53 protein-coding genes, 1 tRNA gene and 1 other RNA gene (1 of these 55 cut by a window edge) are annotated in these 56,518 nt (G+C 62.1%); 20 read left to right on the top strand and 35 right to left on the bottom strand.

Going from position 1 to position 56,518, the window contains the following annotated elements; all coding sequences use genetic code 11:
- Together JSS27_16055 and JSS27_16050 are read right to left on the bottom strand one after the other, a co-directional pair.
- Positions 1–519, bottom strand: partial view of an FHA domain-containing protein gene (locus JSS27_16055; protein MBS0210457.1) — the beginning only. It extends 1,215 nt beyond the left edge of the window; only the first 519 of its 1,734 coding nucleotides appear in the window; the start codon lies at positions 517–519; its stop codon lies beyond the left edge, outside the window.
- 63 nt (positions 520–582) lie between these two features.
- Positions 583–957 (bottom strand): hypothetical protein, encoded by a 375-nt coding sequence (locus tag JSS27_16050; GenBank protein MBS0210456.1) that lies wholly within the window; start codon positions 955–957, stop codon positions 583–585.
- A gap of 364 nt (positions 958–1,321) precedes the next feature.
- On the opposite strand from JSS27_16050, the gene JSS27_16045 reads away from it, so the two are divergent.
- The 3 genes from JSS27_16045 (at position 1,322) to JSS27_16035 (ending at position 6,189) form a co-directional block, all read left to right on the top strand.
- Positions 1,322–3,367, top strand: coding sequence for a M20/M25/M40 family metallo-hydrolase (locus JSS27_16045; protein MBS0210455.1), 2,046 nt, complete (start codon positions 1,322–1,324; stop codon positions 3,365–3,367).
- A gap of 216 nt (positions 3,368–3,583) precedes the next feature.
- Positions 3,584–4,381 (top strand): tetratricopeptide repeat protein, encoded by a 798-nt coding sequence (locus JSS27_16040; GenBank protein ID MBS0210454.1) that lies wholly within the window; start codon positions 3,584–3,586, stop codon positions 4,379–4,381.
- 170 nt (positions 4,382–4,551) lie between these two features.
- Positions 4,552–6,189, top strand: a complete 1,638-nt coding sequence (locus JSS27_16035) for a phosphoglycerate dehydrogenase (GenBank protein MBS0210453.1) — start codon at positions 4,552–4,554, stop codon at positions 6,187–6,189.
- Positions 6,190–6,309: 120 nt separating this feature from the next.
- Here the strand turns inward: JSS27_16035 and JSS27_16030 are convergent, their stop codons facing one another.
- Entirely contained in the window at positions 6,310–7,884 is a 1,575-nt protein-coding gene (locus JSS27_16030; protein ID MBS0210452.1) for a HEAT repeat domain-containing protein, read from the bottom strand.
- 396 nt (positions 7,885–8,280) lie between these two features.
- On the opposite strand from JSS27_16030, the gene JSS27_16025 reads away from it, so the two are divergent.
- Both JSS27_16025 and JSS27_16020 read left to right on the top strand, forming a co-directional pair.
- Positions 8,281–8,937 carry a hypothetical protein gene (locus JSS27_16025; protein MBS0210451.1) on the top strand — a complete coding sequence of 219 codons (657 nt, stop codon included), beginning with the start codon at positions 8,281–8,283 and terminating at the stop codon, positions 8,935–8,937.
- Between the two features lie 326 nt (positions 8,938–9,263).
- Entirely contained in the window at positions 9,264–10,211 is a 948-nt protein-coding gene (locus JSS27_16020) for a hypothetical protein (GenBank protein MBS0210450.1), read from the top strand.
- A 34-nt stretch (positions 10,212–10,245) separates the two neighbouring features.
- Here JSS27_16020 and JSS27_16015 read toward each other — a convergent pair whose 3' ends face one another.
- On the bottom strand, positions 10,246–10,677 hold the full coding sequence (locus tag JSS27_16015) for a hypothetical protein (protein ID MBS0210449.1): 432 nt from the start codon (positions 10,675–10,677) through the stop codon (positions 10,246–10,248).
- A gap of 68 nt (positions 10,678–10,745) precedes the next feature.
- Positions 10,746–12,023, bottom strand: coding sequence for a dipeptidase (locus JSS27_16010; GenBank protein MBS0210448.1), 1,278 nt, complete (start codon positions 12,021–12,023; stop codon positions 10,746–10,748).
- A gap of 135 nt (positions 12,024–12,158) precedes the next feature.
- Here JSS27_16010 and JSS27_16005 point away from each other — a divergent pair, with 135 nt between their 5' ends.
- A complete protein-coding gene (locus JSS27_16005; protein MBS0210447.1) occupies positions 12,159–12,848 on the top strand; it encodes an SDR family oxidoreductase in 690 nt (229 codons plus the stop codon).
- Positions 12,849–12,916: 68 nt separating this feature from the next.
- Here the strand turns inward: JSS27_16005 and JSS27_16000 are convergent, their stop codons facing one another.
- From JSS27_16000 to JSS27_15985, 4 genes are all read right to left on the bottom strand, one after another.
- Entirely contained in the window at positions 12,917–13,354 is a 438-nt protein-coding gene (locus JSS27_16000) for a SufE family protein (GenBank protein ID MBS0210446.1), read from the bottom strand.
- 20 nt (positions 13,355–13,374) lie between these two features.
- Positions 13,375–14,259 (bottom strand): sulfurtransferase, encoded by an 885-nt coding sequence (locus JSS27_15995; GenBank protein MBS0210445.1) that lies wholly within the window; start codon positions 14,257–14,259, stop codon positions 13,375–13,377.
- A 174-nt stretch (positions 14,260–14,433) separates the two neighbouring features.
- On the bottom strand, positions 14,434–15,240 hold the full coding sequence (locus tag JSS27_15990) for a 3-ketoacyl-ACP reductase (GenBank protein ID MBS0210444.1): 807 nt from the start codon (positions 15,238–15,240) through the stop codon (positions 14,434–14,436).
- A 13-nt stretch (positions 15,241–15,253) separates the two neighbouring features.
- Positions 15,254–16,162, bottom strand: coding sequence for an SMP-30/gluconolactonase/LRE family protein (locus tag JSS27_15985; GenBank protein MBS0210443.1), 909 nt, complete (start codon positions 16,160–16,162; stop codon positions 15,254–15,256).
- Positions 16,163–16,318: 156 nt separating this feature from the next.
- On the opposite strand from JSS27_15985, the gene JSS27_15980 reads away from it, so the two are divergent.
- From JSS27_15980 to JSS27_15970, 3 genes are all read left to right on the top strand, one after another.
- The gene (locus JSS27_15980) at positions 16,319–16,891 is read left to right on the top strand and encodes a hypothetical protein (GenBank protein ID MBS0210442.1); all 573 of its coding nucleotides are present in this window, start codon (positions 16,319–16,321) and stop codon (positions 16,889–16,891) included.
- Positions 16,892–17,212: 321 nt separating this feature from the next.
- On the top strand, positions 17,213–19,369 hold the full coding sequence (locus JSS27_15975) for a DUF11 domain-containing protein (GenBank protein ID MBS0210441.1): 2,157 nt from the start codon (positions 17,213–17,215) through the stop codon (positions 19,367–19,369).
- 257 nt (positions 19,370–19,626) lie between these two features.
- Positions 19,627–19,872 carry a hypothetical protein gene (locus tag JSS27_15970; protein ID MBS0210440.1) on the top strand — a complete coding sequence of 82 codons (246 nt, stop codon included), beginning with the start codon at positions 19,627–19,629 and terminating at the stop codon, positions 19,870–19,872.
- Positions 19,873–20,016: 144 nt separating this feature from the next.
- Here the strand turns inward: JSS27_15970 and ftsH are convergent, their stop codons facing one another.
- Positions 20,017–22,101 carry an ATP-dependent zinc metalloprotease FtsH gene (gene ftsH, locus JSS27_15965; GenBank protein ID MBS0210439.1) on the bottom strand — a complete coding sequence of 695 codons (2,085 nt, stop codon included), beginning with the start codon at positions 22,099–22,101 and terminating at the stop codon, positions 20,017–20,019.
- A gap of 489 nt (positions 22,102–22,590) precedes the next feature.
- Here ftsH and JSS27_15960 point away from each other — a divergent pair, with 489 nt between their 5' ends.
- From JSS27_15960 to JSS27_15950, 3 genes are read left to right on the top strand one after another with little or no spacing between them, the layout of a single operon-like run.
- On the top strand, positions 22,591–23,754 hold the full coding sequence (locus JSS27_15960; protein MBS0210438.1) for a 1-deoxy-D-xylulose-5-phosphate reductoisomerase: 1,164 nt from the start codon (positions 22,591–22,593) through the stop codon (positions 23,752–23,754).
- On the top strand, positions 23,745–25,823 hold the full coding sequence (locus JSS27_15955; protein MBS0210437.1) for a site-2 protease family protein: 2,079 nt from the start codon (positions 23,745–23,747) through the stop codon (positions 25,821–25,823). The genes JSS27_15960 and JSS27_15955 overlap by 10 nt, the downstream gene beginning before the upstream one ends.
- Before the next feature lie 7 nt (positions 25,824–25,830).
- Complete coding sequence (locus tag JSS27_15950; GenBank protein ID MBS0210436.1) at positions 25,831–26,595, top strand: HAD-IA family hydrolase; 765 nt, start codon at positions 25,831–25,833, stop codon at positions 26,593–26,595.
- A 248-nt stretch (positions 26,596–26,843) separates the two neighbouring features.
- Here JSS27_15950 and JSS27_15945 read toward each other — a convergent pair whose 3' ends face one another.
- Together JSS27_15945 and JSS27_15940 are read right to left on the bottom strand one after the other, a co-directional pair.
- Positions 26,844–27,947, bottom strand: a complete 1,104-nt coding sequence (locus tag JSS27_15945) for a 3-dehydroquinate synthase (GenBank protein ID MBS0210435.1) — start codon at positions 27,945–27,947, stop codon at positions 26,844–26,846.
- A complete protein-coding gene (locus JSS27_15940; GenBank protein MBS0210434.1) occupies positions 27,944–28,168 on the bottom strand; it encodes a hypothetical protein in 225 nt (74 codons plus the stop codon). The genes JSS27_15945 and JSS27_15940 overlap by 4 nt, the downstream gene beginning before the upstream one ends.
- A 108-nt stretch (positions 28,169–28,276) precedes the next feature.
- On the opposite strand from JSS27_15940, the gene JSS27_15935 reads away from it, so the two are divergent.
- Positions 28,277–29,503: a CoA transferase gene (locus JSS27_15935; protein ID MBS0210433.1), complete on the top strand. Its 1,227-nt coding sequence runs from the start codon at positions 28,277–28,279 to the stop codon at positions 29,501–29,503.
- A 31-nt stretch (positions 29,504–29,534) separates the two neighbouring features.
- On the top strand, positions 29,535–30,128 hold the full coding sequence (locus tag JSS27_15930; GenBank protein ID MBS0210432.1) for a hypothetical protein: 594 nt from the start codon (positions 29,535–29,537) through the stop codon (positions 30,126–30,128).
- 18 nt (positions 30,129–30,146) lie between these two features.
- On the opposite strand, the gene nagB is transcribed toward JSS27_15930, so the two are convergent.
- Entirely contained in the window at positions 30,147–30,947 is an 801-nt protein-coding gene (gene nagB / locus JSS27_15925) for a glucosamine-6-phosphate deaminase (GenBank protein ID MBS0210431.1), read from the bottom strand.
- Between the two features lie 196 nt (positions 30,948–31,143).
- On the opposite strand from nagB, the gene JSS27_15920 reads away from it, so the two are divergent.
- The gene (locus JSS27_15920; protein MBS0210430.1) at positions 31,144–31,998 is read left to right on the top strand and encodes a ParA family protein; all 855 of its coding nucleotides are present in this window, start codon (positions 31,144–31,146) and stop codon (positions 31,996–31,998) included.
- A gap of 187 nt (positions 31,999–32,185) precedes the next feature.
- Here the strand turns inward: JSS27_15920 and JSS27_15915 are convergent, their stop codons facing one another.
- On the bottom strand, positions 32,186–33,244 hold the full coding sequence (locus JSS27_15915; GenBank protein MBS0210429.1) for a M42 family metallopeptidase: 1,059 nt from the start codon (positions 33,242–33,244) through the stop codon (positions 32,186–32,188).
- Between the two features lie 315 nt (positions 33,245–33,559).
- Between JSS27_15915 and JSS27_15910 the strand changes: the two genes are divergently transcribed.
- A tRNA-Asn gene (locus JSS27_15910) sits at positions 33,560–33,632 on the top strand.
- A gap of 275 nt (positions 33,633–33,907) precedes the next feature.
- On the opposite strand, the gene JSS27_15905 is transcribed toward JSS27_15910, so the two are convergent.
- The 17 genes from JSS27_15905 to lexA form a co-directional block, all read right to left on the bottom strand.
- Positions 33,908–34,927 carry an MBL fold metallo-hydrolase gene (locus tag JSS27_15905; protein MBS0210428.1) on the bottom strand — a complete coding sequence of 340 codons (1,020 nt, stop codon included), beginning with the start codon at positions 34,925–34,927 and terminating at the stop codon, positions 33,908–33,910.
- A gap of 24 nt (positions 34,928–34,951) precedes the next feature.
- On the bottom strand, positions 34,952–35,662 hold the full coding sequence (locus tag JSS27_15900) for a hypothetical protein (GenBank protein MBS0210427.1): 711 nt from the start codon (positions 35,660–35,662) through the stop codon (positions 34,952–34,954).
- Positions 35,663–36,466, bottom strand: coding sequence for a TIGR04255 family protein (locus JSS27_15895; GenBank protein ID MBS0210426.1), 804 nt, complete (start codon positions 36,464–36,466; stop codon positions 35,663–35,665).
- 261 nt (positions 36,467–36,727) lie between these two features.
- Positions 36,728–37,132, bottom strand: a complete 405-nt coding sequence (locus tag JSS27_15890) for a hypothetical protein (protein ID MBS0210425.1) — start codon at positions 37,130–37,132, stop codon at positions 36,728–36,730.
- A complete protein-coding gene (locus JSS27_15885; protein MBS0210424.1) occupies positions 37,129–38,682 on the bottom strand; it encodes a recombinase family protein in 1,554 nt (517 codons plus the stop codon). The genes JSS27_15890 and JSS27_15885 overlap by 4 nt, the downstream gene beginning before the upstream one ends.
- Positions 38,679–39,173 (bottom strand): DUF2924 domain-containing protein, encoded by a 495-nt coding sequence (locus tag JSS27_15880; protein MBS0210423.1) that lies wholly within the window; start codon positions 39,171–39,173, stop codon positions 38,679–38,681. The genes JSS27_15885 and JSS27_15880 overlap by 4 nt, the downstream gene beginning before the upstream one ends.
- A gap of 281 nt (positions 39,174–39,454) precedes the next feature.
- Positions 39,455–39,838 carry a DUF1937 family protein gene (locus JSS27_15875; GenBank protein ID MBS0210422.1) on the bottom strand — a complete coding sequence of 128 codons (384 nt, stop codon included), beginning with the start codon at positions 39,836–39,838 and terminating at the stop codon, positions 39,455–39,457.
- A complete protein-coding gene (locus JSS27_15870) occupies positions 39,835–40,239 on the bottom strand; it encodes a hypothetical protein (protein MBS0210421.1) in 405 nt (134 codons plus the stop codon). The genes JSS27_15875 and JSS27_15870 overlap by 4 nt, the downstream gene beginning before the upstream one ends.
- 219 nt (positions 40,240–40,458) lie before the next feature.
- Positions 40,459–41,139: a metallophosphoesterase gene (locus JSS27_15865; GenBank protein ID MBS0210420.1), complete on the bottom strand. Its 681-nt coding sequence runs from the start codon at positions 41,137–41,139 to the stop codon at positions 40,459–40,461.
- 12 nt (positions 41,140–41,151) lie between these two features.
- Entirely contained in the window at positions 41,152–42,843 is a 1,692-nt protein-coding gene (locus JSS27_15860) for a DEAD/DEAH box helicase family protein (protein ID MBS0210419.1), read from the bottom strand.
- 24 nt (positions 42,844–42,867) lie between these two features.
- The gene (locus tag JSS27_15855; GenBank protein ID MBS0210418.1) at positions 42,868–43,209 is read right to left on the bottom strand and encodes a hypothetical protein; all 342 of its coding nucleotides are present in this window, start codon (positions 43,207–43,209) and stop codon (positions 42,868–42,870) included.
- Between the two features lie 96 nt (positions 43,210–43,305).
- Positions 43,306–43,767: a DUF669 domain-containing protein gene (locus tag JSS27_15850; protein ID MBS0210417.1), complete on the bottom strand. Its 462-nt coding sequence runs from the start codon at positions 43,765–43,767 to the stop codon at positions 43,306–43,308.
- Between the two features lie 35 nt (positions 43,768–43,802).
- Positions 43,803–44,576 carry an ATP-binding protein gene (locus tag JSS27_15845; protein ID MBS0210416.1) on the bottom strand — a complete coding sequence of 258 codons (774 nt, stop codon included), beginning with the start codon at positions 44,574–44,576 and terminating at the stop codon, positions 43,803–43,805.
- 153 nt (positions 44,577–44,729) lie between these two features.
- Positions 44,730–45,548, bottom strand: coding sequence for a PD-(D/E)XK nuclease-like domain-containing protein (locus JSS27_15840; GenBank protein MBS0210415.1), 819 nt, complete (start codon positions 45,546–45,548; stop codon positions 44,730–44,732).
- Positions 45,549–45,602: 54 nt separating this feature from the next.
- Entirely contained in the window at positions 45,603–46,190 is a 588-nt protein-coding gene (locus JSS27_15835) for a sigma-70 family RNA polymerase sigma factor (GenBank protein MBS0210414.1), read from the bottom strand.
- Between the two features lie 173 nt (positions 46,191–46,363).
- Positions 46,364–46,693: a hypothetical protein gene (locus tag JSS27_15830; GenBank protein ID MBS0210413.1), complete on the bottom strand. Its 330-nt coding sequence runs from the start codon at positions 46,691–46,693 to the stop codon at positions 46,364–46,366.
- A gap of 234 nt (positions 46,694–46,927) precedes the next feature.
- A complete protein-coding gene (lexA, locus tag JSS27_15825; GenBank protein MBS0210412.1) occupies positions 46,928–47,590 on the bottom strand; it encodes a repressor LexA in 663 nt (220 codons plus the stop codon).
- Between the two features lie 230 nt (positions 47,591–47,820).
- Between lexA and JSS27_15820 the strand changes: the two genes are divergently transcribed.
- Positions 47,821–49,734: a bifunctional DNA primase/polymerase gene (locus tag JSS27_15820; protein MBS0210411.1), complete on the top strand. Its 1,914-nt coding sequence runs from the start codon at positions 47,821–47,823 to the stop codon at positions 49,732–49,734.
- Positions 49,735–50,402: 668 nt separating this feature from the next.
- A complete protein-coding gene (locus tag JSS27_15815; protein MBS0210410.1) occupies positions 50,403–51,743 on the top strand; it encodes a ParB N-terminal domain-containing protein in 1,341 nt (446 codons plus the stop codon).
- 432 nt (positions 51,744–52,175) lie between these two features.
- Here the strand turns inward: JSS27_15815 and JSS27_15810 are convergent, their stop codons facing one another.
- From JSS27_15810 to JSS27_15795, 4 genes are all read right to left on the bottom strand, one after another.
- On the bottom strand, positions 52,176–53,333 hold the full coding sequence (locus JSS27_15810; GenBank protein MBS0210409.1) for a Fic family protein: 1,158 nt from the start codon (positions 53,331–53,333) through the stop codon (positions 52,176–52,178).
- A gap of 163 nt (positions 53,334–53,496) precedes the next feature.
- On the bottom strand, positions 53,497–53,814 hold the full coding sequence (locus JSS27_15805; GenBank protein ID MBS0210408.1) for a winged helix-turn-helix domain-containing protein: 318 nt from the start codon (positions 53,812–53,814) through the stop codon (positions 53,497–53,499).
- Between the two features lie 29 nt (positions 53,815–53,843).
- An RNA gene (locus JSS27_15800) (hammerhead ribozyme type II) lies at positions 53,844–53,911 on the bottom strand.
- Positions 53,911–54,150: a hypothetical protein gene (locus JSS27_15795; protein ID MBS0210407.1), complete on the bottom strand. Its 240-nt coding sequence runs from the start codon at positions 54,148–54,150 to the stop codon at positions 53,911–53,913. Before JSS27_15795 ends, JSS27_15800 begins: the two co-directional genes overlap by 1 nt.
- Positions 54,151–54,297: 147 nt before the next feature.
- On the opposite strand from JSS27_15795, the gene JSS27_15790 reads away from it, so the two are divergent.
- Positions 54,298–54,528: a hypothetical protein gene (locus tag JSS27_15790; protein MBS0210406.1), complete on the top strand. Its 231-nt coding sequence runs from the start codon at positions 54,298–54,300 to the stop codon at positions 54,526–54,528.
- A partial coding sequence (locus tag JSS27_15785; protein ID MBS0210405.1) for a phage terminase large subunit family protein occupies positions 54,518–56,518 on the top strand: 2,001 nt, incomplete at its 3' end. The genes JSS27_15790 and JSS27_15785, both read left to right, overlap by 11 nt.

The raw sequence follows: 56,518 nt of genomic DNA, 5'->3' as shown, positions 1-56,518 counted from the left end.
GAGCAGTTGATCGATGTCGAGCGTGTGACTGACGGCCAGAGCCGTCCGGTACATGATCTGCAAATTGCTGCGCGCTCGCGCCAGCCAGGGACTTCCGGCGGCGTCGGCACCGAGATTGAACAGCGGGCTCTGTTCCTCGGGCGCAATCGAGCGGACGATGCGCGAGCGGTCGTCTTGGGCCGCCGAGGGGACGATGTCGACGTTGGTGTTGGCGGCGCCAGGGGGCTCGACCGTGGCCCCGGTGAACAGCATCAGCGTGCCACCCATCTGCACTTCGTCGCCGGTGCGCAGCTCTTGCGCCGTGATTTGGCGGCCGTTGATGAACGTGCCGTTCGAGCTGCGCTGATCGGTCACGGTACAGACGCCGTCGGCGTTGCTGATGATCGCATGCCGGCGCGAGACTTCGTGGTCGTGCAACTGCAGCGAGTTGTCGCTGTCGCGGCCGATGGTGGTGCTCGGAGCGTCGAGCTCGAAGCGCAAGCCCTGGTCATGGCCTCGAAATACAAACAGCGATGGCACGCTTGCGACTCCGCGCACGATTCGATAGTGAGCGAAACGGCTGGCCGCGCGACGATCAAAACGCTATGCCGCGTTCGACGTCCGCGCCGCCAGCAACGCTTCGATTTTACGAATCAGCGGGGCATAGTGATAGGGTTTGGCCACGAACTCGGCGCCGCGTGTCGCGGCTAGACGCGCAGCTTGCCGCAGATTGCCCAATAAGACCAACGGTCGCTCGCTCGACCGGGCCAACTGCTCGCAATTGACCCGATCGTGGTGCAGGTCGGCGCTTTCCAGATCGACGACAATGCACCCGGGCGCGTGACGCTCGGCCAGGGCCAACGCCTCGGCGCTCGATGTGGCGCACAAGGTGCGCCAGCCGCGCTTGGCCAACGCCGTGCAAAGAACCGCGCCGGTATCAGCGGCGTCGACAACCAGGACCGAGTGGCGAGCGTCCATCGGGTTGGCTCCAGTGGCACGCACAGGCGGGGGGCGCGTAATCGCGAGGTGCGTGCAGCGTAGGGGAGGAAGTCTCGGGCGGGAGGCGAAGAATACCGACGCCGGCCCCGGCGGTCAAAGCCAGATTCAAGCTTGACCGGGTAGGGAACGCCGCTGACAATTCAGGGAGTCTCGCCGCCGGGCGATGACCGCCTGCCCCCGCGCCCGCCCTGGTTTCCCTTCAGCTTTACCGCTCGACAGTGTTTTTGCCATTTGACTTGGCCAATCGTCGATCCGGTCGTTGATTGCGCCGCGAGCGAAGACAGCGGCCCCGGGCGCTAGCATGCCGGCAGGAGAATCCTCTTTGACGAATCGAGAACTCACGATGTCACGGTCTCGCCCTCGCTGGTTTGCCGCGCTGGCGGCTTTGGTTCTGGCGCCCTGCGTCGCATGGTTGAGCGCGGCCGAAGAGAATCGGTTCTCGAACTCGGCGGTCGAAACGCGCGTGCTCGACGGGGTGCGCCATCTGGCCAGCGACGAGTTGGGCGGCCGCGGCGTCGGCACGCCGGGCATCGATCAGGCGGCCGAGTACGTCGCCGAGCAATTCGCCGCGGCCGGCCTCAAGACCAATGTCGTCGAGGGCAAGCCGTTCCAAGAGTTCTCGATGACGGTTGGCACCGAGTTGGGCCAGACGAACACCTTGAGCTTTGCCCGCGTCGGTGTTGATGAAAAGACCGAGACGGCGACGCTGACCTTGGGCGAGAACTTCACACCACTTAGCATCGGCGGCTCGGGCAAGATCGACGCGCCGCTGGTATTTGTCGGCTATGGCATCACGGCCAAGGATCTGAAATACGACGACTATGCCGGCCTGAACGTCGAAGGCAAGGTCGTGATCGTCCTGCGGCACGAGCCGCAACAGAACAACCCGCACAGCGAATTCAACGGCACGTCCCACTCGCAATACGCCCCATTCTCGCGGAAGCTATCCAACGCCTACGAGCATGGCGCGGCGGCGGTGATCTTTGTAACCGACGAGTACGAGATCGAAGAACGTGTGGCCCAGCGGCTCAAGCTGTGGCGCAAGCCGTTGGACGAGTTGGTCGAAGCACAGCAGGAGTTCGCGCAGCTCAAGAACCCAACGCTCGAACAGATTGAAGCGCACCGCGAGTGGGTGCAAAAGCAAGTCAACGCCGAATGGCTCAAGAACCTGGACGATCAGGCCGCCAAGCTGAAGCATGAGTACGATCCGCTGCTCGGGTTCCGCGGCGCCGGCGGCGGCGACACGGGCCGCATTCCCGTGGTCTTTTGCCGGCGCGCGGCGATCGATCCGATTGTCCGCGCGGCTTTGAAGACCGACTTGGCCACGCTCGAACGCGAGATCGACAAAGGGCCGAAGCCCGCGAGCCGCGAACTCCCCGGCTGGCGCGCCAAGGGTGAGATTTCGGTCACACGCACCCAGGCCACGGTCAAGAACGTGATCGGCGTGTTGCCCGGCTCGGGGCCGAAGGCTGACGAGACGATCGTCATTGGCGCCCACTATGACCACTTGGGCATGGGTGGCGAAGGGAGCTTGGCGCCGGGCGAAAAGGAAGTCCACAACGGCGCCGACGACAATGCCTCGGGCACGTCGACGCTGATCGAAGTGGCTCGGCAACTGGCCGCGCGCGGCAAGCCCTTGCCCCGGCGGGTCGTGTTCATCGCCTTCACCGGCGAAGAGCGGGGCCTGATCGGCAGCGCGAAGTACTGTGCCAACCCGATCTTCCCGTTGGACCAGACGGTCGCCATGCTGAATATGGACATGGTCGGCCGAATGGTCGACGACAAGCTGATCGTGCAAGGGGCCGACACGGGAACCGAATTCGGGCCCATCGTGGACCGACTGAATGAAACGGCCGGGTTCAAGATCACGCGCCAGTCGGGCGGCTTTGGCCCCAGCGATCACTCCTCGTTCTACGGCAAGAAGATTCCGGTGATGCACTTCTTTACCGGCACGCACAAGGACTATCACCGCCCCAGCGACGACATCGACAAGATCAACGCCCAGGGCATGCGCCGTGTCGCCGACTTTGTCACCGAGGTAGCGGTCGCCCTGGCCGAAGCCGACGCGCGCCCCACGTACGTCGAGGTCAAAGCGTCGAAGAGCGGCATGGGGGGCGGCGGCGATCGCCCCTACTTTGGCAGCCGGCCGAGCTTCGCGTCGGAGGAGCCGGGCTACACGCTTGAGGGGGTCACGCCGGGCGGGCCAGCCGAGAAGGGTGGTCTGAAAGGGGGCGATTCGATCATCAAGCTCGGTGACAGCAAGATCGGCAACCTGGAAGACTTCGACAGCGCCCTGCGCAAGTACAAAGCCGGTGACAAGGTTCCCGTAGTCGTCCGCCGCGAAGGGAAAGAAGTAACGCTGTACGTCACGCTGGAACCGCCACGCTAGCCTTTGGTCAGTTGTCAGTGGTCCGTGGTCAGTTGTAAGAAATACCACGCAAAGGGATCGCCACATGCGCGCAGCGACTCAGTTTCGTGCTGCTAGCCCCTCGTCCCTAACCCCTAGCCCCTCTTCTTCCAACTGGCCTTCTCGCCGGCGCTTCGCGTCGGTATCCTCTCGCCCCCAGTCTGGCGATATTCCCGGGATACCACAGGACCTCTGACCATGCCTTGCGCGCGGTTCAGGCATTTGATTCTGACGCCGGTTGCGGTGCGGCGCCCCTCGACGGCGCGCCACGGCGCCGTGCTGTTATTCGTAGCGCTGCTTTGTGCCTCGGGCTGCGGCGTTGTCGCGCATCGGCAAAACGCCGACGGCGTGCGGCAGTTTCAAACTGGCCAATACCAGGCGGCCATTGCCAACTTTGAACAAGCCATCGCCACCAACCCCGGCGACGCCGACGGCTACTACAATCTGGCGTCGACCTATCACCGGTTGGCCAAGCTGACCAATCAGCCGGCCAATTGGAAGATGGCCGAAGACACGTACAACTTGTGCCTCGATCGCAATCCGAACCATCGCGATTGCCACCGGGCGTTGGCGGTGCTGCTGTCCGAAGAGCAGCGAAATGAAGAAGCCTTCCGCTTGCTCGAAGGCTGGGCGCAAAAGAATCCCAGCTCGGCCGACCCCAAAATCGAACTCGCGCGCTTGTCGCAAGAGTTCGGCAACACGACCCAGGCGCGCGAGCAACTGCTCGAAGCCCTGGCGGCCAGCCCCTATGACAGCCGCGCGCTGGTCGCGCTGGGCCAATTGAACGAACAGACCGGCAACGCGACCCAGGCCTTGGCCAACTACCAGCGCGCCGTGGTCAGCGGTGAAAACTCGCCCCAGGTTCAGTCCCGCATCGCCGCGCTGCAATCGCTAGTCCAACCGACCGGCCTGCCGACGGCCGCTCCGGGCACGCGCTATGTGACCATGCCGGCGTCGAGCGCCCCCGGCCCGACCACGTCGCCGATCATCCGCTAACCCTCCCTCACCGCTGCCAAACTGGGCGATTCAGGCAGGGGGCGAAGTCTCCGGTGGCTTGACCCTCTGGCGGGTAATTCTTATCTTGCCATTTTCCCTTATTTGGCAAGGTCGTTGGCCATTAGACGCCACGACCGTTCGGCCGCTTCCACCCTTATTCAGGCACAGCTATGCCCCGCGTGATTGTTCTCGACACGTTAGCTCAAGAAGGACTCGATATTCTGGCGGCGGCCCCTGGCATGTCGTACGAGGTGCGAACTGGTCTGGCGGGGGACGCCCTGCGAACCGCTCTGGCCGAGTTCGACGGCGCCATCTGCCGCAGCGGCGTGAAGATTACGGCCGACGCCCTGGCCGGCAACAAGCGGCTCAAGGCCATCGTCCGCGCCGGCGTCGGCACCGACAACATCGACAAGGACGCCGCCACGCGACTGGGCATCGTGGTGATGAACACCCCGGCCGGCAACACCCTGAGCACGGCCGAGCACACCGTGGCCATGATGCTGGCCCTGTCGCGGAACATCGCCCCGGCCTACCAGAGCCTGATCGAAGGACGCTGGGACCGGAACAAGTACATGGGAACCCAGCTTGCCGACAAGACGATCGGCATCGTCGGCCTGGGACGCATCGGCATGGCGGTCGCCTTGCGGGCCAAGGCGCTCGAGATGCGCGTGCTGGCCTATGACCCGTTCGTCAGCAGCGAGCGCGGCAAGGAACTGGGCATTGAAATGTTCAGCAAGGTCGTCGAAATGCTGCCGCACGTCGATTATCTGACGGTTCACACGCCGCTGACGCCCGAGACCAAGAACCTGATCAGCCACAAGGAACTCGACATCGTCAAGCAGGGGGTGCGGCTGATCAACTGCGCCCGCGGCGGCATCTACGACGAAGAAGCCCTCGTGGCGGGCCTGAAGAGCGGACGCCTGGCGGGTGTGGCGCTCGACGTGTTTACGACCGAGCCGTGCAAGACGAGCCCGTTGTTCGGCATGCCCGGCGTGCTATGTACGCCTCACCTGGGCGCGAGCACCGAAGAGGCACAGACACAGGTTGCCATCGAAGGGGCGCACCTGTTGGTCGACTTCCTCGGCACGGGCGCGATTCGCCACGCCGTGAACATGGCGGCCGTTGACGCCAAGAAGCTGGCCGCCCTGCGCGATTACCTGGACCTGGGCTATCGCCTGGGTCTGCTGTTGGCCCAGGTGGACAAGTCGCCGGCCAAGGCGTGTCGCTTGACCTATCGCGGCGAAGTGGCCAGCAAGGAAACCAAGCTGATCACCGCCTGTGTCGCGGTCGGGTTGCTGGAAAACGCGCTGGAAGAAGGGGTGAACATCGTCAACGCCGAAGTCCTGCTCCGCGAGCGGGGCATCGAGTTGGTCGAGGAATCACGCGCCGACATGGGAGCCTTCAGCTCGGTGATTCAAGCCGAGTTGGTGACCGAGGCCAAGACTTACAAGGCCGCGGCCACGTTGTTTGGCCAGAACATGCCGCGGCTGGTCCAGTTCGACGAGCACCGGCTGGACGCCTTCCTGGACGGTGTGATGCTGATCTTCACCCATCGCGACGTGCCGGGCATCATCGGCCGCGTGGGCACGATCTTTGGCCAGCACAAGGTGAACATCGGCCAGATGGTCGTCGGCCGCGACAGCGGCGCTCCCGGCGGCCAGGCGATCGGCGTGCTGAACCTCGACGCGCGGCCACCCGCCGCGGCGTTGAACGAGATGCTGGCTCACGCCGACGTGAAGACCGCGACGGTCATCGAGATGCCGCCAGCGGGCAAGTTGCCGAACTGGCTAGCCGCCGCGCCTAAGTAACCGCGGTGCAGACGACGTGCTAATGACCAAGCACCAATGTCCAATGACCAGAAGGAAGACTTTTTGGTCATTGAGGCTTACATGACCTTCGTCATTCGGATTTCGACATTCGTCATTTCTCTATTGAGCCAGCTTATCCAGCGCCTTTTGCGCCGCGTTGCGAACCGCGTCGTCGGCGTCGCTCTTGGCGGCCTTTTGCAGCGCCGGCTTGCCAGCCAGCGGGTTGATCGACCCCAACGCCACGGCGGCGTTGTGGCGGACCATTGGCGACGGATCATTCGTCAGCACCGTCGAGAGGGCCGAGACCATCGCACCGGCTTCGGGGCCGATGGCGCCGATCGCGGCCAGCACTTCGGCCCGAATGTCGGCGGCCGGATCGCCCAATGCCGCATTCAACGCTGGCAAGGCGGACTTGGCCTCGGGCCCCAGTTGAGACAACACTTCGGCGGCGCCGCCACGAGCCGGGCCAGGCTGCAGCGCCATGGTCAGCGCCGGAATCGCCTGCGGGCCGATGGAAATCAACGCTTCGATCGCCGCCATTCGCACCTGGGCGTCGGCGTCACCCAGCAGGCCCGCCAACGGCGTGGCCCGCGCCATCGGCGCAATGAGACCATCAAGCTCGCCCAGCGCGTGAGCCGCGGCGGCGCGGACACGCGGGTTCTGGTGCTTGATCGATTCGATCAACAGCGGCAAGGCTTCGGTGTCGTGGGCGTCGATGTCCGGCTCAACGCGCGTCAGCGCCCAGGCGGCGACGGTCTTCATCAGCGGATCGTTGGCGTTGCGACGAATCTTCAAGGTCGAAGCGGCCGACTTGGCCGTGGGACCGAGCAGGCCCAGCGTGACGCCAGCGCTGTAGCGCACGCTTTCTTCCGAATCGTCGAGCGCCTTGACGATGGCCGGGACCACTTCAGGGCCGGCGGCCATGTGCCCCAGGCACAGCAGCGCCTCGCGGCGGACCAGCGGGTCGGCGTCGGCCGTACATTCTAGAACCTTGGCCGTGGCTGCTCGGGCGGCGGGGCCGATCTCGGCCAATACCAGGCAAACCCAATAGCGGGCTTCCTTGTAATCGAGCGCTTTGGTCAACGCGTCGACGGCTGGCGCGCCCAGCGAAGCCAACGAGTGGAGCACCGGGGGAATGTCCTCCGGCGGCGCATTGCGCAGCAGGTCGACGAACAACGGCACCGACACGGCCGGGCCGGGACGAATGGTGGCGATGGCCTTAATGGCTTGCGTGCGCACCAGCCGATCGCTGTCGGTGGCGCACTTCACGAGCGCGGGCACCGCTTGCTTGCCGGCTTCACCTGTGCGGCCAATCGCATAGGCGCAATAAGCGCGAACTAGCGCGCTGTTGTCGGCCAACTTGGCCGCCAGCGCCGGTACGGCCGCGCTGGCGTCGGCCCCCATGGCCCCCAAGGCCCTAGCCGCGTGCCAACGAACCGCTTCATTGTCGTCGTTCAAGCAGCCCGCCAGGCCGGCGACGACTTGCGGGGCATTGACCCCAGCGCCGGCCAGACTGTCGATCGCGCCCACGCGCGTTGGGACGCTCGGCGCGACCAGCAACTGGACCCAACCCGCCACGTCATTGGGCAGCTTGCCGGGGACGCCCGGCGCCGGTGGCGCGGGGGGCTGGGCCGAGATCACCGTCCCCAGGAAAAAACCGAAACCAAACGCAAGCGCGAAGGGGCTGGGTCGCATGAAAAAAGTCTCAAAGGTGCCGAGTGTCCACAGGGGGTGCGGTGACGCACTGTCCAAAGTCGCCAGCGGGATACACCAGGTGCATCCAGCGTCTGCCGCGGCGGCTGGTTCGAAATCGATCAGGCGAAAAGAGCGTACGACCGCCGGAAGGGCGGCCCGCTTCGCAAGAACCTGCCGGGCAACATTTGAATTTGGAAGCCGTGGAATTTAGTATGATAAGACTAGGCGCTGGGAGCAAGATTCGGTGGCCATAGAAAGTCGGAATTGCCCCCGGCCAGTCTCACTAAAATGCAACGATCAGCGGCGATCGGCGAACCGGCGTTGTCATCCATGCCCGGCGGCGCCGGGTCGAATTCGGGTTTGTGCCCGCGCCACCAGGTCAGGAGATACCGAGCCATGAAACAAATCATTTTCACACTCGTCGTGCTATGCGCCACCGCCCAGGTGGCGAGCGCCCAATACTATCGGCCTTACCGCCATGGTTACCGTGGCTACGGCGGCTATGGCTACGCCACGAGCCCGATGCAAGGCATGGCGTACGGCGCAGCCGCGATGACGGCCGCGCAGGGCCAGGCGAATTTGGCGAACGCGCAAGCCGCGCAAGCCCAGCAGCAGGCTTATCAGATGGCGCTCGACAACAAGTTGAAGGCCACCGAAACCTATTTCGAGATGCGCCGCGTCAATCGCGAAGCGCAAAAGGCCGAGCACGACGCCCGTTACCCGGCCCAGATGTACGGCTCGCCCAGCCTGGCGCCGAAGCCAGTGCAATTGAGCGCGACGCAACTCGACCCCGTGACGGGATCGATCGCCTGGACCCCGCTATTGATGTCGCCGGAGTACGCCTCGTACCGCGAACCGATTGACGGCTTCTTTCGCAAGCGCGCCGAGCACTTGAGCACGGGCGGGCCGTCGGCGATCAGCGATCTGCGTCGCGCGTCGAGCGCGATGATGGACCAATTGAACAAGAACATCAACAATATCAAGCCCCAGGATTGGGTCGACGCCAAGCGACTGCTCGACGCCTTGATGCAGACGGCCAACATGCCGGCTTGAGGTCTGGGCACATGAACGCGAAGCCGTCCTCTTGCGGATAGCGCCGATTGCTTGCAATCGGTGTTGCGCGGCAACAAAAGGCCCGTGCGCCGCGTTCCAGGTGTGGCGGCTTTTATCCAGGCCATGCGTGCCCTGAACCCTCTTGCGGGCGATGCCAGCCCAGGTAGGCGAGCTACCTGGGCTACCCAATTCCGCCGTCGATCGAGCTTCTTGGGTCGGCGATTCCCTTCCGCCCGACTATTCGTCATTTCTGCCCGCAGGTAAGGGTCGAAAAATCCCTCCGCCTCCTGAGTTGCAACCTATTGTTCCCAAGGGAATTGGGAACCATGAGGTCTTCGTCAGCTCAGGTGGCTCGCGTGGTGACGGTTGTTACGTTTCGACCGCTGGTAGTGCTCGCGGTTTGCCTGGTCGCGGTCGGCGCGACGTCGGCCCGGGCGCAGACCATCCCCGACTCGGCCATGCAGTCGGCCCGTGGACCGCTAGAACGCGAGTTGTTGGCGGACGTGGCTGACGGGCGGTTGGATCGTTTCTCGCTGCTGGCGGCCGCTCTGACGGTCAGTGGCGCCGACGACTGGGCCCAGGTGCGAACGCTCGAACAACAGTTCCAGCAGGCCATTGCGCCGGGGCTGGTCGACCTGCAAACCGAGCGCAACGACGCCCGGCGCGCCATTGCCGCCCTCAAATTGTTGCATCGCCAGGTGCTACGCGGCTCGTACGACGCCGACGGCGACAATGTGATCACGGCCCTTCAAGGGGGCCGCTACAACTGTGTGGCGGCCACGACGCTGTACGAAGTGCTGGCCGAAGCGGCCGCCTTGCCGGTGGTGGCCACGGTCATGCCGGGGCACGTCGTGGCGCGCGTTCAATTGAGCGATCACGAGTTGCTGATCGACGCCACCAGCGCCGAGGGTTTCGAGCACATCTGGCCCGCCAATGCCGCCATCACGCGGCACCGCGAAGTGCGCCGGCTCGATCAGGTGCAACTCGTTTCGTTGCTCTACTACAACCGCGCGGTTGATGAGCTGGCCCAGCGCGACTTTGCCGCGGCCTATGCGGCCGGCATGAAAGCCAACTTCCTCGACAGCCAACATCGCGCCGCTCGAACGAACCTGATCGCCACACTGAACAACTGGGCCATCGACCGGCTGCAAGCCGAGCGCTGGGACGATGCAGAGCGGCTGTTGCAGCGGGGCTTGCAGCTTGCCGACAACGAGCCGACGTTGCGTCACAACTTAACGCTGCTCGAAGCCCGGCGTCGCGACGTGAAGCCGTGAAACGCTTGATGCGTAGCCTCGGCCGCGCTAACAATTAACCGTCGAGATACGCCGCGCGGATCACCGCCACGACGTACATGGTCAGGATGGCCCACCAGGTCCACTCGACGTACGCCGATTGCAGTCGGAACAGCCAGGCGCCAATCACCCACGCCATTGCCGTCATTCCGCACGCCGCCGCCAGGTATTCTGGGCGCAGATTCCAACTCAGCATCAGCCCGCCAATCACGCCCAGGCTGAGAAAGAACGCGAACTCGCGCGAGACCCGCGGCCAGGGGCGCGGCCTGAGTTGCTCGTCGACGCGCTGGGCGGCCGCTTCGAGTCGCGCCACGGCCAAGGCCCGCTTCGCGGCATCGAGTTCCTCAATGTCATCGGGCGAGAGCGGGTACTCTTCGGCGGTGGGACTGGCCGGATCGACGTCGCGGGGATGCCGAAGCGTCCGATTGCTGCGTGCCGGGGCGACCATGGGACTCACCGTTCTCAGTCAGCAAGCCGCTGTCTTGACTTCGGAAACTGTCATTGCATCGGGAATCTTCATTTGCCGCGCGGCGACTCGGCGGCCAGTTCCTTGGCGACCGCTTCGGCGCGGCGCATCACGCGCAAGAAGTTCTCGCCGGCGATCTTGCGAATGTCGCCGGCCGAGTAGCCGCGGCTCAGCAATTCCTGGGTAATGGCCGGATAGCACGACACGTCGTCCAGTCCGGCCGGCGTCATCGACACGCCGTCAAAGTCGGAGCCGATCCCCACGTGATCGATGCCGACCGTGCGAACCACATGGTCGATATGGTCCACGACGTTCTTCAGGGTACCGCGAATCACCGGATGTTCCCGTTCCCACTGGTTCATCGCCGCTTCGAGTTTCGCTTCGTCTTGCAACTCGGCGCGCAGCTTGCGCTTGACGGCGAACATCTCGCGCCGCGATTCGATCGACTCGGGCACGACAAAGCCCGAGTAGAAGTTGATCATCACCACGCCCCCTTGCTTGGCCAACTGCTTCAGCACGTCGTCAGGGACGTTGCGGGGATGATCGGCCACAGCCCGGGCCGACGAATGCGAGGCGATGATCGGGGCCCGAGACGTTTCGAGGGCGTCGAACATGGTGTCCGGCGCGACGTGGGAAATGTCGACCAACATGCCCAGCCGGTTCATCCGCCGCACCACATCGCGGCCAAACTCGTTGAGCCCGCCCGATCGTGGATCGTCGGTCGCGGCGTCGGCCCAGGCCAAGGTGTCACTGTGCGTCAGCGTCATGTAGCGCACGCCCAGGCCATACAACTGGTCGAGCACGGCCAACGAGTTCTGAATGGCGTGTCCCCCCTCGACGCCGATCAGCGAGGCGATCTTTCCTTCCTTGTGCAGCCGCTCGATATCATCGGCCGAGAGGGCCAAGGCGAACGTGTCGGGCCAGCGCTCGATCATTTGCTTGATTAGGGCGATTTGATCGAGCGTATCGCGTAGCGCCGTCCCGGTTCGGTCGGTCTCGGCCGGCACATAGGCCGCCCAGAACTGTGCGCCCACGTTGCCGGCGCGAAGCCGGGGAATGTCCGTTTGAAGCTTCGCTTGCAGTTGGGCGATGTCGACTTTGCGCCAGTCCCCCTGGTATTTCGATCGCACCTTCCAGGGCAGGTCATTGTGCCCGTCGATCAACAGCAGCGAGCGATGCAAGGCCGCGGCCTCGGGACTGATCGGCGGACAGGCCGTCGCGCGGGGCGCTTCGTCGGCGCTAGCGGTAGGGGCCAACGCCGCGAGCAGTATCGCGACTAGGATCGCCACGGCAGATCGATGGATGTGAGTCGTCAATGTTGATGGCATTCGATGGGTCCGCTGGCAGAATCAGGCCACGCTTGAGCACTGCCCAAGCTTCTAGCATACCCGGCTGCGCACGCTACGATAATGGCTGCGTCGCGACCGGGGTGTCGGACGATGCACCTTCGGGGGAGAACTCGCATGGCCAAGTCAAAATCGTTGCAAATCGTGATCACCGGCGTCAGCCGCGGGCTGGGCCGCGCGTGGGTCGAGGAACTGATCGCGCGCGGGCAAACGCTGCATGGCTGCGCGCGCGACGCCGGCGCGATTGCCGCCTTGGCCAAGCGGTTTCCGGCGCCACACAGCTTTGCCCAGGTCGACGTGACCAACGATGCCCAAGTGAAAGCCTGGGCGGCTGATGTGCTGCGTACGGCCGGGCCGCCTGACTTTCTGGTGAACAACGCGGCGATCATCACGCACAACGGCCCCTTGTGGGAGCAATCGGCCGCTGAGATCGACGCTATCTTGCAAGTGAACCTGGCTGGTCCGGTGAACGTGATTCGCCATTTCGTGCCGGCCATGGTGGCTCGTCGCCAAGGGGTGATCGTGAACCTGAGTTCCGGGTGGGGCCGCTCGGTGTCACCCGAGGTCGCGCCGTATTGCGCGACCAAGTGGGGGATCGAGGGCCTGACCAAGGCGCTGGCCGAAGAGTTGCCCGAGGGGATGGCGGCCGTTCCGCTGAGCCCGGGTGTGATCGACACCGACATGCTGCGCAGTTGCTTCGGCGGCCAGGCGGGAGAGTACCTGAAGCCCGAGCAGTGGGTCAGCCGAGCGGCGGACGTGTTGCTGGGGCTGGGGCCAGGCGACAATGGCGAGTCGTTGTCGGTTTGAGCCAAGTGGGGGAGTGGGGGTGTTGGGGCGTGGGGGAGTGAAAGACTGCTGTCTGTGGACGGATACTCCTAGCCGACAGCCCCTTTCTTCCTCACTTCGTTGAGCACGCGGCGGAGGATGCCGTGCAGGCCGTTGGCTCGCTGCATGCCCAGCACTTCGTGCAGGCCAAGCTGTTGGACCAGGTTGGCCGGCATCGCCAGCACTTCGTCCACCGGCGCGCCGTGGAACGCGTCGACCAGCAGGGCCACCACGCCCCGCACGGTCGGCGCCTCGGGCGCGACATCGGCCACCATGTGCACGCGGCCATCGACGACGTCGATGTACAGAAAGACCGGCGTCATGCACTCGGGCACGCGGCCGACGCCGGCGTCGCGCTCGGCGCGCCACCGCTCGGGGAGCGGTGGCGCCGCGTCCGAGTAATCGCGCAGCATTTCCAGCCGCTCGTGCGGATCGGCGTCGGAAAAGTCGGCGATAATCTCGGCCAGCCGGCCCGTGGTTTCGGACATGCGTTTGATTCGCTGGGCGATTACGAGACCTTCACTGGTTGGCCGGGTTCGGGCCCCTTAGCCACCGGCACGCCGACCAGATTGCCCCACTCGGTCCATGAACCGTCGTAGTTCTTGACGCGCGGAAACCCGAGCAGGTACTTCAGCACAAACCAGGTCAGGCTCGACCGCTCGCCAATCCGGCAGTAAGCGATGGTCAGGTCGGCCTTGGGGTCGAGCTTGGTCTCATTCAGGTAAAGCTGATCAAGCGCCTCGCGACTTTTGAACGTGCCGTCATCGTTGACCGACTTGCTCCAAGGAACGCTCTTGGCCGTGGGGATGTGGCCGCCGCGCAAGGCCCCTTCCTGCGGATAGTCGGGCATGTGCAACATCTCGCCGGTATACTCGCCCGGCGAGCGGACATCGACCAACGGCTTGCCGGCCGCCTGGTGATGCAACACTTCTTCGCGAAACGCGCGGATCGCCTTGTCTTGCGGCGTGGCCTTGTACGCGCCGCGCGGGTACTGCGTTTCGGCGCCGCGCACCCAGGGGCGGCCGTCGAGTTCCCAGCGCTTGCGACCGCCGTTCATCAACAGACACTTCTCGTGGCCGTAGAGCTTAAAGACCCAAAAGGCGTAGCAGGCCCACCAGTTGTTCTTGTCGCCGTAGAAGACCACGGTGGTGTCGTTGCTGATGCCCTTGGAGGCGCAGAGGTTCTCGAACGCCTCGCGGCCGATGTAATCGCGGACCAGTTGATCTTGCAGATCGTTGTGCCAGTCGATCTTGACGGCCCCTTCGATGTGCCCGCCGCCGAATAGCAGCACGTCTTCGTCCGATTCGACGATTCGCACCTGGGGATCTTTGAGGTGGTCGGCCACCCATTGGGTCGAGACGAGCAACTCGGGATGAACATACTGTGCGGTCATCGGGACGGTCCCTGTGGGTTCGATGCTGGCCAAGATTGGCTCGGGCGGCGTTGCGCCGGGAATAACTTCCGGGTAGCAAAACGCCGTCGAGTCGGGCGGGGCAGAACATGCCGCGCGAGTGAGTTTCTGCCCGAATTATAGGCCCGTGCCCCGCGCGACCGCTAGGGGGCCGATTTACAGGCGGCGGAGGTGAAAACCCCCGTCCACGTCGATGCGTTGCCCGGTCGAAAACGGAAAATAATCGCTGACCACGGCCGAGACGGCGCGGGCCACGTCCTCGGGCTGGCCCCAACGGCGAATGGGCGTAAGACCTTCGCTGATCAAGCGATCGTATTTCTCCTCGACCGGGCCCGTCATATCGGTGGCGATGACGCCGGGACAAATTTCAAACACGCCGATATTGAACTCGGCCAATCGATCGGCGAACAACCAGGTGAGCATCCCCTGCGCCGCTTTGGTCAAGCAATAGTCGGCGCGATTCGTGCTGACGGCATAGGCCGAGATCGAAGACACGTTGATGATCTTGCCGCTGGTGGCGCGGCCCGCGCGAATCTGGTCGATCATGGCCCGCGCGGCCAGTTGCGACAAAAAGAACGGTCCCTTCAGGTTGATGGCGAATACTTCGTCCCACGAAGCTTCGGTCGCGTCGAGCAAATCGCGGCGTCCCGGCGAGGTGATGCCGGCGTTATTCACCAGCACGTCAAGCCGGCCGAAGTGTTTGACCATCTCGGCCACCAACCGCTCGCGGGCGGCGGCCTCGGCCACGTTGCCGGCCAGCGCCACGGCGCGACCGCCGGCTTGGGTGATCTGGGTGACAACTTCTTCGGCGGTGGCGGCTTGTCGCGCGTAGTTTACTCCAACGCCAAAGCCCAACCGCGCCAGTTCCAGGGCAATGGCTCGGCCAATGCCGCGCGACGCGCCAGTGATCAAGGCAGCGCGAGGTTCGTTGTTAGTAGGCTCGCTTTTCGGCGCATCGGCCATGACGTGTGGTTCCTTACTGCAAGCCGACGCGCGAGAGAAACTCGGGGCAGCCGCGCACACCGACGCGCGTCCGATAGAGCGCCCCGGCGGTCAGGCCGTTTTCTTCGCGTTTGTCGCCACCCGCCGTCGTGACGTACAGTTCGGCCAGGCTGTCACCGGCGAAGGCTGGGCAGCTTGTCTTGCGCGTCGGGAACGTGATCTTTTGCACTTCCTGGCCGTCGGGTGAATAGCGGACCACGGCCGCGCCGTCCCAGCGCGCCGACCAAATGTATCCTTCGGCGTCGACGGTCAGCCCATCGGGACGTCCTTCGCCCGGCACGTTGGGCACCTGGACGAACAATTGCCGGTCGCTGATCGCTCCGCTCGACCGTTCGTAGCGATACTTCCAGATCGTGCGCACGGTGACATCGGAATCGGTGTGGTACAGCGACTGCGTGTCGAGCGTGAAGCCCATGCCGTTGCTGGTGCCGACACCTTCGACCAGACAAGTGAGCGTGCCATCGGTGTCCAGGCGATAGAGCCGGCCGTGGCGCAGAATCTTACCGGCGGAGTCCTTGACCGACATGGTGCCGCAGAAAACTCGTCCTGCGGGATCGGCGATCACGTCGTTGAATCGGCTGTCGAGTTCGGTGGCGACTTCCGCGACGATCGTGCGCTCGATCTCGCCGTCGCGCCAGACGGCCACCGTGCCCCGGTCCATGAACAACAGCAGCGAGCCGTCGGCCTGGATCGTGAAGCCGCCGACCTGGCGTCCCTGGTACACTTGTTCGTGCTCGCCAGTGACGGGGTCATAGCGGAACAGCCGGCCCGCGGGGATGTCGGTCCAGTACAATCGCCGCTCGGCGGCATGCCAAAGGGGGTTCTCGCCGGTTCGGCATTGATAGTCGGCGACAATTTCAAGCGGGGGGGACGCGCTTGCCATGCCAGCTTCGCCTTGAGGGGTGATGTGAGTTGGTCAAAATCGAACCAGGTTAATTCGCCGAGCGATTACTTTATCGTTTGGCCTTGGGGGATGTAAAATGCCCAGATCAAAGCCGGCCCTGGGCGGAGGGTCGGCTGATGGAAAGGCCGACGAACGATGAGCCTGGCAAGTTCCCCTAGTTCGACCGAGGTGAGCGATCGCACGCCACGCCCGCGGCGCTGGCCATCGCTCGCGTCGTTGCGCAACTGGCTGACCCTGCTGGAAGTTCTGAGCGTTGGCTGGCTGGTGCTGCACCTGCTGGGGGCGGTCTGGGCCACGTTGTTGCTGTGGAGCGCCCTGCTGGTGGCAGCTCATGTCGCCGGCAACGCCTTTGGCACCCGACTGAAAGATCGACACGAGCGGTCGAGCGACGACGGCCCCCAGCCCTCGGCGACGGCGGGCATTCGATTCGCCCCGGTTACACGGCTGGGCTCGCGCCGGCCTTTGGGTTGGTCCGTCCTGCTGGGCGTTGGCCTGGGGGCGACGCTGGGAGCGACAGCGGGGTTGCTGGCCCTGTGGCTGTTGTACGAAGACGCGCTCGGCTACGGCGGGCTGGTCGTCGGCGGGGCGAGCGCGACGGCACTCGGGGGCTTGCTGGGCTTTCTGTCCAGCACCTTCCTCAACACGACGCTCCGCGCGCTCGGCGAAGCATCGGCCATGTCGCGAGTGCCGCACTCGTTGGGCGAGTAGTCCTGCTTTGATTGGACTCCCTCACGGCGCGGGTGCCATGCTCAAGGCCTTAAGCCTTGAGCATGCCTGTGCGGGCTTCGCATGCTCAAGCCTTGGGGGGGCCTTGAGCATGGCACCCAATACCAGCGTTCGCTTGGCAGTCGTGTTTTCGACGGCCCTAACTCGCTAGCTGCTGTCGCCGCTTGCGCCGCAAATTAGCGCAAGTTTTACTGACGCGAACAATCGTACTAATCTCGCCAATCGTCACGGTCGATAACTTCCCAATGATACGGGGAAGGTCCGTAGGGGCATCCATACCGAATTCGTCCAAGGACGTCGATCATGAACCGCCGTGCTTTGCTTGCCGCGACCCTCGTTGCTCTGACGGCTGGAGGCGCTTGGGCGCAACAGGTAACCGAAATCGAGCCACGCCAACCGTTCGGCGATCGACTGCAAAAGTTTGGCCGGTCGCTGTTCAGCGTCTCGCCCAGCGGGCCGCCGCAAAATGAACAATCGGCCAATGGCCGCAACAGCGGCACCACGTCGCGCGGCGCTTACTCGGCCGCGTCGAAGAAAACGACCGGCACTGGTCCCAAGGTAAATCCGCCAGGGACCGTGCCCCCTTCACAACGTCGTGTGGGGACGCCACACGTCGCGACTCCGCTCGAGGACACGGCCGAGCCGGGCGCCGCGCCAGACCAGGAGTCGCCAGACGCCGAGACGCCGCTCAACTCAACGCCACGCATTGCTGGCAATTCATCGCGCCGCTCGGCCGGCACGACATTTGAAGCTCCCAAGCCCAAGGCACCCACGCAAGTCGAAAAGAAGCAAGCCTGGATCGGTGACAGCGCCGACACCGAAACATCGCCCGCGGCCAAGCCAGTTCCTACAGTGCTCGAATCGACCGCCAGCACGCCCAGCAGCCGCCGTACCCCGGCCGCCACCACCACGACTTCCACGCCGCCCCAGCGATTGGCCCGCAGCCAGCAGTTAGCCCCCCTGACGACGAACGATCACCTGGCCGCGCCGCCGCGCAAGACACCCAGCGTTGATCACGCCAGCGCCTCGCGCCCGATCGAACAGCCCAAGACCAACGATCGGCTGGTCATGTCGCGCAAGAGCCCAAACCTGAGCGTCGATACGGTCGGCCCGCGCAAGATCGCGGTCGGCAAGGAGGCGACTTACACGGTCAGCCTGAAGAACAGCGGCGAATCGGTCGCCAATGACGTCACGGTGTTCGTCTCGATCCCGGCCTGGGCCGAAATCGTCGATGCCCGAGCGCCGCTCGGAACCGCCGGCGTCGCCGCCGATCAGCCCGAAGCCGGCTTGCAATGGAAGCTGAATACGTTGGCCCCGCAGTCACAGCAGGATCTGACGCTGAAGATCGTGCCGCGCCGCAGCCAGCCGTTCGATCTGGTGGTCCGCTGGACCTGTGCGCCGCCCGCCTCGCAAGCCACGGTGGAAGTCGAGGAACCGAAGTTGCAGATGGCGATCTCGGGGCCGTCGGAAGTCCACTACGGCGAACAACAACTGTACAAACTGACGGTCAGCAATCCTGGCACCGGCGACGCCGACGACGTGATGATCCACCTGTTGCCGATTCATGCCCAGGACGGCGCGACTGCCACGCATCGAGTCGGCACGTTGAAGGCCGGCACGAACACGGCGATCGAAATCGAATTGACCGCCCGCCAGGCCGGCCAGTTGAACATTCGGGCCGAGGTCACTGGCGACGGCGGCCTGAAGGCCGACGCGGCGGTGGCGGTGCTGGTCCGCCGCGCGCAATTGGCCGCGACGGTCGCCGCTCCCAAGGTTCACTACGCCGGCACGCCGGTGGCGGCTGAAATCCATGTCACCAATCCAGGCGACGCCCCGGCCAAGGGGGTCAAGGTAACCGCGCTGCTCCCCAGCGGCGCCGAGTTGGTTTCGGCCGGCCAGGGTGGCCGCACCGACAGCCGCTCGGGCGAAGTTGCGTGGACGGTCGATTATCTGCAACCGGGCAGCGAGCAAGTCCTGCAATGCAAGTACCTGCTCAAGCACACCGGTTCAAATCGGATCGAAGCGCAAGTCGTGGGCGACGGAGACCTGCGCACGGTGGCCAGCGCCAGCACGCAAGTCTTGGCGATGGCCGACTTGGCGATGGATGTCTCGGACACGCCGGGCCCCATTCCGGTGGGCGACACGGTGACCTACACGGTGCGCGTCCGCAATCGCGGCACCAAGAGCGCCGAAGAGGTCGAAGTCGTGGCGTACTTCAGCGACGGGCTCGAAGCCACGCAGGTCGAAGGGGGCCTGCACCAGATTGAGGCCGGCAACGTGACGTTCCGCCCGATCGCCACCCTGGCGGCCAACGGCGAGACGATCTACAAGATCACCGCCAAGTCGGCCAAGGAAGGGAACCACCAGATGCGCGTCGAGCTGTCGTGCAAGTCGACCGGCGCTCGATTGACGCATCAACTCAGCACGCTGTTCTATGCCGCCGACTCGGCCGGCCAGTAATGGCGAGCGAGTCACCGAGAAAGAGAATGACGCCTTATTAGCCCCCGGTCATTGACCGGGGGCTTTTTGTTGCGCCATAGTGTGAATGAGAGCAATTCTCGACTCTCGGAAGCGCCAGGGGGTGCCATGCTCAAGCCCTTAAGGCTTGAGCATGCCGTGTCAGCGCTTCGCATGATCAAACAAGAAGTTTGAGCATGGCACCCGGTTCAGATCCCGCGGCATCCGACATTCCGTGACTTCGGGAAGGGGTAATAATAATGGAATCTTGCATTACCTACGCGGATGTGATCACGAAGCAAGCGGTCCAAGATTGGGCGGGCGGCAAGGGTTTCGACGCCGAAGATCAAATTTGTCTTCACCTGAAAGAACGATTCAGCGTACGCTCAATTCAACTGATTGCGGCAATTGACCAAGGCGACTTTCTGCTTTTGCAGCTGACCACGGATTGTTGGGAGGAACCACGAGAGTTCGCCCTGCTTTCAGATGGGGCACTCAGTTGGTAAGCACAGCCTCTGCGTATCCGCACTTGCAGGTGTAGGTCAGGCCTTGGCCTGACACGATTGTGCGCACAACTTCGTCAGGCCAAGGCCTGACCTACAGGACTGCCGCGGCGAAAGTTGAAGCCGTGAATCTCGGCCGCCCGTGTCTCAACCACCTTCGGCAATGTCGGCGTCGGTGATCGTTTCTTTGTTCGCCACCAGCCGCGGCTTCACGGTCGTCGTGCCGGGCACGACCCAGGGGCCGGGAGCATTGGCCTCGATGATCTGCTTCAACTCGTCCGCGTCGATCACCTCGCGCTCGATCAACCGCTGGGCCAAGGCTTCGAGCGCCGGGCGGCGCGTTTCGAGAATGTGTCGTACGCGGTCCAAGCCCGTGTTGATGATCGAGCCGACTTCCTGGTCGATTTCGCGCGCGGTCTGCTCGCTGTGGCTTCGTTCGCGCGGGCCGGCGTCAGCACCCGGCAGAAACGCGGAGCGGCCGCTCTCGCGATAAGCCACGCGACCCAGCCGGCTCATGCCATAGTCCATGACCATGCTGCGGGCAATCTCGGTGGCTCGCTCCAGATCGTTTTGCGCGCCGGTCGACACGTCGCTGAAGACCATCTCTTCGGCAATCGTGCCGGACAGCAGGACTTGGATGCGGCTTTCGAGTTCGGCCTGGGTCATCAGGTAGCGATCCCCTTCGGGGCGCTGCATCACGTAGCCCAGCGCGCCCAAGCCGCGCGGAATGATCGAAACCTTGTGTACCGGATCGGTGTTCGGCAGGCTGTACGCCACCAGGGCGTGTCCGCTTTCGTGGTAGGCGACGCGTTGCTTCTCTTCTTGCAGGATGATCCGCTGTTTCTTTTCGAGGCCGGCTGTGACGCGCTCGACTCCTTCGTTGAACTCTTCCATGCCGACGGCCGACTTGCTCTTGCGCGCGGCGAGCAAGGCCGCCTCGTTGACCAGGTTGGCCAGGTCGGCCCCCACAAAGCCCGAGGTAATGCGGGCGACTTCTTTCAGGTTGACCGCGGCGTCGATTTTGACGTTCTTGACGTGTACATCCAGAATCTGTTCACGGCCGCGGACGTCGGGGCGATCGACCAGCACGTGACGGTCAAAGCGGCCCGGGCGGAGCAGGGCGGGGTCGAGCGTTTCGGGCCGGTTGGTCGCGGCCAGCACGATCACGCCGCTGTTGCTGTTGAAGCCGTCCATTTCGACCAGCAAGGCGTTCAGGGTCTGTTCCCGTTCATCGTGCCCGCCGACGACGCTGGTGCCGCGGGTTTTGCCCAGGGCGTCAAGTTCGTCGATGAAGATGATGCAGGGGGCCTTGCCTTCGGCCTGTTGGAACATGTCGCGAACACGCGCGGCACCGACGCCAACGAACATTTCGACAAAGTCCGAGCCCGACAGACTGAAGAACGGCACGCCCGCCTCGCCGGCGATCGCCTTGGCCAGCAAGGTCTTGCCGGTGCCCGGCGGCCCGACCAAGAGCACCCCCTTGGGAATGCGCCCGCCCAGGATCTGAAACTTTTCCGGGTTCTTGAGGAACTCGACGACTTCGCGCAGCTCTTCGACCGCCTCTTCGACGCCGGCCACATCGTCAAACGTGACGCCGATGTCTTCCTGGGCATAGAGTTTGCCGCGGCTGCGGCCAAAGGCCATGGGCGAGCCGGCCCCGCCAATGCGGCGCATCATCCACAACAGCACGCCGATCATGGCGCCGGTGATGATCAACATCGGCACATAGTTGCGCAGCGCGCCGGCCGCTTCTTCGCCGCTGAAATCGGTGAAGCCGTTGTCGCGCAGCAGTTGCTCGAACCGGCCGCCGTCGTTTTCAAAGCCCAGCCGCGGCGTGCGGAAGGCGATCTGTTCTTGCTGGTCAAAGACCTTGCCCGCCGGATTTTTTCCCTGGACGTCGCCGCGACTTTGAATGCGGCGGTCGATCTTGCCGGAGATTTCGGCGGTGCCGACCTTCAACTCGGCCAGCCGCGAATAGATCACCTTGACCGGTTCATTTTCGAGCTTGTCATTGACCTCGATGGCCGCGTTCTGGTTGCGGCTGGGCGCTCCTTGGGCGATCAACTCGCCGAGTTTGCCATAGGGAACCTCGATTTCCTGGCGTGGGTTCCAGACATACAAGACAAACAGCACCATGCCGCCGGCCAGCAGCAACAGCCAGAGCAAATTGTTCCCGACCGGAGGAGTCTTCTTTTCGGAACCGCGCGAAGGATCGGGGCGAGGTGAATCCATAGAGTTTCTTTGCAACCGTCAATGCCTGGAAAAGGAACAATGAAATTGGCCGTTTGTCGAACAGCCCGCTGCGCGCCGTCCTCACCGAAGTTGCTAGCACCGCCGTGGGGCGCGACGCAACTGCCGAGCACCAGCGCGACCCAGCGAATCATCCCATTATCCAACGAATTCCTGCGTTGACCACCCCGAGTACCACGCTTAGAAGTGCTTGGCGACGGCAATCGCATGGGAATATTTAGGTTGTAACGCTCGGCGGGGGTCAACATTCACCAACTTGACAGTTTGCGGCATCGCGCCGGTGGCCCGCATAACCGGTATGATTGGGTTGTTTGCCTTGCGCGGGGCAAGCTAGAATGCCGCGCTCGCCCTGGTCCCCAGGGGACTGGCCATGCTCGGCTAACGTGCCGAATGGCTTGTGGCGATTGGTTTTGGCGTGCCGCCCAGCAGGTGGCGCGCTGACGCGAGTTTGATCTTTTCCCACGGTTCTTCATGCCCAGCGAAGCAAGGCAAGTCGCGGTACTCGGCTCGACCGGGAGCATTGGTCGCAATGCGCTCGAGGTGATCGCCGCTTCGCACGGGACGCTCCGTGCCGCCGGCCTGGCTGCTTGCAGCAGCACTCAATTGCTGGCCGAGCAGGCGCGACAGCACATGCCCGCTTGGGTCGCCGTGGCCGATCCATCGGCCGCCGCGCGGCAAGACTGGTCCGATCTGCCCCTGGGCGTCAAGGTTCACACCGGGGCCGAGACGTTCGAGCAGTTGGTGCGCCAGCCCGAGGTCGATGTTGTCTTATCGGCCATCGTCGGCAGCGCCGGCTTGCGCAGCACGTGGGCCGCGCTCGACGCCGGCAAGACCGTGGCCCTGGCCAATAAAGAGACGCTGGTGGTGGCTGGCCCGCTGATGATGGACCTGGCCCGGCGGCGCAACGCCCGCCTTTTGCCCGTCGACAGCGAACATAGTGCCGTGTTCCAGTCCCTGCAGGCCGGTCGATCACAGGAGGTCGAGCGGATCGTCCTGACGGCCAGCGGCGGCCCCTTCCGGACCTACAGCCGGGAACAACTCGAACACGTGACGGTCGAACAGGCGCTGGCCCATCCCAATTGGCGGATGGGACCCAAGATTACGGTCGACTCGGCCACGATGATGAACAAGGCGCTCGAGATCATCGAAGCCCGCTGGCTGTTCGACATCGACGTCGATCGGATTTCGGTGATGGTTCACCCCCAATCGGTGATCCACGCCCTGGTCGAGTTCGTCGATGGTTCGGTGATTGCCCAACTGAGCCCGCCGGACATGAAATTGCCCATTCAGTATGCGCTGAATTGGCCGAATCGGACGGTTGGACCGGCGGCCCGGGTCGATTGGACCCGCGGACAGCGCCTGGAATTGGAACCACCGGATGTGGAGCGTTTTCCGGCCCTTTTGTTAGGGCACGAAGTGGCCCGTGCCGGCGGTACAGCCGGTGCAGTTGTCAATGCCGCTAACGAAGCCGCGGTAGCGGCTTTTTTGGCGGGCGAGCTAAGATTTACCGAGATCGTTCCGGCCTGTCGGAGCGTGCTGGAACATCATCACTTTGAATCGTCGCCGTCGCTCGAGCGGTTGCTTGAACTCGACGCTTGGGCGCGCCAGGAGATATCACGTTGGGTATGTACTTGATCGCATCGCTGTCGGACAAGGTTTTGTGGTTCTTCACCCCGGCCAATTGGCCCCTGATGGCCTCGGTCGTCGCCGGCTTGGGGTTCGTCATTTTCGTCCATGAGCTGGGGCACTTCCTGGTCGCCAAGTGGTGCGGCGTGAAGTGCGAGAAGTTCTACCTGGGCTTCGATCCCTACGGGCTGCGCTTCGCGCGTTTCCGCTGGGGCGAAACCGAGTACGGCATCGGCGTGATCCCATTCGGCGGTTACGTGAAGATGCTGGGGCAGGACGACAATCCCCAGAACATGGCCGACGAAATGGATCGCTCGCGGCAAGGGGACGAGCATCATGTGCCGCACGGCGACTTGCCGGCCGAGCCCACATCCGAATCGCCCGTGGCGCACGACCCGCGCAGCTACTTGGCCAAGACGGTGCCGCAGCGGATGGCGATCATCTCGGCCGGCGTGATCATGAACCTGATCTTCGCGTACGTGATGGCAACGATCGCCTACGGGCTGGGCGTGGAAGAAATCGCCAACGTCGTCGGCGGAACCGTGCCGGGCACTACGTCGTGGCAAGTTGGTTTGCCGCTGGGGGCCAAGTTCCTCGAAATCGGCGGCAAGCGAAGCCAGGTCTTCCGCGACTTGAAAGAAAGCGTCTCGCTGAGCCGCGTCGAAGACGATCTGAAAACGGTCGTGCTGTTCCCCGGCGAGAAGGAGCCGCGGCCCGTCATTCTGCACCCGCGTAGCGAAGCCGATTCGCCGCCGACGATTGGCGTGGCGATGGCTTATCGGTTGGAGTTCGGCAACGAAGTGGTGGCGCGCCCCCACTCGGCGGCCAGCCAGGCGTCGCCAGCGCTCAAGCCGAAGGATCGCGTCGAAGCCGTCAACGGCCAGCGCGTGCATAACCAGGCCGAGTTCGCGGCGATTTGTCTGCGCGACGCCGACAAGCCGTTGGAGCTGTCAGTCAAGCGAACCGACGGAGATAAAGTGGCGGACGTCAAGTGTACGGTGCCGCCGCAAACGATGCGTGATTTCGGGCTCACCGTCACGGCTGGCCCCATCGTCGCCATTCAAAACAATTCGCCGGCTGCCGCCGCCAAGCTGGAAGTGGGCGAGCGGATCGTCAACATCGACGGGCAGCCCGCGGGCGATCCGCTGACGCTGGCCGAGCGCCTGCGACAACTGGGCACGAAGGAAGTGAAGTTGGAGCTTTCGCGCGAGAAAGATGGCCAGACCACGACACGCACGGTGCCGGTCACGTTGCGCGCCGCCGAATGGATCGACGTGATCAGCCCGGCTGCGCCGATTTCAGTGCCGGCGCTGGGAGTCGCCTTTCGCGTCCTGTCCACGGTCCAAGCGGTTGAGCCGGGCAGCCCGGCGGATAAAGCAGAGATCAAGGTGGGCGATCGGCTGGTGTCGGCCTTTGTCGGGCCGCGCACCGAGAAGACCAAGGACGACTATCAGGACTGGGAAGATCAGCTCTACAAGTTCGACGACCAGAAGTTCAACTGGGCTTACTTCCACGATGAACTTTTGCAATCGATCAACCCAACGTGTCCGATCGAGATGACGGTCGAATCGAACAAGACCGAGCGCAAAGTGGCGCTCGTTCCGCGGCTGAACGATCATCGTTTTTCGGACGATCGTGGGTTTCTGTTCCTGCGAGTTTCCGTGCTGCAAAAGGGCGAGACGTTCGGTGAAGCGGTCCAATTGGGTGCCGCTCGGGCCACGGACTCGGTCTTCTTGATCTATCGCGTCTTGCAGCGCCTGTTCCAAGGTCGTCTGCCGGCCAACCAGTTCGGCGGACCGATCGAAATCTTCAAGCAGGCCGGCTACGCGGCCCAGGCAGGCCTGGCCAGCTTCTTGCTGTTCTGCACCATGCTTAGCGCCAACCTGGCGGTGGTCAACTTTCTGCCCATTCCGGTCCTCGACGGCGGGCACATGGTCTTCCTGACCTTGGAAGGGATCCGCCGCAAGCCGGTCAGCGAGCGCGTGATGATCGGCTTCCAGTACGCCGGGCTGCTGTTCATCCTGACGCTGATGGTCTTTGTCACCTACCTGGACATCGGCCGGCTTTCCGGAAAGTAGCGCCACGATGACGCCGGCCGCGACGCCCATTGCCGCGGTGTTGTTCGACGCCGTCGGCACCCTGCTGCACGCGCGACCCACCGTGGCCGAAGCGTACCACGTGGCCGGTGCGCGGCACGGCTCGCGGTACGGGCTGGCTGACTTGAAGTACCGCTTCCGCGCCGCCCTGGCGGCCGAGGAAGCGCGCGACGCCGAGCGCAATCAGCGAACCGACGAAGCGCTGGAACGCCAGCGCTGGCAGCGGATCGTCGCCGCGGTCTTCGACGACGTGCCTGACACTTCGCCCGTCTTCGAGCAACTGTGGGACCACTTCGCCCTTGCTGACTCTTGGCAGTTGGACGCCGCGGCGGAAACGATCCTGACGCACGTGGGCGCTTTAAGATTGCCGGTGGGTATGGCGTCGAACTTCGACGCCCGGCTGCGCGGCATCTGTGAGCGATTGCCGGCGCTGCGGTCGGTCGACCGGCTGTTCATCTCGTCGGAAATCGGCTGGCGCAAGCCGGGTGCCGACTTCTTTGCCGCCGTGGCCAGTCGGCTGGAGTTGCCGCCCGAGCAGTTGCTACTAGTCGGTGACGATCTGACGAACGACTATCTGGCCGCCCGGGCCGCCGGTTGGCAGGCGATCTGGCTGTCCCCCCAGCCGCACGATCACGTGCCAGAACTCGACCGCGCGACGTCACTGGCCCACGCGGCTCCCATCATTACCCAGCGTGCACCAACCCTTCTCCCCCGGGGAGAAGGTGGCCGAAGGCCGGATGAGGGTCAAGTCTGAAGCAGGAGTCGCGCAAGACTGGCATGCGACTCAAGTGCCACGCGCGACAAACACCCCTCCCTTCCAGGGAGGGGCAGGGGGGAGGGTAAGGACGTCGCAGGCCGAGCAAAGCTCGCGCGCAGTGTGCCGAGTTCATGGCGCACTATCGAACGGCTCGCGGCGGGAACCCTCATCCGTCGGCTAGCGCCGCCACCTTCTCCCGGAGGGAGAAGGGTTCGCGCGATGTCGCACACGATTGTTACAGCACGTCAAGCCGAAGCGTCCTTCAACACTGCGCGGACGTGGGCCACGTCGACATCGCCGACGAGTTCCACGTGGCCGAGCTTCGACGGCAAGACGAACCGCAGCTTGCCGTGCTCGACTTTCTTGTCGTGTCGCATCGCCTGGATCAGCCGGTCGTGGTCGAGCGCCGGCAATTGCACCGGCAGGCCCAAATGTCGGAGCAACTCAAACTGTCGCCGGGTGGTTTCGCTGTCGATCCGTCCCAGCCGCTCGGCTAGAAGGCTGGCGCAGATCATGCCGATCGACACTGCTTCGCCGTGCTGGAACTGGCCATAGCCGGCAATCGCTTCGATGGCGTGGGCGAATGTGTGGCCATAGTTGAGCACCGCCCGCAGGCCCGTCTCTTCGCGTTCGTCTTGCGTGACGACTTGCGCCTTGAGCTCGCAACTGCGGGCGATCACCCGTTCGAGCGTGTCGGCATGCCGATTCACGAGCCCGGCCTTGTTGGCTTCGAGTTCGGCGAAGAAGTCAGCGTCCAGAATCACGCCGTACTTCACCACTTCGGCCAGGCCGCAGCGATACTCGCGATCGCCCAGCGTCGCCAGCACGTCGGTGTCGATCAGCACGCCCAGCGGTTGCCAGAACGCGCCGACCATGTTCTTGGCCCGCGGCAGGTTCACGCCGACCTTGCCGCCGACCGAGCTGTCGACCTGGGCCAAGAGCGTGGTCGGAATCTGCACAAAGCCGATCCCTCGTGCGTACGACGCGGCCACAAAGCCGGCCAGATCGCCGACCACTCCGCCACCGATGGCCATGACGATGCTTTTGCGGTCGGCCTCGACCTCGAGCATCTTTTGCCAGATCTGGTTGGCGACGTCGACCGACTTGGTCTCTTCCCCCGGTTCGACCACGACCAAGTCGACGGCAATGTCGGCACCGTCCAGATATTCGGCCACCTGGTTGCCGTGGGTCGTCTCGACGTTTTCATCGGTGACGATGACGACGTGCGAGGTTTTGCGCCGCGCTTGCAGAAAATCGGCCACGCCGGCCAGCGTGCCAGCGCCGATTTCGATGGTGTAACTGCGCGGGCCGAGCGACACCGCGACGGTGCGTGACGCCGGCTTACTCACGAGGCGAGCCGTTCCATGTCGGCCGGCGACACCGTGATCTCGCGACAGAAGCCGGTGTGCAGGCGGACATAATCGAGATTCGCCGCCGCCTGGGGCTCGGCGTGCAAGGCGTGGTCAACCTGCGCGCGGCGCGCGGGCTCGACCGTGGCCAATTCCGTCGGCCAGATGGTGTTGGTTTCGACAACGAGCGCTTCGCGGTAAGGATCGTAGGCGTTGGCCATCATGCTTTTCCCGAACTTTACGACTCTGCATCTGCGGTCGCTGACAATATACTGGCGCGCAGCCGCCGGCAACAGGTGCCGCGGCGCGTCGCCCGCCCCGAACGAACCATGACGTCGCAACCTTTGCCGCTAGCTGGGATTCGAGTGCTCGACCTGTCGCGCATTCTGGCCGGCCCGGTCTGTACGCAAGTGCTGGCCGATCTGGGGGCCGACGTGGTCAAGATCGAGCGGCCGGGGCAGGGGGACGACACTCGGCATTGGGGCCCGCCGTTCGTTGCCGGCCTTGCCGACGGAAGCCGCGGCCCGAGCGCGTATTTTCTGTCGTGCAACCGGAACAAGCGTTCGCTGGCCTTGGACCTGGCGTCGGCCGCCGGGCGCGAAGTCCTCGACGGACTGGTCGGCCGGGCCGACGTGCTGGTCGAAAACTTCCTGGCCGACTCGCTTCCCACGCTCGGCCTGACGCCCGATCGCTTGCGGCAATTGAACCCGCGGCTGGTCTGCTGCTCGATTTCGGCTTATGGACGCCAAGGGCCGCTGGCCGGCGTGCCGGGCTATGACCTGATGATTCAGGCGGGCAGCGGCTTGATGGGGATCACTGGCGACGCGGCCGGCGCGCCGATGAAAGTCGGCGTGGCCATCACCGATGTTTTGACCGGCTTGTACACGGCGACCAGTGCGCTGGCTGGGCTGCTGGCTCGCGAGCGGGGACAACCAGCCCGGGCGTTTGACCTGGCCCTGGCCGATTGCACCTTGGCGTCGCTGGTGAACGTGGCCCAAAGCACGCTCCTCACCGGGCAGCGTCCGCAACGGTGGGGGAACGCCCATCCGCAAATCGTCCCGTACGAGGTTTTCCCCACGGCCGATGGCTACGTGGTGCTGGCCATCGGGGCCGATCGGCAATGGGTGCGGTTCTGCCAACGTGTCGGGCGCGATGAATGGACGACCGACGTGCGGTTCGCGACGAACCCCGCGCGCGTGGAACATCGCACCGTGCTGGTGCCGCTGGTCGATCATGTGATGCGCACACGCACGACGGCCGACTGGCAGCAAGCCCTCACCGAGGCCGAAGTGCCCCACACGGTTGTCGTGCCGCTGGATCAGGCGGTCCACGCGCCGCATGTCGTCGCGCGGCAGATGATCCACACGGTCACCGATCGCGCTGGGCGCAGCTACCAATTGCTCGGCAGCCCCATCCACTGGTCCGACGCGGAGCGCGCCCCACCAAGTGCGCCGCCGGAACTTGGCGAACACACCGACGAAGTCCTCATCGAATGGCTCGGCTACACACCAGCCCAAATCACCACGTTGCGTCAGCAGAACGTGATCGCTGGTTAAAACAAAACCCTGAATCGAAACGCAGGAACGCATGCCCAAGCTCAAGAAAAAACAGCCGTCGCCGGCGCGAACCATTCCGGGGCGGGCCGCGCTGCTGGTCATTCTGTTCATCGCCCTGGCAGGGGCGGCCATCGCGCAATACTACTTCTACACCCAACAGCGGCAGACGCGCGAGCTGTGGGGCGAGTCGGCCGTCTGGCTAATCGCGCGCGGCTCGCCCGTGATCGCCCTCGAATTACAGCCGCTCGGCGCGGTCGACGCGCCCGTCACGGCCAAGGGGGAAGAGCCGAGTTCGATCGTGACCATCTTCGTACCACCCCAAAAGCTGCGCGTCCTCAAAAATCGCGCGGTGACTCATGCCGTGGGAGTGGACTATCTGCGCGACGCGCTGCTGCACAAGTCGGGCTACGATTGGGAAGCCACGGCCCACAAGCGTCCGGAAGGGTCGCCGCCGCCGGCCTGGCGCTATGGTCTGACCTTCGAGCACGAGGAACACGAAACGACGTTTCTGTTTGAACCCGACACGGGGCGGATTGCCCTGCTGGGGACGCGGGCCGAAGCCGTGCTCGAAAAGAAGTTCAGTCGTGCGCTGGCCGACTTCCTGCGCACCGAGTTGAGTCGCTAAGCCGCGCCCCGTCCGCTCTTACGCGCGCGAGGACTTGCGGCGGCGTTCCAACTCGGCCTGGGCCGATTCGACCTGACAATAATACTCGCGTCGGCGCAGCATGCTGGCCGCTTCTTCGTCGATGACGGCAATCACCTCCCGGTGAAGTTGCAACGCCGAGGCGGTCACCTGGGCCGTCACCGGTCCTTCGACCGTGGCGGCAACGGCCTGGGCCTTGGCCTTGCCACAGGCCAGCAGCAAACAACGCCGCGATTCCAGGATGGTCCCCACCCCCATCGTGATCGCCAGCCGCGGCACCGCTTCTTCGCTGCCGAAGAATCGCGCGTTGTCGCGAACGGTTTCATGGGTCAGCGACTTGATCCGCGTCCGGCTGCCGAGCGACGAGCCGGGCTCGTTAAAGGCAATGTGTCCGTCGGTGCCGATGCCCAGCACCTGCAAGTCGATCCCTCCTTCGTCGCGGATCATCTGCTCGTACTGGCGGCACGCCTTTTCGACGTCATCGGCCAGCCCGTCGGGCACGTGCGTATTGCGCAGGTCGACGTTCAGGTGTCGGAACAAGTTCATGTCCATGAAGTGCCGGTAGCTCTGCGGATGGGTCGGTTCGAGCCCGACGTACTCGTCGAGGTTGAACGTGACCACGCGCGAGAAGTCGAGCGCCTCGTCCCGGTGCCGGCGCGCCAACTCGCGATACAGCCCCAGCGGCGTGCCCCCCGTGGCCAGCCCGAGCACGCACTTGGGAGTATTGCGGACCAGGTCAGCGACAAAATCGGCCGCGCGGCGGGCAACCTGGTCGGCATTGGCTTCGACAATCACGCGCATCGGACGGGTTCCACCTGCGAAAAACCAGCAACAAACGTCCCCAGCCCATACGATAATCGCCACGCCAGCAGAACGCTATCGCAGCCTGCGGGACCGGCGAAGCGGGGTTCCCTCGTTTTGCCCGACCGGGCTATACTGCCGCGGCCAAGGGCGGACCAAACAGCCCGATTGCACAGCTTTCGCCAACGGATTTGCGATGCGCTCGATTGCCATCATCAATCAAAAAGGGGGCGTGGGAAAGACGACCACGGCCGTCAATCTGAGCGCCGCGCTGGCCGAGTCGGGTCAGCGCGTCCAGTTGATCGACCTGGACCCCCAGGCCCACGCCACGCTCCACCTGGGTGTCGAACCCAGCGGCGAGACCGGCTCAATCTACGAAGTGCTGTTGTCGCACGCCAGTTTGGCCCAGGTGCGCCAGCAGGTCGACGAGCGACTGTGGCTGGTCGGTTCGCACATCGATCTGGCCGCCGCCGAAATGGAATTGGCCGGCGTCGTGGGGCGCGAACTAATCCTGCGCGATCAGTTCAGCAAAGATCGCCCCGCTGACCCCAGCAGCGCCGAAGCCTCGTTCGACTACACCCTGATCGATTGTCCGCCGTCGTTGGGAGTGCTGACGCTCAACGCCCTGGCCGCGGTCGACGAGGTGTTTATTCCGTTGCAGCCTCACTTCCTGGCGCTGCACGGCTTGAGCAAACTGCTTGAGACGATCGAACTGGTGCAGCGGCGATTGAACCCGCGGCTGCACGTCTCGGGCGTGGTGTTGTGCATGTTCGAGTCGGCGACCCGACTGGCCACGGAAGTGACGCAGGACGTCACTGACTTTTTCGAGCGGGCCCAGGCGTCGGGTGGCCCGTGGGCCGCCGCCAAGATTTTTCCCACGCGCATCCGCCGGAACATTCGACTGGCCGAGGCGCCCAGCTTTGGGCAGTCGATCTTTCAGTACGCGGCCGACTCGCACGGGGCCGACGACTATCGCCGGCTGGCGGCCGACGTGCTCGAGCCCAGCGCGGCCAGTAACGAAGCCGCGGCTGATCGCGCCTTATTGGCCTAGCGAAATCAATCGTAGACCAACCGGCCTTAGGCCCAATACTGTTCGACACGGTTTTTGTCGAGGCGCCACGAACACCGAAAAAAGGCTGGGCAAGACAAGGCAATTGTTGTTAGCCCTTCGAGGCACTTCGTCAGACCGCTCCGAACACTCGCTTTCACAACACCATTGCTAACCGCTAATCGCGTCTTCACGGCGTAAAATCATCATTCGCCGTGACCGAGCCGATGAACTCGGCCAGCAGGTCCGCCGCGCGGTCGATATCCGGCAGCGAAATCATTTCGACCGGGCTGTGCATGTAACGGTTCGGAATGCTGACCAGCGCCGTGGCCACGCCGCCGCGGGCGATTTGCATGGTGTTGGCGTCGGTGCCGGTCGCGCGGCCCGAGGCGGCCAACTGGTGTGGAATGTTCGCCGACTGGGCACAACTGACCAGACGATCGACCACCCGCGGGTTCATGTTCGGCCCACGGTAAATCACCGGGCCGCCGCCGAGTTTAACGTCTCCTTCTTGCTTCTTGTCGATCGAGGGACAGTCGGTGGCGTGGGTCACGTCGACCGCGATGCCGACCTGCGGATGCACCGAGAAGGTCGAGGTCGTGGCCCCGCGCAGCCCGATCTCTTCCTGTACCGTGCTCACGCAATACAGCGCACAGTCGAGTTTCCGCATGCTGGCCCGGCGAAACGCTTCGACCACCGTCCACATGCCGCACTTGTCGTCCATGGCCGTGGCGTAGGCAAAGCCGTTGCGCATGGGCTGGTAGCGGAGGTCCATCGTGACCGGGTCGCCGATCCGCGTGACCGCTTGCGCGTCTTCGCGGCTGGTCGCGCCGATGTCGAGCCACAGATCCTTGAGCTTGACGACCTGCTTCCGCTCTTCGTCGGTCAGCAGATGAATCGGCTTGCGCGCGATGATACCCGGCACCGGCCCGCCGGCGGTCCAGACCGTCATCCGTTGGCCGATCAACACTTGCGGATCCCAACCGCCGATCATCTGCACGTAGAGAAAACCTTCGGTGTCGATGTATTGAACCAGCATGCCAATCTGGTCGGCGTGGCCGGCCAGCATGACGCGCAGCGGCGCGTCGGGATTTTTGACCGCGATGACGTTCCCGTGCAGATCGGTGCGAATCTCGTCGGCCGTGCCGGCCAGGTAATCGCGAACGTGGGCTTGGACCGGGGCTTCAAAGCCGCTGGGGCTGGGGGTTTCGAGCACGCGTTGCAAAAACTCGGCGGCGGCGGTTTCCATGGCGGCGATCGTTCCTCGGCGGTGGTGTAAGGAGTGGTGCAGGGGACTGGCGGCGGTGGCGTAAGCGCCTCGAGCGTTCGTCGGCGCTTCATTTGCTAATGCGCGAACGGCTGCCAGCACGCCGCTCATTTGACAAGCTGCCGACCTGCGGCACTAGAGCAGTTGCGCCACGAGCCGTCGGCGATCGAGAACTCGCGGAAGCGCCCGTTTGGCGAAGCTTCGCAACCTCCCGCGCCGCTGTCGTTTAGCGATCGTGGGCCAGGGAAAATCACGGCTTGCCTGAATTGCGAAGTTGGATTAGATTTTACGGATTATTCCCCGATAGCTCAGTTGGTAGAGCGCGCGGCTGTTAACCGCTAGGTCCTAGGTTCGAGTCCTAGTCGGGGAGCTTTTCCGGTTTGCGAAATTGCCGCTGACCCGCTGGTTTACAGAAAACGCTGAGAGCGAGAGCCCTCGGCGTTTTGCGTTTTCCGCCCACGAGGCAACGACTTGCAACGTGGGGCCACGCGGCGAGAGTTCTCCACCGGCTCGCCACGAACTCCCCCGGCCATCGTTTTTGGCCACCCCCGCGCCTGGACTCTCGCGCTCTCCGTTTAACAGACCCCATCGGGTTAACAACCCGGTTGGGTTCGGAGTCTCGCTGTCACCGATTGAAAAGTTGCCTCAACTCAAGCGACATAGAGGACAAATTGGGGCAGATGAGGCAGCCAACTTGTCTACGGCCTGCTGATGTGCAGCAAGCTGTTGAATTTCCATCCCCGTGGGCGAGACCAATACATGTACTGTACCGGCGCACGCAACGTTGCGACTGTTGCCGGCACGTGTGACATCACGAACCGAGGATGACCGGCCCTGATGCAGAACCGGTCGCAATACTGCCGGACGCAATGTTTCGAGACTGTTATTGCATCGGCGCGTGATCTGAGTACACATTATTTTTGCGCCTCGCGCCGTCAGCGCTTTGATCACATCCTGCCTCGGGTGCCCATGCGTGTTACTCGTGCCGACGGAAATAACGGCAACTTCTGCCGCCAACGCTTCGCCGAACAACCACTCTAAGTCTTGTGGCGAACTATGCGCGCGCCCCGCGTGATGTGGAACGGCAAGTACGCGGCAAGCCATTCGCCTTCCACTTTGTGCGCGAATCTCTTGCCATTGGCTAACTTCGGAGTCGGCAGCAAAAATGATACGCTGATCGCGAACATCGAAGAAAAGCACCGCGCTTGTCGGATTCTGCTGGCCGGCATCCTGTGCTAACAAATTTTCAGCGGCCGTAGGGGAATATGTCCGTAAACGTGCGGAACGCGGCTCATCTGACCAGATCAGTTGGGGCTCGGTCGTTGCTTCGAGGCGAATCAAGTGCTGTTTTGTAAGCGTCCCCGCGCGCACCAATTCTGAGATTCGACGCCAGAATGAACTGGCTAGGAATTGGTCGTCCTGAACGAAACAGATTTTTTCGATCCGATCCTGATACTCGCCAAGGACCGAAACAGCGCCCCCAATGTGGTCGCTGTGACTATGCGAGATGATGAGGCGGTCAAGGTATTCTATGCCCAATCGCCGAAGAAATTGAAGCACCAGCCGATCATTGGGAACCCCGCAGTCGAGAACGATCGCGCGCCGGCCCCCCAGGAGAATAATTTGGCACGTTCCTTGGCCTACATCCAAGAAGAAGACTTCCATGCCGACTCCGCGACCTCGATTGGACTATTCCCAGCCAGCAGGAGGTAAATGTTGCGATGAGCCAATCGACTCAAGCAACTCTGCTTCTTCGGTGGGTAAAAGCCGTGATGGCGTTGAGCGGCGCTCGATATGCACGATCCGCAAGAGGTGAAAATTGAGCGGGTCGCGAGCAACGACGGCCTCGATCGGCTGGCCCGGCTTGAATGTAATGAAATCAGGGGACTCGACTTGCTCCACACTAATGGCCTCGCGTTCGCCATTTTCCCATTGAATCTGTTGTGGATACGGCCGGGCCTGAGTGACCTTTCCAAACTGACGTACTAGGATCGGTGTCTGGTTTCGATACACCGTTACGTCGATCTGGGAAGTAAGCACATGCCACCGACGCACATCACTCGGTGCCATCTCGAACGGTCGCTTAGAAATCAATTCTTGAAACCCCGCATGAACAGCAAGCAGCCAATCGCTTCGGGCTTCCTCAATCGTTGCACCGCGACCAACAAATACCGGGCTAAATCCTTCTACGAGAAACTCGCCGACTCCCGGAATATAGCTCGCGGGACATGGTCTCCGTAATGGATACGTGACACCCGCAATCCGCAGGTCGTTCAAGATGGAACGAACGATATCGGATTCAAAATACTGGCGGAACGAAACGTCCATCGTTCCGTCGATGGACGACACGTAGGCAGGCGTAGCCCAGCCCGAATCTTGATTTAGCGCAACGAACGGCATTTATTCAGTGTCCGAGACAGGATCGAATAATTCAAGGGTACGTTGTGTAAACGACGCGAGGAAACATCGCCTCATGTAGTCGTGCGCAACATCCATCCGCGACCACACTTGCGATAAATCCAGCGTGTTCACGGCGGCAGACTGTTTGTGCCAGTCCATGCGAAACCGGAAGACATTGCTTTCCGGGGGGGACGGGATGGCCTGTAATTGCAGCAGCAAGGGCCCAGGGTCCACTGGGCACGCCATCTGAAATCGATGGGCGAAGCCACCAATCTGCCCAAAAGGTTCCTCCGGAAGGTCGATAGACGCTACGAAATAGTCGGGGAGGTCGATCTCGCCACTTTCCGGTCGCGGAATGTCGATTATGTCGAGGTAGTGCAACGTCGCGTTACGGATTCGAGTTGGTTGGAAAATTCGAGCATAGTCATCGAGCTTTCGTTGCATCTCATCACGCACAATCCGGTATCCCGGATAAGCCTGATCTTCCTTCAGAACATGAAACGACAACTGGTCGTCTCCAATCTGAAGCGCTCGTGTCCGCCGTCCATTCGACATGCGAACGAACTGCAAGCGTACCTGTTGTCCGATGACCTTAGGGAGCGCTTGAGGTGACGTTTCATCGACCTGAATCTGTCGCTCGTGAACCGCTTCGAGCTTTGGAAGTTCTGCCTGATAGAGTTCGACGTACTGTTGAACCAACTCCAATTGCCACTCGCGTTTATTTTCGTTCGGGTCGAACTCTACGGAAATCCAGACTTCGACTACGGGTGGTTTTCGGAATCGGGCCGCGGCTGATTGCGTCATACTCGTACCACGACTTCTGTTTTTACGATGCAACCGGTTGCACCGACATCGGCCTGTCATTCGACGTTGACGTTCAAGGTTCCCCTAATGCCGATGGCTAGATCGCGGCACCGCAGATGAACTTTGACCTGGCTTCCGTCTCATCCCACCACGGTCCGGGAAGTCTCGAGCGGAAGTTGCAAAAACGTCCCGTCTTTTTTCACGGTAGCGAGAACGAGGATGTGGCAGTCGCCGCCATTTAATAGTTGCTCGCAGGTGCTGTCAACCGCAAGCGACCGGGCCGTTGAGTCGAGACCAACTTTGACGCTGCTTTTGCCAGCTCGGCGTGGCCACGATCGGCCGCAAATCCCGCTCTGTGACAGGGGCCCGTCCACGCACCACTTCGGGCAGAAACAGCAGGGCTTCCTGAATATCCGGCGCAAGACAGAGCAAGTTCATAATCTGCGACAGCCTTGCTCGTGTCACGTGCCCCAGCCTGGCTAGTTCTGCCTGATCGGCCACCGCGCCGTCGCGAAGCAACGATTCGAACCGGATCGCCAACGCCATTAGCCTCGCCACGCGGGGCACGCGTCCTGGGGCGGGCGAGGGCGGAGCGTCTCCCTCATGCAGCACCCTTCGAGCACGCCGACCGAATCCGAAATGCACCTTGTGTTCGATGGTGATCATGCCACCTGCTCCTTTCGCAGGGCCAATTCCAACGCCAATTGCGTCAGGCCGGCAGGCCGGAAGGTGATCGAAATGCTCCCCACCCTCCCATCGTAAGCGACCTGCTCGACGAGCAGCTCGATCGCGCGCGCCTGCTCGTGCGGGGCAAGGCAGCCCCAGAGGGCGTCAAAGTCGGCAAGTACCGCGGCCACGTCGGTCTTGTTGAGCGGGCTTGCTTCAATCGACGCTAGTTCGCCATCGAGCTCGGCCAGCCGCCGTTCGACGTGCCTAATTCGATCGTGGGCATCTGGAAGACCCGGCTCCCCTGGCTCAGCCGAGGTCGCCAACCGCGTGAGCTCGACATGGCCATCGCGGAGTTCGCGCATTAGGCGCGGACGTTCCGCCGTGAGACGTTGGATTTGATCTTCCGTTTGGCGGCGGGCCTGAACCAGGGTTTCTTCGATCAAGAGCGGATCGTGACTGATACCCTTGAGTTGGTCGATGACGAACCGTTCGATTTCACCAGCGGGGATCGACGGCGACGGACAAACCTGCCAGCCCTGCTTCTGAGCGCGATGGCAGACGTAATAGCAGTATTGCCGATTCCCCTTCGCGGTATAGGTGTGGCTCATGCCGCAGCCACAGGCGGTACAACGTAATACACCCCGCAGCAAGGCCGGTGGGTGGCGGGTCGACTTGCCGCCGGCGCGGCCATTCCGTTGCAAAAGCGATTGGGCCTGATTAAACGTTTCGGCGTCCACGATCGCCCTGTGCTCCCCTCGGTGAACCTCGTCCTTATAGCGAACCTTGCCGACGTAGGCCACGTTCGTGAGCAGGTCGTAAATAGCGTTCTTGTCGAACCGACGCCCGCCGCGCGCCGTCCCTTTGCGGGTGATCCAATGCTTGGTCCGCCGGTCCCGCGCGTTGAGTTCTTTCGCCACCGCCAGGAGCGACTGCCGCTGCAAGTACAAATCGAAGATTTCACGGACCTGCTGGGCTTCCGCCTCGTTGACGACCAGCTTGGTCTCGACGACGTTGTAACCCAGGATCGGCATGCCGCCGGACCATTTGCCTTTGCGGCGGGTGGCGGCGATTTTGTCGCGGGTCCGTTCCGAGATCATTTCCCGCTCGAACTGCGCAAACGATAGCAGCACGTTCAAGATCAACCGTCCCATCGACGTGGCGGTATTGAATTGCTGCGTGACGGAAACGAACGAGACGTGGTGTTTCTCGAAGACCTCCATCATCCGGGCAAAATCCAGCAGTGACCGGCTCAGGCGATCGACTTTGTAAACCACGACACAATTGACCCGGCCCGCTTCGATATCAGCCATCAGGCGCTGGAGCGCCGGTCGTTCCATGTTGCCGCCGGTGAATCCGCCGTCGTCGTAACGGTTGGGGAGGCAGACCCAGCCTTCGTGCCGTTGACTGCTGATATACGCTTCGCCGGCATCGCGCTGGGCGTCCAGCGAGTTGAATTCCTGCTCGAGACCTTCTTCGGTGCTTTTGCGGGTGTAGATCGCACACTGCATCACCAGCGGGGCGAGGGGTTTTGCTGATCTTCGGGTCATTGGCCACCGCCATTCTGGCGCAGCCCAAAGAAATGAAACCCATTCCAGTGCTTGCCAGTAATCGCCTTGGCAACCGCGGTCAGCGACTTGTAGCGCTGGCCTTCGCATTCAAAACCGGTGTCCAGCACGGTGGCGCGAATGGTCCGGCCCTTGTAATCGCGCTTGAGCTCGGTGCCGGGTAGCAGTTCGGTACTCGGTCGGATGGTTGAGGCCAGCGTCAGGGTTCGTTCGGGGACGTTAGCGGCGGGTGTCCGCTCGCGCGGTGGCGTCATACGCAAGTCGGAGTCGTTGGCCAGTTCCATCGCCCGCCGGCGCGCTCGTTCCGAGAGATCGCCCTCGGCGTTGGCCTGCATCCGCCAAATGATCCGTTTGATGAGCCACTCTTTGTGGCGTCCATTCGTGGGTTCGCCGAAAACTTCGGCGTACTTCGCCTGCAATTGGTCAACGGTCATCCGCTCTAGTGCGGCGACCTCTTTCGCTACATTCAACATGTTTGCTCCTTGTGTTCAGGACTCTCGAAACCGTTAACCCGTGTGGACACTGAGCACGGTTTCGCCCGGAACCTCAAGGCATGTTGCGGCAGGATTTAACGATATAGTGGCGTCTTCGGTTAGCGATTTTCCCGCCGCCAGCCGGAGCGCCCGGAGGCGAAGAACCCCGACGGCGAGAATGCTGGCCAGTTCTTGGCGGCGCTGGTCGGGGGACATTTCGATAACGTGGCCATGCAGAGGGAGCGTTTGGGGGACGGCTGCTTGAGACCTGCGACGACGTGTCATGCGGCGGGCACCTCTTGCACGCCGATTGGCGAGGCAATTTGGCCTTCGACTGCGAGGTCACCCGGCGCGACGTAAACAGTCGGCAGTCCGAGTTCGCGAGCAAAGGCGATTTCTGCCTGAACGCCCACACTGTCCTGCCAGCCCGCAAGAGTCAGCACAGCCAGCACGTCGCAACGGGCCAAGTAAGCGCGGTCTATCTGGGACCAGAATTCCCAGTTCGTTGGCAACCCCAGACCAGCAATCGGGTGGCTATGCACAATCGGTGAAAAGACCACCAGGCCTGACCGGAGCAAGGTGGCAGCTGCACGACACGCCTCTTCGAACCTGCGTTCGCGCACAGCAGTACTGGGATGGCTATAAGGACTGGCGAGATAGATCATGGTTTGGACTCCCTCGGCTGTGTGAACTCTTCGATCAACTGCGCCGAGGCGCCGGGACAGGGACGGTCATCGACGAGGTTCCCCGTGGCGAGCGCGTCCAGCAGAATCCCCAGGCAGGCGCGAGCATGAGCCAGATGCGAGACGCCGCTTTCGGCATCGTTGTCTTGGCCATCGAACCATTGCACCAAGTGCCTTCGCGCGGCGGCGATATACACCGATGCCCGAATACTTGTCGTGCGCCAATTGAATGCACCGTATTTCTGCGCGCCGAGAGCCATCGCTGCGCCTTCCAGGATTTCGGCAGCGGGAGGTATCAGGTGCAACGGCGGCTTGCGTATTCCCAGGCGGTCTTTGGGATTCTCGCCCGTGGGGAACTTGATCGTGTCAGGGCGGTCACACATTCGCTGCACTCCTAACCTTCGCCTGGCCGGCAACGACACGTAAAAAATGTGCCTCCGCAATCGAGACACTCCCGCAAGCGTGGCCGGCACGGGCGTGGATCGCATTTCGGCGTGCGATCGATCAGGTTTGCCCGTGCGCGCTCGGCCGACTGGACGTCGGTCCGATTCAACCGGAGTCGAAACGCTTCATCATTCACATCGATACGCATCGTTTTGTCCTCAACGTGATTTCAATAACCAAGGTTCGAAAAACGCTCGACGACCGTCGATGACCACGCCGCAACCGAGAATCGGCTTGGCGACGATCCGACGGCCGTATTCAAACTGCAGGCGGCCGGCGTCGATCCCGCATCCGACCGACAGGCCAAACACGCGGAACTCGGGATTGGCCCACCACTTCACGCCGGCCTGACCGTGAAAGTGACCAATCGCCGTCGACCGAAAATGATCCTTGGCCTGCGCCAGTGCCGCGTCATGGCCGGCGCGGCCGCTGTCGCCATGCGCGTACATCACGCCGTCGATGCAGATTTTCGAGAAGCGCGGATGCACGATCCAATCGAGTTCCCATAGATCCGCATAGTCGCGCAGCACTTGCGGCGGTAGCCCGACCGAAAGCGCCTGCCGCTCGGTCAAGGCATCATGGTTGCCAAGAAGCCAATCGGCCTTGGGAAACGTGCGAACCAGCGAGGCTACCTGGAGCTTGGCATGCTTGAATTCTCGCGACGCGTTGCTCAAGGCCGGGCTCTTCTCGTGAAAGCTGATCGATGCCCAATCAACTAGGTCACCGATGTGCACCACGCGGTTAACATCGTGGGTGTCGGCAACCCGTTGGAGGAAGTCGACGTACCCGCGACGCATGCCGGGACAATGCGTATCGCCAATCACAAGTACTCGAGCCATGCAGTAACCCCGTTAAAACGGCACCTCAGGATCGTCTTCGTAAAGTGCCAGCCCCTCGACAGAGACCGGTTCGGGAAGCGGGCCGAGTTCATAATCGGCGATCCGTTCATAGGGCTCTCCCGACACGGATCGGACCGTGATCGCAAGCGGCTTGGCCAACGCCTCGCTCTGCGCAAGTTCCACGGCCCGCTCGATGGTGTCGGGTACCGGGTCAGGAGAGCGGCGCTTCCACCAGGCAACCGCTTTTTGTCGGGCGTAACCAGAATGTTCAAAACAGATCCATTCCGATTTGTAGTCGTTCCAGCCGACCTTGTAGTCGACGCGCATCGTGCGCGGGTCACCTTCGCGAGCGTCTCGCTTGGTGTGGATCGAGTAATAAACGTCGCATACGTGATGCGTCGTAAGCGTGGCTTGTCCCGATAGTACGCCCGCTTCACTGGCTTTCGACTCGTGAGCCGGACGCTCCGGTTGCGGAAAGACATAGCCGCAGTCGGGGCAGCTCGCATAGGCAGCAGCGATCACCGAATGGCACTCGGGACATTCCTTGGCCGGCGCTGGGCAGCAACCATCGCTGTTGCGACTCTTGGGCTGCACCTGATCCACGGGGCCGTGCCGGAGAAGATTGCCGCCGAAGTCGAGCACCAAGCAGTTCTGCTTGCCGGAATACAGCCGAAATCCTCGGCCCACCATCTGATAGAACAAGCCAGCGGACATCGTCGGGCGCAGAATCGCCACGCAGTCGATGTTGGGCGCATCGAATCCCGTGGTCAGAACATTTACATTGCAAAGGTATTTGAGCGGGGCACGTTCAAATAGACCGGAGGAGCATTGACCACGAAACCTGGCCAGAAGTTCTTCTCGCAGCGGCGCAGACGTGTCGCCACACACAAAACCACACTCCGCGCCAAACTGTTCGTGCAGCACGCGCGTGACATGCTCTCCGTGCCGGACGCCACTGGCGAAAATCAGACAGGCGCGCCGCTGCTTGGTGCGCTCGACGATCTCCGCGCAGGCCGCGTTGACTAAGGCATCGGCATCCATCAGCGCCTCGACTTCATCGGCAATGAACTCGCCACCACGCACTCGCAGGGCGCTGGTGTTGACGGTCGAGGCGCCCGCTTTGCTCACCAGCGGGCAGAGATAGCCATCGCGAATCAGCTCCTTAATCCCCACCTCATAGCAAACAGTGTTCAAAAAATGATCCGCCGCACAAATCGATCCCGAGTCCAGCCGGAATGGCGTGGCCGTCAGCCCGATCACACGCAGGTGAGGATTAATGGCTCGCGCATCGGAGAGAAACTGTCGGTACATCCCTTCGCCATCGGCGGGAATCAAATGGGCTTCATCGACGACGATCAGGTCGAACGCCCCCAGCTCCTGGGCCCGTTTATAGACGGATTGGATGCCGGCCACGATCACGTGCTGCGAGATGTCGCGCCGGCCCAGCCCGGCTGAATAGACGCCGACCAGGAGTTCGGGACACACGATTTTCAGTTTGGCAACAGCTTGCTCAAGCAGTTCCTTGACATGACTGACGACCAGGACCCGTCCCTTCCAAACATTCACGGCGTCGCGGCAGATGGTCGCCAAAATCGGTGTCTTGCCGCCAGCCGTGGGAATGACCACCACAGGGTTGTCGTCGTGCTCGCGCAGGTGTCGATAGACAGCGGCGACAGCCTCGGCTTGGTACGGACGAAGTTGCATACGACTGTGGGATGAACAACTGAGCTATTGGTTTTGTGCGAGGGTTAGGTAGAGTTCGACGGCCAGTTGCGGCAGATCGTCGAGCCGCACGACTGCCACCCAGGGTTGCTGGTTCTGTTTGTGCAACACGATCGGAATGGCTTGACCGGCGTCATCGATCGCTTGGTTCAAGGCTGGGTAAAGGCGAAATGTTTCGGCCCGTTTTACTTCGAAATGAACTCGAGGGATGGACGTGCGAATATCAGGAGAGTCGTGGCCACCGGCATATTGGCAGCCACGATTGGCGTCGATGCGAAATAGCCGCCGCAACTCGGCGGCTGCTTCGCGTTCGCCACGTTTTCCTTTGTTGCGTGATTTCAAACCCATCGCGTCACCCCTTGGTAATCGCCCCGTCCCGGCGCGGGGAGCAGGCTACGGAACGACGCGTCAGTCCGCGCCGCTCCCTCGCGCACCTCGACCGCACTAACTCGCGCGACGCCAGGGGGGAGTCGTATCGACTGCCGCCTGAACCGGTTTACCAGCGGCAGCTTCCTTCTTGGCATAGCCTTTGATCTCGTTATTGAGTTCGCCCGTGTCTGCGCGCTTCTTGCACTTCACCGAGATCAAGAGCGGCAAGTCGTGCAACTCGATCGAGTCGTTCGGGGACGTGACGCCGACCGCCCGGCAAATGGCCGACAGTTCGGCGCGGGCGATCTTGACCGCCGTGGCGTTGGGGTTGTCGAGATTGAGCCGTGCCCACAGAAACCGCCCTTTGAATTCTCCTTCGATCACTTGGAAAGTGAGTTGCAGGTAACTTCCGGTACCCAACTTGTTGGGTTTAACTTCGCTTTCGGTGATGACTGCGAGGTATTTACCAGCCGGAATCGGTTCAAAATCGGTCGTCGGTTCCACGTCGTTCGCGTTAAAGCCTTTAAGGGTCGCCATGCTGGATGTCTCCGTGAAGTTGGTGAATGAATGGGTTAGACGTTCATTGCTGCGCTCGAGGTAATGCCCGCCAGCAACGCGTTCCAGTCCAGCGGCAGTTCGCCGTCGAGGTTGTAACGGTTCTTGGCCACGCACGACGGCCCGCCAACCGTGCGCAGAATGCGCTCGCCACCATCCTTGCCAATCGCGTGAGCGATGGTCCGCTTGCGGCCGAAGCCGGCGTCCTCGGTTTGGGTGCGCAAGCGACGCGAGGCAAACAGCACCGCGTCGCACCATTCGGTGAGCAACGCCGCCGCATGTTTGTGCAAGCGGGGAGAATAGCGGTCGTAAGGACTCGACTCGGGGTCGTCGAATTTTTCGACCTTGGCGTGCGCGATGAGAATCACCGCCATCGAACGCTGGCGATGCAGTACGCTGAGCTGGTCGATCAATTGCCGCCAGGGGGTGAGCGCGTAGACGTACCCCTTGCCGTAGCCGCCGTCGACCTTCTCGATCGATTTCGCGCCGTAGTCTTGGCAAATCGCATCCCAGATCAGTCGTTCCAACCAATCGAGGGAATCAATCACGACTGTTTGATAGTCGTGCGGCTCATTGCACAAATCGGTGAGCGATCCTTGCACGTCGGCGAACGATTGTGACAAGGGAAACCGATGGCAGTCGATTTCCCCCAAACCATCTTCGGTTTGAATAAAGACAGGCTGAGGAGCTCGGGCCGCGAGTGTTGACTTGCCGATTCCCTCGGTGCCATAGACCAGCAGGCGTGGGGGAGAGGCAACGCGACCGCTTAAGACGTGTGGTAATTGTCCCATGTTGGCTATCCTTTCGTTTGATCGTTGGGTCAAATCGGTGTTCGGTGGCAGGTAATTAAGTTGCTGGCAACCGCGAAAGGCGGCTGATTCGGCACGGCTCGCGAGAGCAAGATAGGTGTTTGCCCGCCACACCTGTCACGCGTTGCCAGCAGTTCACAGGTAGTCAAAGAAACGTTGCTCCTCATAGCCGGTGGGCCAGTGCCCGGTGGACGCACACTGCCGCAGCCGTCGGATGGCCGCTTCGTTTTCACCGACCGCATGTTGGAGCACTTCGTCCGCGATGCGCCACACACCGGTGCGGAACGGTTCTCGCTTTTCGACGGCAATGAAATACGCCGGCATCCAAAGCCCAATCCGCTGGCGCAGCACGGCGAGATAAAATGCCACTTGGTGACAGTAGCCATAACGCCGCGCGTCGGCCTCGAAGTAGTCGATGCTGTCGACCGTTTTCAGGTCGCACAGCGCACGATGAGGAGCGAGCCAATCGATGCGGATTTGACAAGGGACGCCGCAGTAATCCGTTCGCACCACCCCTTCGGCGATACCATCCGACAGTAACTCGCTCGCCAATTCGTGGCGACCGACGCTCTCGGCCATGCGCGTAACTAGAGATAACTGTTCGGCGGAGAGGATTTCCTTGGATTGCGTCGCCGCCCAATCGCTGAACGCCTTGGTGGTCGGCCCGTAGGGTTGGCCAGTTTTCGGATTGATCGGTCCTCCCACGGCAAACGTGTTTTGAAACACGTCCTTCCCTTCCAGAATGAGCGCGTGCGCAGCGCGCCCCACCAGGTACGCGGGGCGGCTCTCGTCGGAAATCAGCCCAGCTCGCCGGCGGAAGTAAAGCTGTGGACAACGGCGAAAGTCCCCCAGCAAATGGCTCGTGAGATACTCGCCCCGCTTGGCGTGGTAAACCTCCGCCGGTTCATGGACAAGCACATCGGTCGGAGCAAATTGTGCAACTGCATCTGACATGAGAACTCTCGCGAACAAGTGGGAGAACCTTGCCAAAGACCGGCGACGTCCGCTTCAGTCCTGCGGAGCGACGCCCGCGGCACGAAACAGCTCCCGTAACGCGACCAGACGGCGGTCCATCGTGGTCCGCGAGATTTCCAATTCGCGGCGCGCCTCGGTCGGCGTGAGGAGCTTGAGGAGTTCGCAAATCTCTCGCAATTCTTCCGAGAGCGTGCCGAGCAGGGCTGCGAGATCGAGCGCTAACTCAACCTGCTCGGGATGCGGTACGAAATCCTGCCCATGCCCCGTGCGGAATTCTTCCTCGCCGACCGTGGCCTCAAATTCGATCAAGTGCCCATCGCCATCTGCGATCAACACGTTAAGCGATGACAATTCCCCTTGGGCCTGGCGGCAAAGCGCTCGCTGGCGTCGGCGCAGCGATATCGCTGTATTCCGGACGACGTGCTTGACGAACGTCGACCAGCGCGAGCGGTCGGGATCGAAATTGTCGGACTGTTCCAGCAGCGCCAGTTGCAAGTCCTGGATCACGTCCTCGAGGTCCGACCGCGGAAAACTGCCGTCGGCGACGAGCGCTCGAGCGGCGTTGCGAATGAAATGGGTGGCCACCTTATCGGTGACGTCCGGCGCATGCAAAGTGGGCATATTGGTGCTCCTGGCTGGCGGAGGCGCTAGCGAGCGGCACCAACAAAAACAGCGGATCGACTGTGTGCGCTGCCGTTGTCGGCGTCGCCCACAATCGCTTCCGCTTGGCGGTCGGCGAATTGTCTGGCTAAAAAAATCTGTGAAGCTTGTTCTCGATCGAAGACCTCAAGCCTTCAATCGACATCCCATTCCGCGAGAAACGGCAACCCGTCCTGGATCACCAATTTCGAGATCACTCCGTTTTGTTTGCTTTCCATCAACTCGAACAATTCGACATGCTGATCCTTCAGCACAAACTCTCTCGAAATCGTTCTCGGCTTACTCCGTTGACCACTCAGCTTGAACGCTTGCCTGATCTTCGGTGGCGGGTCGAGCACGGGCTCGCCGCCGCGAACGATCAAGTTGTGCATCGTGCCATGATTCGTTTGGTGCATCCGTTCCAGCAGCCAACGCCGCTCGGGCGTCAATGCCTTGGTATCCAGTGCCTTGGTATCCACCGTCATCAGTCACCTGTCTCAGTGCATCACAACTTCCTCACTTGAAAACATCCGCAAACGAGCGATCGAATGCGCCATAAAAATCTTTTCTCGATCAGCTCAACACACCGCGCAGGCGCGCACCCGAATCACAGGCAACGGGACGAGGGGACGGCTGGGCGAACGAGAAGACGGTTCAACGGATGTCAACAAATCGAGCGGCTTAGGCCCAGCGCCTCAAGGAGTTCGCTCAGCGAAGTTTCAATTCGTGGCGAGGCGACCGCGAACGGCCACGACCTTGCCAACAATTCTAAAATCAGTTTCTGGGCCAATCGGAATCGGCCGGTATTTTTTCAATGGACTTTCGGGTTGCAATTCGATGGTGTGATCCTGCAGGAACAGCCGCTTCACGGTTGCCTCACCGTCAACCAGCGCCACGACAATGTCGCCACACTCAGCCAGCGGTTGCTGACGAATAATCACTACGTCCCCATCGCCGATTCCCGCTGAACGCATGCTTTCTCCGCGCACCGCGAGCGCGAAGCAACGGTCTCTCGCCGCTAAATCCTGCTCCACGAGCACTTCACCGAGCACGTCTTCCTCGGACCAGGAAGGCCATCCGGCCGCGACGGTGCCGACGAGCGGTATGGGGACCAGTCGAGACGGGTGGTCCTGGGGCTTGCGGAGGACAACCAAGCCGCGGGTCTTGCCTCCGGAGCGTTTTAGGTAACCCTTGCGCACCAGCTGGTTGATTTGTTCATGGACGCTCGCTGGAGAAATCTCCAGCGAGTCGGCGAGTTCTTGGATCGTTGGAGCGAATTGGTGACGACGGCAGTAACGGTCGATCTCCAACAGCGTTCGCCGCTGCGGAGGGGTAATCCCAAGTTTTGGCTTAGGGCCACGTTTTTTCGGCTGCAAAGGCATTGCGGACCGCCGTTTTAATTAGCCCATAAATCCATTAAATAGACCTGACAGCTATCACGCCAGATACTATAGGCGTCTGGCGTATCGATCACAAGCGTCAAAAAAAGCCACTCGCAAAAATATTCTTTGCCCTCCCCGTGGCGCATCCCGCCCACCGATTGCGGAAGTTATTCAGTAGCGGAATCACTTGTGCCAAGTCGATTGGGAACGTATCGAGTGGGGGCGTTTTCATGGTCAGGCTGCTGGAGGCAGCGCAGCGCTACGCCGAACTCGGTTACCGCGTGTTTCCGTGCGCAGACGGCCTGAACCCCGCGCCGCTCACTCGACACGGCTTCAAAGACGCATCGTGCGACCCCGATCAAATTGCCTCTTGGTGGGGGCAATTCCCCTCGGCTTGTATCGGGCTGGCAGCCGATGGGCTGCTGGTGATTGACGTCGACGGTGAGAACAATCCGTGGCTGACGCCCGAACGTGCGATCGAGCTTTCGATTGCGCCGACGGCGCGAACGCCACGCGGCGGTTGGCATTACGTGTTCCGTAAACCTGCTGGTGCTACTTGGCGTTGCACGGTGGGGCAACTTGCGGCACAGGTCGATACCCGCACCGATGGTGGCTATATCGTCGTGGCCCCGTCCCGCCGGCCCGATGGGACTTATCACTGGATAGCAGGCTCGGAACTCGACGTCCCTTCAGACCGATTACCCCTGCCGCCCGACTGGCTCACCTCTCAGCTTGACCAATTAGGTCAAATCTCGCCACAAATTGCAGCGAGAGGCAACTCGGACGTCAATCCCATTCCTGCCGGCCAGCGTAACGGCACCTTGATTCGGTTAGCAGGCTCGATGCGTCGGGTCGGGATGTCGAAAGCGGAAATCATCGCAGCCCTGACCCAAGTCAATCGCGATCGATGCGTTCCGTCGTTGTCTCCGGTCGAAGTAGATCGAATTGCTGGGAATGTCACGCGCTACGCGCCAGATCAGGTAGCGACAGCCATCGCCGAGAATCATTGGGAGCAACTGGTTTCAGCGTCTGGTGCCATCGAGCCGCTGGCGTTTGAGGCCATCACTTCCCAACAACTCGATGACAACGAGTACGAACTCGAATACCTCATCAACGGCATTCTCGTGCGCGGGCAACCGGGGGTAATCGCTGGCCCCAAAAAAACACTCAAGACGAACATCAGCATCGACCTGGCCCTCTCCCTTGCTTCCGGAGGTCGGTTTCTGGGGCACTTCGCGGCCGAGAAGGAAGTGCGCGTGGGATTAATGTCGGGCGAATCCGGTGCGGCCACGATCCAGGAAACCGCGCGTCGTATCGCGGTGGCCAAACAAGGTCGCCTGCGCGATTTTACCAATGTTCTCTGGTCGTTCGCCGTCCCGCAGCTCGGCAAAGCGGAACAGGTGCAAGCCCTGGAACGCTTTATCACCAACCACCAGCTCGAAGTCCTGATTCTTGACCCGACGTATTTGATGATGCTCGGATTGGCCGACCAAGCGGGCAATTTGTTTGTCGTCGGCGCGTTTTTGAAGTCGCTGGGTGACATTGCGCAAGCCACCGGCTGCACGCCACTACTCTGCCATCACCTCAAGAAGAGCATCGCCGATCCCTACGAACCCGCCGAATTGGAAAACATCGCCTGGGCTGGCTTTCAAGAATTCGTGCGCCAGTGGGTGCTGCTCAACCGTCGCGCTCGTTACGACCCGGACCAGGGCGGGCATCACGAATTGTGGATGTCGGTCGGTGGCAGCGCCGGGCATAGCGGATTGTGGGGTTTGAACATCGAAGAGGGAACGCGCCAGGAACTGGCCGGTCGTCGCTGGCAGGTGGAAGTGATCAGCGCGTTCGAGGCTCATCATGAGCGGATCACCGCTGCCAGCGAAGCAGCCGATGACCGCAAACAACTGGTTCACGAAGCCAAGCTGGAACGGCAGCGTCATGCGGTCTTCAGCGCGCTCGAAAAGTTTCCTGCTGGAGAGACATCGCGTGTGATCCGCGATACGGCAGGCGTGGGAGCGAGGGCGATCCAGGCAGTTCTGGATGCGCTAGTGCAAGAAGGGAAAGTCGTCACATGCAAATTGCAAAAGAACAAGCGCGAGGAGCTCGGATACCAACTTCCCGCTGCCGGTGGTCCCGGTGGTCCGTGATGGTCCGGCGCGCCGAGACCAGCAGGGGTTGGCGGTGGTGGTCCCGCCTATATATAGGCGGACCACCCACCACCGACACCACCGCGCTCCCAGCGCCCTTGCGGACGAAGCGCGGGACCAGCGCGCCTGCGGCGTGTCGTCGCCACTGTTGGCCCACGATTGCCAACGAGCGCATGGTTGGCCGGTTCGTCGCAACAGAAATCGAACGCCACACGCCGCCACACGTTGGCCCACGGCGCGCGTGCCAAAGTGGCAGAGAGTGCCAGACTGGCAGACGGAAGGTCAGCGGAGGCCAGGGCCAATAGGTACTTCCGGGCGACATCGGTCCGCCGATGGCGGCGGGAACAGTCGCCATTGGGAGCAGAGTTTGTTTTCGTCGTCCGAACACTAAGTCGGCAAGTCTTCTAACAAACACTCGCTGCAATCAGCCCCCACTTTAATCGGAGTCGTCTCGCCATAGGTATCTACGAGTGTTTGGTGAACGCGCCGAATGTCAGCGCACGTGCCTTTGTAAACCTGATATCGGGGATCGGTAATTGGGTTGCCGATTTCGTAACCACCCGCATTGAAAGTTCCATCCGTTTTTTTCACGCAACGCAATTCAACATCCGGTGGAACGGTCGGTCTTATGGCCATGATTCTGCTCCCAAGAAAAAGGAATGACGCTCATGCAAATCGAACTGCGACCATTATCTGTTATCAAACCATACCCCAACAACCCTCGACTGAACGATGATGCCGTGGCGGCCGTGGCCGCGAGCATCAAAGAATTCGGCTTTCGACAACCAATCGTTGTCGACGAAGCAGGGGTGATCATCTGCGGACACACTCGTTTCAAGGCGGCACAGCAACTCGGCTTGGAACAGGTGCCGGTCCATATTGCGAAGGACCTGACGCCCGAGCAGATTAAAGCCTATCGGATCGCCGACAACCAGACGGCGTCGCTAGCCGAATGGAACTACGATCTGCTGCCGATCGAACTGGCAGACCTGCAGCAGTGCAACTTCGATCTGGGATTGCTCGGCTTCGACCAGGACGAGCTCGCCAAGCTGCTCGATCCGACGTTGAAGGATGGGTTATGCGATCCAGACGATGTGCCGGCGCCTCCCGATGCAGCAACAACGCAACCCGGTGATCTGTGGGTGCTGGGGGACCACCGATTGCTCTGTGGCGATAGTAGCAAGGCCGCCGACGTCGATCGGTTGCTCGACGGCGCGGTGATTCATTTGGTGAACACCGACCCGCCCTACAACGTGAAAGTCGAGCCCCGCAGCAACAACGCCATCGCGGCCGGGTTGTCATCATTCGCCGGCACCACGCACCACCAAAGCCTCGACGTCGCTCGCCACCCTGAGAAGTCGAAGCCGACGCAGAAGAAACTCCGGGCCAAAGATCGACCGCTGGTCAACGACTTTGTGACCGATGGCGAGTTCGACCAGCTGCTCGATGCGTGGTTCGGCAACCTCGCGCGCGTGCTGGCACCAGGCCGAGGCTTTTACATTTGGGGTGGCTACGCCAACCTCGGAAACTATCCGCCGTTTCTCAAGAAGCATGAACTGTACTTTTCGCAGGGCATCGTTTGGGACAAGCAGCACCCCGTGCTGACGCGGAAAGATTTCATGGGCGCGTTTGAGATTGCCTTCTACGGTTGGCGCGAAGGGGCAGCCCACGTTTACCTCGGCCCCAACAACGCCACCGATCTGTGGCACGTCAAGAAGGTCAATCCGCAGTCGATGGTCCACCTCACCGAGAAGCCGGTTGAGCTTGCCGTGCGGGCGATGCAGTACTCATCGCGCACGGGTGAAAACGTACTCGACCTCTTCGGCGGGAGCGGCAGCACATTGATTGCCGCCGAGCAGACGGGTCGCCACGCGTACTTAATGGAACTAGACGCCTTATACGCGGATGTGATCGTCGATCGCTGGTGTAAGTTCACAGGAAAGGAGGCCTATCGTGTTGACGCTCAAGGTCTTGAAACCCCTCGATCAACGGCGCTTGCTCAGCGGTAAACAGGGAGGCAACAAACGACGGCCAGCCTTTACGGTTTGCCCGGTCTGCGGATGCATGTTCGGCCCACTGCCTCGCCGGAAGCGCCAGTTTTGCTCATCCGCCTGCAAAAGGATTGCACAATCCACTGGCCGCAACACGATCCGCAAAACGATCGCCAAGGCGCGGTCCGCTCAAAGTCTCGTGCGTTACCACGTTCTCGCAGGTCATTTAATACGAGCGACGCACTGCGAGGCTTGTGGCGCGACAGGGCGGATTGAGGCCGCGCATGACAATTATGACGACCCGTTGAAAGTGCGCTGGTTGTGCGTGTCCTGCCACCGGCGGTGGGACAAGCGGGAGCCGAAGCACGCTACCGTCGTTGTTGCCTCTGCAAATGTTCACGCCCGCCAGTCGGAGCGATTTAGTGCACACCATTTGGTGAACCCATGAACCTAGTCCGTCTCTTTCGTCAGCAGGTCAAGATAGCGCTGGTAGGCATATACGCGATCGCGTTGCTTGCCGGTGATTTCTTCCAGCACATGGGCCTGCTGCAGTGCGTCGATGGCCTTGGCCGCAGTGGGCTTGGTGGTGTCCAAGACTTTCATGACCTGAGGCAGCGTAACCATCGGATGACTTGGCAGCTTCTCAAACAATCGCAGGGTCGGGATTGTCGTGCCGGCATGCTTCAGCAATGCCACTCGATCTTGATTGAGCAGCGCGAACAATCGCTGTGCTATCAAGGCGCCGTCGTCCGCCGCAACGCATACCGAATCGAGAAAGAACTCGGTCCATCCCTCCCAATCGCCTTCCCGGCGAATCGCCGTCAAGCGGCGGTAATATTCATCGCGACGGCGCTTAAACGCGAGGCTCAAGTACAACAGCGGCGTCGAGAGCAGACCCCAGTGTTCAATCAACAACGTGATCGACATGCGACCAACGCGCCCATTCCCATCCAGAAAGGGGTGGATCGTCTCGAATTGCGCATGTGCCAGGCCGGCACGCACGATCGGCGGCAAAGAATCGCTGCTGTGCCACCATCGATCCAAGGCCGAGAGCGCATCGGGAACCTCCTCCGGTGGCGGCGGGACATACGCAGCGTTGCCAGGACGCGAGCCGCCAATCCAGTTTTGCGACGTGCGGATTTCGCCGGGATGTTTATCCTCGCCACGGACGCCTTGCATCAAGCGCCGGTGGACCTCGCACAACAGACGCGTACTCAAAGGCAAGCCACCGGAGCGACCAATTTCCTTGCGTGCCCAAGTAATTGCTTTCACGTAATTACAGATTTCTTCAACATCATCGGGGCGGTCGCTCTTCCCAGTCGTCTCGTAGGCCAGCACATCGGTGAGCGTGGCCTGCGTTCCCTCGATCTGCGACGAAATCACCGCTTCCTTGCGAACGAAGCCATAGAGAAACCAATCGGCACTCGGCACCATCTGCGCGGCGACGGACAGTTTGCCCAAGGCCAGCGTCGCCGCCACATTCTGTTCGTGAAGCGATCCGGTTATTTCCAAAGCAGGTTTCGTGGGTGGAAGCGGGTATGGGATGAATGCCCGCACCTCCTCATTTCCCGCGCGGGTGATCTTGTATCGACCTGTTGTCCGTGGCATCGCTGGTTAAGCTCCCTTGACCGAATGAACTGGCTAGTAAAGAAGTCTTGCCTAAGAACCGCGACTAGTCAAGCGTGCTTTACTAGCGATTTTCCGCCGACCAACGAGAAAACCCCGGCGTTAACCGGGGCGTAGGAGGATTGAATTGGAAACGACAAAGGCGTTACCCGTTGGCGGCGAAGTGCCCGCGTTCGGTCTTCTTGAACCGGGCCTCCTTCCCCTTGGTGGCGATCTCGCGCAGGATCGCGCTGTAGAGGGTGGCGTGGGGCGTCTTGCCGCCGGGGCTGGACCAGAGGCCCTTCGAGCCCATCGCTTCGATCAGCTGCTTCGTGGTCAGCGGTTCCTTCGCGCCAGCCAGCACCTTGGCCGCTGCATCGATTGCGCTCAGCTTCTTGGGCTTCGCCTCGGCCTTTGGCTTGCTGGCCTTCTTGGCTGCGGGCTTCGCAGCATTGGTCGCCTTAGGGGCTTTCTTCGGGGACATGGTCGGTCTCCTTCGTTTCGTGGACGATGGTGTGGCTGCCATCCTCAGGCCCGGGGAACCATCCACGGGCGACGCGCTGGCGCAGCGCGTTTCGGCTTACACCTCGTCTTCGTCGACGTTTCCCAGGAAGCAGACGATCTGCGACAACAGCTCGTTGACGTGCGACAGGCTGCCAACGTGCCCCCAATCGATCGGGTGTTCGTCGTCCCCCGGCGCGGGCATGTCTTGCAGCAGTTCGCCGATGCACTGCAGGAGGTCGGTCGCCACCAGGTGGGCATTCTCGTAAGCAGCTTCCGCTTCCAGGCGTGGTTTCTTGTTGCGGTCTTTCGCGTTCATCGTTGGTCTCCCGTTGCGTGGTTCGGTTGTTCGCTGCGGACAGTCACACATGAGCCATGCGTTGCGCCACAGCTCAAGCGCAGTTCCGCTGCTTTCTGGCTGAATTCGGCAGGTTTTTCTGGGGCGTTTTAGGGGAGCCGAAATCGCATGTCTGGCGAAACGTCCCAGATACGGATCGATCCCACGGCGCTGGCGCTAGCAGATGCGGCGCGCCTGTTGGCGAAAATCGGAGGACGGGCAGTAACCGAGGCGATGCTGCGCGAAGATCTGGCCCAGGGGGCACCGACCAACCGCGACGGGACGATCAATCTGGTCCATTACGCCGCGTGGTTGGCGAAAGAGATGGGGCGCAGCGCGGGAGAATCACATGGCGACTGACCCGCGCAAGCTACGACCCTCGGAACTCTGCCGACTGTTGAACTCGACGCCCCTGGGCGAAGTGATCAACGAACGGCAATTGCACCGCCATCGCAGTCGCGCTGGCCTGCGCATTGGCGACGCTCGCCACGTTGACTTGCTGCGCTACACGGCTTGGCTCGTGCAGCAGAGGCACACACCGAAGCCCGAGGCGGCGGGCGATCCCTATGCCGCGCTCAAGGACCGAGCTCGCGCTCGCAATGCGGCGATCGCCCTGGCTGGTCGTGACATCGGCGAACTGCCGGCGGTCGTCAATCCCGAGCGAAAGGCGCAGGCCGCGTCGAGCTTTCGTTACTTCTGCGACGCCTACTTTCCGCTGACATTTCACCTGCCGTGGTCCCCCGACCACTTGAAGGTGATCGCCAAGATCGAGCAGGCGGTGCTACGCGGTGGCTTGTTTGCGATGGCCATGCCGCGCGGCAGCGGCAAGACCACGATCTGTGAGTGCGCCTGCATCTGGGCGGTGCTTTATGGTCACCGCGAGTTCGTCTGCTTGATCGGTTCCGACGAAGGGCATGCGATGGACATGCTCGAGTCGATCAAGATGGAACTCGACGGCAATGACTTGCTACTCGAAGACTTCCCCGAGGTGGTCTATCCGATCCAGGCCCTTGATGGGATCGCCAACCGTTGCAATGGTCAGCTTTACAAAGGGGAGCGAACCCACATTGGCTGGACCGCCCGCGAGATCGTCTTGCCTACAATGCCCGACAGCATCGCCTCGGGGGCGATCATCAAGGTGGCCGGCATCACCGGTCGTATTCGTGGCATGAAGTACAAGCGGTCGGATGGCCGCACGGTGCGTCCCACGTTGGTTGTGCTCGACGATCCTCAAACCGACGAATCAGCGCGGTCATTATCTCAGTGCGCCACACGCGAAAGCATTCTGGCGGGCGCGGTACTCGGCTTGGCCGGCCCCGGCAACAAGATTTCAGGGATCATGCCCTGCACCGTGATCCGTCCCAGCGACATGGCCGACAACATTCTGTCGCGCGATAAGCATCCCGAATGGAATGGCGAGCGGACCAAGATGGTCTATGCGTTCCCCACCAACGAAAAGCTCTGGTCCAAGTATGCCGAACTGCGAGCCGAAAGCCTGCGCAACGGGCATGGTGGCGACGAAGCGACAGCGTTCTACGAGCAGAACCGCAGCGCGATGGACGAAGGGGCTGTGATCGCTTGGCCCGAGCGGTTCAACCACGACGAGCTGTCAGCTATCCAGCACGCCATGAACCTGAAGCTCCAGGACGAAGCAGCCTTCTTCGCCGAGTACCAGAATGAACCCTTGCCCGAGGCGACGGTCGATGCCGACGAACTGACCGCCGACCAGATCGCCAGCAAGTTCAATCGAATGCAGCGAGCCGAAGTACCCATTGGCTGTAACCACCTCACCATGTTCATTGACGTTCAGGCGACACTGTTGTTCTACGTGGTGTCAGCCTGGGAGGATGATTTCACAGGTTACGTTGTTGACTATGGCACATTCCCTGACCAGAAGCGACCTTACTTCACACTGCGAGATGCGCGCAGCACCTTGACCGTCGCCACCAAGGCTAGCGGCCTTGAAGGGGCAATTTATGCTGGCCTCGAATCGCTCACCCGTGAATACCTGGGGCGGGAATGGCGGCGTGACGACGGCGCTATGCTGCGTGTCGAGCGCTGTCTGGTTGACGCCAACTGGGGTTCATCGACCGATGTGATCTACCAGTTCTGCCGGCAATCGGCACATGCCGGCGTGGTGATGCCGAGCCACGGACGCTTCGTCGGTGCGTCGAGCCAGCCGTTTTCGGAATACAAACGCAAGCCAGGGGATCGTATCGGTCATAACTGGCGGATGCCGAACGTCAACGGCAAGCGCGCCGTGCGCCACGTCATCTTTGACACGAACTTCTGGAAGACTTTTGTTCATGCTCGCCTAGCGGTGCCGATGGGAGATCGCGGGTGCCTGTCA

The sequence above is a fragment of the Planctomycetota bacterium genome (assembly GCA_018242585.1).
GTDB lineage: Bacteria > Planctomycetota > Planctomycetia > Pirellulales > PNKZ01 > JAFEBQ01.
The sequence above is the reverse complement of the archived record's forward strand: the minus strand, read 5'-3'. Positions and strand labels throughout refer to the sequence as shown.

Bases quoted from the DNA above. Each gene is read 5' to 3' on its own strand.
- JSS27_16050 (MBS0210456.1), bottom strand. From the start codon at position 957: ATGGACGCTCGCCACTCGGTCCTGGTTGTCGACGCCGCTGATACCGGC.
- JSS27_16045 (MBS0210455.1), top strand. From the start codon at position 1,322: ATGTCACGGTCTCGCCCTCGCTGGTTTGCCGCGCTGGCGGCTTTGGTT.
- JSS27_16040 (MBS0210454.1), top strand. From the start codon at position 3,584: ATGCCTTGCGCGCGGTTCAGGCATTTGATTCTGACGCCGGTTGCGGTG.
- JSS27_16035 (MBS0210453.1), top strand. From the start codon at position 4,552: ATGCCCCGCGTGATTGTTCTCGACACGTTAGCTCAAGAAGGACTCGAT.
- JSS27_16030 (MBS0210452.1), bottom strand. From the start codon at position 7,884: ATGCGACCCAGCCCCTTCGCGCTTGCGTTTGGTTTCGGTTTTTTCCTG.
- JSS27_16025 (MBS0210451.1), top strand. From the start codon at position 8,281: ATGAAACAAATCATTTTCACACTCGTCGTGCTATGCGCCACCGCCCAG.
- JSS27_16020 (MBS0210450.1), top strand. From the start codon at position 9,264: ATGAGGTCTTCGTCAGCTCAGGTGGCTCGCGTGGTGACGGTTGTTACG.
- JSS27_16015 (MBS0210449.1), bottom strand. From the start codon at position 10,677: ATGGTCGCCCCGGCACGCAGCAATCGGACGCTTCGGCATCCCCGCGAC.
- JSS27_16010 (MBS0210448.1), bottom strand. From the start codon at position 12,023: ATGCCATCAACATTGACGACTCACATCCATCGATCTGCCGTGGCGATC.
- JSS27_16005 (MBS0210447.1), top strand. From the start codon at position 12,159: ATGGCCAAGTCAAAATCGTTGCAAATCGTGATCACCGGCGTCAGCCGC.
- JSS27_16000 (MBS0210446.1), bottom strand. From the start codon at position 13,354: ATGTCCGAAACCACGGGCCGGCTGGCCGAGATTATCGCCGACTTTTCC.
- JSS27_15995 (MBS0210445.1), bottom strand. From the start codon at position 14,259: ATGACCGCACAGTATGTTCATCCCGAGTTGCTCGTCTCGACCCAATGG.
- JSS27_15990 (MBS0210444.1), bottom strand. From the start codon at position 15,240: ATGGCCGATGCGCCGAAAAGCGAGCCTACTAACAACGAACCTCGCGCT.
- JSS27_15985 (MBS0210443.1), bottom strand. From the start codon at position 16,162: ATGGCAAGCGCGTCCCCCCCGCTTGAAATTGTCGCCGACTATCAATGC.
- JSS27_15980 (MBS0210442.1), top strand. From the start codon at position 16,319: ATGAGCCTGGCAAGTTCCCCTAGTTCGACCGAGGTGAGCGATCGCACG.
- JSS27_15975 (MBS0210441.1), top strand. From the start codon at position 17,213: ATGAACCGCCGTGCTTTGCTTGCCGCGACCCTCGTTGCTCTGACGGCT.
- JSS27_15970 (MBS0210440.1), top strand. From the start codon at position 19,627: ATGGAATCTTGCATTACCTACGCGGATGTGATCACGAAGCAAGCGGTC.
- ftsH (MBS0210439.1), bottom strand. From the start codon at position 22,101: ATGGATTCACCTCGCCCCGATCCTTCGCGCGGTTCCGAAAAGAAGACT.
- JSS27_15960 (MBS0210438.1), top strand. From the start codon at position 22,591: ATGCCCAGCGAAGCAAGGCAAGTCGCGGTACTCGGCTCGACCGGGAGC.
- JSS27_15955 (MBS0210437.1), top strand. From the start codon at position 23,745: ATGTACTTGATCGCATCGCTGTCGGACAAGGTTTTGTGGTTCTTCACC.
- JSS27_15950 (MBS0210436.1), top strand. From the start codon at position 25,831: ATGACGCCGGCCGCGACGCCCATTGCCGCGGTGTTGTTCGACGCCGTC.
- JSS27_15940 (MBS0210434.1), bottom strand. From the start codon at position 28,168: ATGGCCAACGCCTACGATCCTTACCGCGAAGCGCTCGTTGTCGAAACC.
- JSS27_15935 (MBS0210433.1), top strand. From the start codon at position 28,277: ATGACGTCGCAACCTTTGCCGCTAGCTGGGATTCGAGTGCTCGACCTG.
- JSS27_15930 (MBS0210432.1), top strand. From the start codon at position 29,535: ATGCCCAAGCTCAAGAAAAAACAGCCGTCGCCGGCGCGAACCATTCCG.
- nagB (MBS0210431.1), bottom strand. From the start codon at position 30,947: ATGCGCGTGATTGTCGAAGCCAATGCCGACCAGGTTGCCCGCCGCGCG.
- JSS27_15920 (MBS0210430.1), top strand. From the start codon at position 31,144: ATGCGCTCGATTGCCATCATCAATCAAAAAGGGGGCGTGGGAAAGACG.
- JSS27_15915 (MBS0210429.1), bottom strand. From the start codon at position 33,244: ATGGAAACCGCCGCCGCCGAGTTTTTGCAACGCGTGCTCGAAACCCCC.
- JSS27_15905 (MBS0210428.1), bottom strand. From the start codon at position 34,927: ATGGAAGTCTTCTTCTTGGATGTAGGCCAAGGAACGTGCCAAATTATT.
- JSS27_15900 (MBS0210427.1), bottom strand. From the start codon at position 35,662: ATGCCGTTCGTTGCGCTAAATCAAGATTCGGGCTGGGCTACGCCTGCC.
- JSS27_15895 (MBS0210426.1), bottom strand. From the start codon at position 36,466: ATGACGCAATCAGCCGCGGCCCGATTCCGAAAACCACCCGTAGTCGAA.
- JSS27_15890 (MBS0210425.1), bottom strand. From the start codon at position 37,132: ATGATCACCATCGAACACAAGGTGCATTTCGGATTCGGTCGGCGTGCT.
- JSS27_15885 (MBS0210424.1), bottom strand. From the start codon at position 38,682: ATGACCCGAAGATCAGCAAAACCCCTCGCCCCGCTGGTGATGCAGTGT.
- JSS27_15880 (MBS0210423.1), bottom strand. From the start codon at position 39,173: ATGTTGAATGTAGCGAAAGAGGTCGCCGCACTAGAGCGGATGACCGTT.
- JSS27_15875 (MBS0210422.1), bottom strand. From the start codon at position 39,838: ATGATCTATCTCGCCAGTCCTTATAGCCATCCCAGTACTGCTGTGCGC.
- JSS27_15870 (MBS0210421.1), bottom strand. From the start codon at position 40,239: ATGTGTGACCGCCCTGACACGATCAAGTTCCCCACGGGCGAGAATCCC.
- JSS27_15865 (MBS0210420.1), bottom strand. From the start codon at position 41,139: ATGGCTCGAGTACTTGTGATTGGCGATACGCATTGTCCCGGCATGCGT.
- JSS27_15860 (MBS0210419.1), bottom strand. From the start codon at position 42,843: ATGCAACTTCGTCCGTACCAAGCCGAGGCTGTCGCCGCTGTCTATCGA.
- JSS27_15855 (MBS0210418.1), bottom strand. From the start codon at position 43,209: ATGGGTTTGAAATCACGCAACAAAGGAAAACGTGGCGAACGCGAAGCA.
- JSS27_15850 (MBS0210417.1), bottom strand. From the start codon at position 43,767: ATGGCGACCCTTAAAGGCTTTAACGCGAACGACGTGGAACCGACGACC.
- JSS27_15845 (MBS0210416.1), bottom strand. From the start codon at position 44,576: ATGGGACAATTACCACACGTCTTAAGCGGTCGCGTTGCCTCTCCCCCA.
- JSS27_15840 (MBS0210415.1), bottom strand. From the start codon at position 45,548: ATGTCAGATGCAGTTGCACAATTTGCTCCGACCGATGTGCTTGTCCAT.
- JSS27_15835 (MBS0210414.1), bottom strand. From the start codon at position 46,190: ATGCCCACTTTGCATGCGCCGGACGTCACCGATAAGGTGGCCACCCAT.
- JSS27_15830 (MBS0210413.1), bottom strand. From the start codon at position 46,693: ATGACGGTGGATACCAAGGCACTGGATACCAAGGCATTGACGCCCGAG.
- lexA (MBS0210412.1), bottom strand. From the start codon at position 47,590: ATGCCTTTGCAGCCGAAAAAACGTGGCCCTAAGCCAAAACTTGGGATT.
- JSS27_15820 (MBS0210411.1), top strand. From the start codon at position 47,821: ATGGTCAGGCTGCTGGAGGCAGCGCAGCGCTACGCCGAACTCGGTTAC.
- JSS27_15815 (MBS0210410.1), top strand. From the start codon at position 50,403: ATGCAAATCGAACTGCGACCATTATCTGTTATCAAACCATACCCCAAC.
- JSS27_15810 (MBS0210409.1), bottom strand. From the start codon at position 53,333: ATGCCACGGACAACAGGTCGATACAAGATCACCCGCGCGGGAAATGAG.
- JSS27_15805 (MBS0210408.1), bottom strand. From the start codon at position 53,814: ATGTCCCCGAAGAAAGCCCCTAAGGCGACCAATGCTGCGAAGCCCGCA.
- JSS27_15795 (MBS0210407.1), bottom strand. From the start codon at position 54,150: ATGAACGCGAAAGACCGCAACAAGAAACCACGCCTGGAAGCGGAAGCT.
- JSS27_15790 (MBS0210406.1), top strand. From the start codon at position 54,298: ATGTCTGGCGAAACGTCCCAGATACGGATCGATCCCACGGCGCTGGCG.